Source organism: Phenylobacterium conjunctum (assembly GCF_042679085.1).
Lineage (GTDB): Bacteria > Pseudomonadota > Alphaproteobacteria > Caulobacterales > Caulobacteraceae > Phenylobacterium > Phenylobacterium conjunctum.
Window position 1 is genome coordinate 111,520 of the sequence record NZ_JBHTLQ010000002.1, and the last position, 50,206, is coordinate 161,725.

The following is a 50,206-nucleotide window of genomic DNA, read 5'->3' on the forward strand; positions in this document are numbered from 1 at the left end:
GTCGCATTGACGATGGCCGCGCTCTGCATGCCGCGCTCGGTGCAGTAGCGCAGGGCCGCCAGGGTGTCGGCGGTCTCGCCCGACTGGGACATGGCGATGACCAGGGAGGCGGGGCGGATAGCCGGATCGCGGTAGCGGAACTCCGAGGCGATCTCGACATCCACCGGCAGGTCCGCCAGCTGCTCGATCAGGTAGCGGCCGATGACCCCGGCGATGTAGCTGGTGCCGCAGGCGACGATCTGCACCCGCTCCAGCTTGGCGAAGTCCAGGTCGCCGGGCACGGCCACGCGGCCGCCCAGGGTGTCCACATAGGCCGCGATGGTGCGCTGGCACCCCTCGGGCTGGTCGTGGATCTCCTTTTCCATGAAGTGGCGGTAGTTGCCCTTCTCCATCAGCACGGCCGACGACGGCACGGTGCGGATCGGACGGTCGGCCGGGGCTCCCGAGGCGTCATAGACCTCCGCGCCATTGTGGGTCAGGACCGCCCAGTCGCCGTCCTGCAGATAGGCGATGCGGTTGGTGAAGGGGCCGAGCGCCAGGCCGTCTGAGCCGACATACATCTCGCCCTGGCCATAGCCGAGCGCGAGCGGCGGGCCGTTGCGGGCGGCCAGGATCACCTCGTCCTCGCCGCCGATCAGCACGCACAGGGCGAAGGCGCCGCGCAGCCGGGCCAGCGTGGCCGCGAACGCCTCGCGGGGGCTAAGCCCGGTGGCCAGTTCGGCGTCCAGCAGGTGGGCGACCACCTCAGTGTCGGTGTCGCTCTGGAACTCCCGCCCGGTGGCGATCAGCTCGGCCTTCAGTTCGGCGAAGTTCTCAATGATGCCGTTGTGGACCACGGCCACGCGGCCGACGATATGCGGGTGGGCGTTGCGCTCGGTGGGCGCGCCGTGGGTGGCCCAGCGGGTATGGCCGATGCCGGTGGTGGCGTTGAGCGGCTCCTTCGCCACCACGGCCTCCAGCTCCCGCAGCTTGCCGGGCGCCCGGCGGCGTTCCAGCTTGCCGTTCACCTGGGCCGCGATGCCCGCGGAGTCATAGCCGCGATATTCCAGCCGCTTCAGGCTTTCGATCAGGCGGTCCTGGACCGAGCTGTTTCCGACAATGCCGATGATGCCGCACATATGCCGCAGTCCTTTTGTCCAAGCGCGTCGCCGAGATATGGTCGTGGCCGAGCCGCCCTTTAGCATTCGCAAACGCGGCGTCGACTAAATCTGGGTTTCCGATCATTTCGGTGACCGGACAGGCCCCTCCGAGAGACCTCCATCATGACCAAACGCGCCTATTTTGGGACCGACGGCATCCGCGGCCAGGCTAACAGCCACCCTATGACCGCCGAGGTGGCGCTGCGGGTCGGGCTGGCCGCCGGCAAGATGTTCATGTCTCAGGACGAACGGCGGCACATGGTGGTGATCGGCAAGGACACCCGCCTTTCCGGCTACATGGTCGAGCCGGCCCTGGTGGCGGGTTTCGCCAGCGTGGGCATGGATGTCCGTCTGCTGGGCCCTATGCCGACGCCGGGCGTGGCCATGATGACCCGGTCGCTGCGCGCTGACCTGGGGGTGATGATCTCGGCCTCGCACAACGCCTATACCGATAACGGCATCAAGCTGTTCGGCCCCGACGGCTACAAGCTCTCCGACGAGCGCGAGCTGGAGATCGAGGCCCTGATGGACCAGAGCCTTTCCGAAGGGCTGGCCGCGCCGACCGCGCTCGGCCGGGTCGCCCGGGTCCAGGACAGCCAGGCCCGCTATGTGGAGATCGCCAAGGCGACCTTCCCGCGCCGGCTCAGCCTGAACGGTCTTCGGGTGGTGATCGATTGCGCCAACGGCGCGGCCTACAAGGTGGCGCCCACCGCCCTCTACGAGCTGGGCGCGGAAGTCATCTCCATCGGCGTCGGGCCGAACGGCACGAACATCAACGAGGACTGTGGCTCGACCCATCCGGAAGCGATGATCCGGGCGGTGAAGGAGTATCGCGCCGACATCGGTGTCGCCCTGGATGGCGACGCTGACCGGCTGGTGATCTGTGACGAGAAGGGCCACGTGGTCGACGGCGACCAGATCATGGCCCTGATCGCCGGCCACTGGGCCCGTAAGGGGCGGCTGAACGGCGGCGGCGTGGTCGCGACCGTGATGTCGAACCTGGGCCTGGAGCGGTTCCTGGCCGCACGCGATCTGAAGCTGGAGCGGACCCAGGTCGGCGACCGCTATGTCATGGCCCGCATGCGTGAGGGCGGTTTCAACCTGGGCGGCGAACAGTCCGGGCATCTGATCCTGTCGGACTTCTCGACCACCGGCGATGGCCTGCTGGCCGCCTTGCAGGTGCTGGCGGTGCTGAAGGATTCCGACAAGCCGATGAGCGCGCTCGCCCGCCAGTTCGACCCCGTGCCCCAGCTGCTGGAGAATGTCCGTTTCGTCTCCGGCAAGCCGCTGGACGCCGCGCCGGTCAAGGCGGTGATCAAGGACGCTGAGCAGCGCCTGGGCGGGGGCGGCCGCATCGTGGTTCGCGCCTCTGGCACCGAGCCCCTGATCCGCATCATGGCCGAGGGCGACGACGAGGGTCTGGTCCGCCAGGTGGTCAAGGAGATCGCCGGGGCGGTGAAGAAGGCCGCCGCCTGACCTTGGGTCAGGTCGTCCTCGCCCTGAAATACCCAGTCCGGGCCAGAGCATTTTCCGATAGGCGTCAAGCGGCTATCGGATCGGAAAGTGCTCTAAGATTTTGAATTAGAGTTCTTTTTGTCCGATCTGACTGGCTGGGTCAGATCGGAAAGGGCTCTGCGCGGGAACCTTTGCCGCACTTGCAAATTGAAGGATTCGTGGCAGCCTGATCTTGGCTCCGGCGCTCGACCGTCGGTGACCTATAAAAGGACTGGGAGAGAGACATGCCGCGCAAAGTCGCCTTGGCGGGCGTTGCGAGACAAGAGCCGAAGAGCGTCAGCTCAATCGCTTGCCTCGCTTTCGTAGCCGCCCTCGCCGTCGCCTTCTGGGCCGGCGCCCTGTGGTTCGGGAACCTTCTGATCCAGCTGTTCGCGGCCTGAGCCCCCGTCAAGGGGCCCGACCGTTCAGCGACGCCCGATGGAGGCGTATTTGAAGCCCCGGGACGTGACGTCCTCGGGCTTGTAGATGTTGCGCAGGTCCACGAGGACCGGCGCCTTCATGGTCGCCTTCAGGCGATTGAGGTCGAGCGCCCGGAACTGGTCCCACTCGGTGATGATCACCAGGACATCGGCGCCGGCGGCCGCCTCATAGGCGTCGGCCTTGAAGGCCACGTCCTTCAGCATGTGTTGGGCTTCGTGCTGCCCCTCGGGGTCGAAGGCTTGCACGCTCGCGCCTTGGGCCTGCAGGGCCGGGATGATGTCCAGGCTCGGCGCATCGCGCATGTCGTCGGTGTTCGGCTTGAAGGTCAGGCCCAACACCCCCACCGTCTTGCCCTTCAAGTCGCCGGCGGCCTCGGCCACCTTGCCGGCCATGGCCTTCTTGCGGGCGTCGTTCACCTGAACGGTGGTCTCGATCAGCTTGGTCGGCGCGCCATAGTCCTGGGCGGTCTTGACCAGGGCCAGGGTGTCCTTCGGAAAGCACGAGCCGCCATAGCCTGGGCCGGCGTTCAGGAACTTGCCGCCGATCCGCTTGTCCAGGCCGATGCCCTTGGCCACCTGCTGGACGTCCGCGCCCACGGCCTCGCACAGGTCGGCCATCTCGTTGATGAAGGTGATCTTCAGGGCCAGGAAGGCGTTGGCCGCGTACTTGATCAGCTCGCTGGTCCGCCGGCCGGTGAAGACGATCGGGGTCTCGTTCAGGAACAGCGGGCGGTACAGCTCGCGCATCACCGCCTGGGCCCGCTCGTCGTTCGTGCCGACCACCACGCGGTCCGGGCGCTTGAAGTCCTCGATGGCGGCGCCCTCGCGCAGGAATTCCGGGTTCGAGACCACGGCGAACTGGGCGTCGGGGCGCTTGGCCTTGATGATCTTCTCGATCTCGTCGCCGGTGCCCACCGGCACGGTCGACTTGGTCACGATCACGGTGAAGCCGTCGATCAGGCCAGCGATCTCCTCGGCCGCCGCGTAGACGTAGGACAGGTCCGCATGGCCGTCGCCGCGCCGCGTCGGCGTGCCCACCGCGATGAACACGGCGTCCGCCGTCTTCACGGCCTCCGCCGCTTCCGTCGTGAAGCTCAGCCGGCCGGCCTTGACGTTGCTGGCCACCAGCACATCCAGGCCCGGCTCGAAGATTGGGATCCCGCCCGCGTTCAGCCGCTCGATCTTGCCCGGGTCCTTGTCGATGCAGATCACGTCATGGCCGAAGTCCGCAAAGCAGGCCCCAGACACCAGGCCTACATAGCCAGTCCCGATCATCGCAACGCGCATGGTTCTTCCTTTTGGTCCGCAGCGGCGGCCCTATAGTTGGGAGATGAGAGTCTTGCGACAGTCCGCTCAGATTTCCTGGTTGTAGGCGCCCACCTGCGGCCGCTTGGCCAGGCGGGGCTTCACTTCTTCCCGGAACAGGGCGCGCATGTCGTCCTCGGACCGGGAGCTTTCCACCACCACCACGATCTCGGGCTTGTTGGACGAGGCCCGGACCAGCACCCAGGAGCCGTCCTCCAGGGCGACGCGCACGCCGTTGACGGTGATGACCTCACTGATCTTGCGGCCCAGGATGGTCCCGCCGGCGGCGGCCAGCGCGGTGTATTCGGCGACCACGTCCTCGACCACCTTGTACTTCACCTCGTCAGCGCAATGCGGCGACATGGTCAGGGAGGTGTGGGCCACCGGCAGGGCCTTCTTCAGCTCCGAGAGCTTCTTGCCCGGATTGCGGTCCAGCATGGCCAGGATGGCCGCCGCCGCAGTCAGGCCGCAGTCATAGCCGCGGCCCAGAGGGGCGTTGAAGAAGAAGTGGCCGGACTTCTCGAACCCGGCCAGGGCGCCGAGCTCGGCGGTCTTGCGCTTGATATAGCTGTGGCCGGTCTTCCAGTAGACGGTGGTCGCGCCATTGGCCTTCAGCACCGGATCGGTGGCGTAGAGGCCGGTGGACTTCACATCGACGATGAAGGTGGCGTCCTTGTGCAGGTCGGAAAGGTCGCGGGCCAGCATCAGGCCGATCTTGTCGGCGAAGATCTCCTCGCCCTCGTCGTCCACCACGCCGCAGCGGTCGCCATCGCCGTCGAAGCCGAGCGCCAGGTCGGCGCCGTGCTCACGGACGGCCTTGGCCATCTCGTGCAGCATCTCGTGGTCTTCCGGGTTCGGGTTGTAGCGGGGGAAGGTGTAGTCGAGCTTGCAGTCCATCTCGACCACCTCGGCGACGCCCATCCGGCGCAGGGCCTCAGGCGCGAAGGCGCCGGCCGTGCCGTTGCCGCAGGCGGCGATGACCTTCAGGGGCCGCTTCAGGCTGACCCGCGCGGCGACATCGGCGATGTAGCGCTCGGCCACGCCGTCCACATGGGTCAGGGTTCCGCCCGGACGGGTCTTCCACTGGCCGCCGAGCACGATCTCCTTCAGCCGGCCCATCTCCTCGGGCCCGAAGGTGAGCGGCTTGTTCGCGCCCATCTTCACGCCGGTCCAGCCGTTCTCGTTATGGCTGGCCGTGACCATGGCCACGCAGGGGGCGTCCAGGTCGAACTGGGCGAAATAGGCCACCGGCGACAGGGCCAGGCCAATATCCAGCACCTCGCAGCCGGCGCCGAGCAGGCCGAGCGTCAGGGCCTGCTTGATCGACTGGGAGTAGGAGCGGAAATCGTGGCCGACGACGATGCGGGTCTGGCCGAGCTCCTGGATGTAGGTGCCCAGACCCAGGCCCAGGGCCTCAATGCCCAGCAGGTTGATCTCCGGCCCGAACAGCCAGCGGGCGTCGTACTCCCGGAAACCCGTCGCCTTGACCAGGGGGATGTTCTCGAAGTCGGCCGTATTGGCCACCAGGTCGGCGCGCGGGGCGGGAAGCATCGGGACTCCGTCGAAAAGCGTCAGTCGGCTCTCTTAATCGTCGCAGGCCCTTAAGACCACGCAAACGCCGCGAATATTCTCGTGGAGGCCTATGAAAACTACATGACCCCTGCGCGCAGCAGGTCGTGAACGTGCAAGATGCCCACTGGCTTGCCATCTTCTATGACAAACAGCACGGTGACCGCCGGCAGGGGATCGCTCATCAGGGCCAGGGCCTCGGAGGCCATCATCGTCGGCGGCACGATCTTCTTGGGGCCGGGCGTCATGACTTCGCCGGCCGTGCGGTTCATCAGGCCGTCGATGTGACGGCGCAGGTCGCCGTCAGTGATCACGCCCTTCAGCGCGCCGTCCGGGCCGGTGACGCCGACGATGCCCCAGCGCTTCTCGGTCATGACCAGCAGGGCCTCGCCCATTGGCGCGGCCTCTGCGACCAACGGGACTTCGCCCGGTCCATGCATCAGGTCGCGCACGGTGCGCAGCATGGCGCCCAGCTTGCCGCCGGGATGGAAGACCTTGAAGTCCTTGGCTGTAAAGCCGCGGCGCTCCAGCAGGGCGACGGCGAGCGCATCGCCGAGCGCGATCTGCAGGGTGGTGGAGGTGGTCGGCGCTCGGACCTCACTGGTGGCCTCGGCGGCTTCAGCCAACTGCAGCACCACGTCGGCGGCCCGGCCCAGGGCGCTGTCCGGCGCGGCGGTCAGGGCGATCAGCGGGATATGGAACCGCTTGGTGTGGGCCAGCACGTCGGCCAGCTCCTGGTTCTCGCCGGACTTGGACAGGGCCAGCACCACATCGCCCTCGGCGATCATCCCTAAGTCCCCGTGGCTGGCCTCATTGGCGTGCACGAAGAAGGCCGGCGCCCCGGTGGAGGCGAAGGTGGCGGCGATCTTGCGCCCCACATGACCCGACTTGCCGATACCGGTACAGATGATCCGCCCCTGGGCCGCGTGCAGGATGTCCACCGCCCGCACGAAAGCCTCGCCCAGGGTCGCGGCCTGCAGGCTCAGGGCCTCGGCCTCCGCGTTCAGCACGCGGCGGCCGACGGAGATGGCGTCGAAGTCGGACATCGTGGGCCTTGGCTTATTGGGTGGGCGCGATCGCTTGGCTCTGCAGGTCCGAAACGGCCTGGCGGGCTCGGGCGATACGCTGGTTGGAGGCGTCGGCCTCGCGCTTCATGGCCGCCTGCATCTCCGGGGTCTGTTGCACTGGCGTGCTGCCGAACGGACCGGGCGAGCGCGCGCCCAGGCCTTGAGGCCAGACCATGGCCAGCGCCACCATGACGGCGGCGATGAGGGCGAGGGCGGGCAGGTAGAAGCGGGCGGGCATGCTTCGCCGGATATAGCCTTGCGCGGTCTCCGGCGCCACCCGCGCTTGACGCCCGGTTCCCCGCGCCCTAGCCCAACGCGCATCCGAGACAAGGAGACCGCACGTGCCCACCCTGATCCTGCTGCGCCACGGCCAGAGCCGCTGGAACCTGGAAGACCGCTTCACGGGCTGGGTGGACGTCGACCTGACGCCGGAAGGCGAGGCCCAGGCCACCAAGGGCGGGGAGCTGATCAAGGCCGCGGGCCTGCAGATCGACCGCGCCTTCACCTCGGTCCTGACCCGCGCCATCCGCACCTGCTGGCTGGCCCTGACCGCCGCCGGCCAGGTGTTCATTCCCGAGACCAAGGACTGGCGCCTGAACGAGCGCCACTATGGCGGCCTCACCGGCCTCAACAAGACCGACACTGCGGCCAAGCATGGCGCGGACCAGGTCAAGGTGTGGCGCCGGTCCTATGACGTGCCGCCGCCGCCCCTGGAGCCGGGCGGTGAGTTCGATTTCTCTAAGGACCGCCGATACGCCGGCGCCGTTCTGCCCGACACTGAAAGCCTGAAGACCACGTTGGAACGGGTGCAGCCCTACTGGGACGCCGAGATCGCGCCGAAGCTGAAGGCCGGCGAGACCGTGCTGGTCGCCGCCCACGGCAACTCCCTGCGCGCCATCGTCAAGCTGCTGTGGGACCTCTCCAGCGAAGCGATCATCGACATCGAGATGCCCACCGGCAATCCGCTGGTGATCGAGCTCGACGCGGCCCTGAAGCCGACCGCCGCGCGCTATCTCGACGCCGAGCGCGCCACCAAGCTGCCGGCCTGACGCCCATGGGCGCGGACCTGGACTTCATGCGGCGGGCCATCGCGCTCGCCGCCGCCCAGGTCGGCCGCACGGCCGAGAACCCCGCTGTCGGCTGCGTCGTGGTCGCGGCGGGCCGCATCGTGGGGGAGGGGGCGACCCAGGACGGCGGGCGCCCACACGCCGAGGAGGTCGCCCTGGCCGCGGCGGGAGAGGCCGCCCGGGGCGGCGTGGCCTATGTGACCCTTGAGCCCTGCGGGGCGCGTTCGTCCGGCGCCGCCTCCTGCTCCGAACGGCTGGTCGCCGCCGGGGTGGCGCGGGTGGTCATCGCCTGTGAGGACCCTTCGACCTTCGCCGCGGGACAGGGATCCGAGCGCCTGCGCGGGGCCGGCGTCGCCGTCGAGCTGGGCCTGCTGTCGGACGAGGCTCAGGGGCTCTATTCCGGCTACCGCCCGGCGCAGGGTTAGCGAGAATTCACCAAGAACAAGCTAAGCCACGGAAATAGCGTGTTAATTTCCGAGTTGTAAGACTCGCCCTGTAGTAATGCGGGGCGCGTCCTCATGGGGCTTCTGGCGACCACCAACATCACCGAGCTGCGCCGCATCGAGCAGCCGGAACTGGACGCGATGTGCGTCCGACATGACCGGCTCTGGAGCGCCAAACCGGGGGGCGCCCGAGCGGTGTTCGCCTGGATGGACCTCAGCGGCCTGGACCTGCGCGGCAAGAACCTCTGCGACGCCGACTTCACCGGCGCGATCCTGGCCGGCTGCCAGATGCAGGGCGCCCGGTTCGATCAGGCCAATATGTTCGGCGCCGACCTGCAGAACGCCGACCTGACCGACGCCTCCCTGCGACGCGCCGACCTGCGCGGCGCCTGCCTGCGCAACGCCAACCTGACCGGCGTCGACATGTTCGAGGCTGACCTGCGCGAAGGCTCCATTGCGGTCGGCGATCGCGACAAGGGCCTGAAGGTCATGGAGCACATCAACCGGGTGGGCGATGTCCAGGGCGCGATCCTGGCCGGCGCAAACCTGGAACGCTCGCGCCTGTCTGGGATCATGGCGGTGCGCGCCGATTTCACCGACGCCAATATGAAGGACGCCAAGCTCGTCCGGGCCAACCTCAAGCAGTGCACCATGACCGGGGTGAATCTGGCGGGCGCGGATCTTTCAGGCGCCGATCTCGCGGGGGCGGACCTGCGCGACGCCATCCTGGTCGGCGCCAAGACCCTGGCCTGGAACGTCACCCGCGCCGACATGCGCGGCGCCCTGACTGATGAGCCAGTGGGCCGCTCGGTGGAGGACCTGCCCTACAAGGACATGATCAGGGCCCATGCCCGCTGGTGCGAGACGGGCGGGTCCGAGGGTTCGCCCAGCGTGTTCGACAACGCCGACCTGCGCGCGCTGGAGACCATCCGAGGCTTCAACCTGACCGCCCTGTCGGCCAAGGGCGCGGTGTTCTTCGGCCTCGATATGGAAGGCGTCCAGCTTCAGGGCGCGCACCTCGACGGCGCCGACCTGCGGTCCTGCAACCTGCGCCGGGCGGACCTGCGCGGCGCGCGGCTGATCGGGGCCAAGCTGGCGGGGGCGGACTTGCGCGACGCTCAGCTGGGGCCGCTGCTGCTGGGCGGCCAGCGCGTCCTGGCGAGCAATATGACGGGCGCGAACCTCAAGGCCGCCGACCTGGCGCGGGCCGATCTGCGCTACGCCATCCTGCGCGAGGCGGACCTGTCGCGAGCCAATTTCACCAACGCCCTGATGACCAACGCCGACCTGCTGGACGCCCGCCGCTGGGGCGCGCGCGGCATGGGCGACGTCCTCTGATCCAAACGGAAAAGGGCGGCGGGCCCGAAGGCCGCCGCCCGATCCTGGACACCTAACGAGGGGGGGAGGTTAGGCGGCCTTCTCACCTTCGATCAGGGGGGACTGACCGGTGGCGGTGATTTCAATCCGGCGCGGCTTGAGGGCCTCCGGAAGTTCGCGCTTCAGCGAGATCTGCAGCAGGCCGTCGGCCAGCTTGGCGTCGGTGACGATCACATAGTCGGCGAGCTGGAAGCGGCGATCAAAGTCGCGCTCGGCCAGGCCGCGATGCAGGAAGCGCCGCTGGTCGTCATTGGCCGCCTTGCGGCCCTGCACGGTCAGCAGGTTTTCCTTGACCTCGATGTTCAGCTCGTCGGCCCGGAAGCCGGCGACGGCGATCTCGATCTTGTAGGCGTTCTCGTCGGTCCGCTCGATATTGTAGGGCGGATAGCCGGTGGAGGCGTCAGCGGACGCGGTCTCCAGCAGCTGGGCCAGGCGGTCGAAGCCGACGACGGAGCGATAGAGGGGGGAGAAGTCGATCGTACGCATGTGAGGTCACATCCTTCTTGGCTTAAGCAAGGTTGCGTTTCAGGGCGGGATCATTGCGAGCCGAAGCCTCGCGGCGTCCCGGAAGGCCCGGAAGTCCAGCGCCTTCGATACCTAGGTGGGGGAGGGTTTTGGGGCCTTCAAGGGCTGCCCGCGCAATTCTCGGAACAGCTTGCCCGCGGCGCCTTGCCACAGGCCGAACGCCCGCTAGGCTCGCGAACCCAATCCAGGAGGACCTCCCTATGCGCCGCGCCCTCGCCACCCTCGTTCCCAGTCTCGTGCTTCTCGTGCTCGCCGCCCCCGCGGCCGCCGCCGACAAGGCGCTGGACGCCGCCATCGCCGGCCCGCAGCGCGCGGCCGCCCATGTGGCGCGTGATCCCGCCCGCCATCCCGCCGAGACCCTGGCCTTCTGGGGTGTGAAGCCCGGCCAGAAGACCCTCGAGATCTCGCCCGGCTCCGGCTACTGGACCGAGATCCTGGCGCCCTACGCCAAGGCCACCGGCGGCGCCTATTCCGCGGGCGTCGCCGACCTGTCGAACCCCAAGCTGTCCGAGGGCGCCCGCAAGGGCCGCGCGGCCTTCGAGGCCAAGTACGCCGACGCCGCGGTGTTCGGCCCGATCACCTACGTCAATTTCGGCCCGGTCTCCGGTCCGCTGGGCGCGCCGGGTTCGCTGGACCTGGTGATCACCGCCCGCAACATCCACAACTGGCTCTGGACCCCTGGCGTGCTGGACAAGGCGATGAGCGACTTCTTCGCCGTCTTGAAGCCGGGCGGCGTCCTGGCCGTCGAGGAGCACCGCGCCGATCCCCGGCCTCAGGTGGCCGACGCCAAGGACGGCTATGTCGCGACCTCCGTGGTGATCGCCGCCGCCGAAAAGGCCGGCTTCAAGCTGGCCGCCAGGTCCGAGGTCAATGCGAACCCCAAGGACACCAAGGATCATCCGTTCGGCGTCTGGACCCTGCCGCCCAGCCGCCAGTCCTCGGCCAACGGCCAGCCGGCCGATCCGGCCTTCGACCGGGCCAAGTATGATGCGATCGGCGAGTCCGACCGCATGACCCTGCGGTTCGTGAAGCCCTGAACGGGGGCGAGGACTTGAGCCTGATCCACCTCTCGCGCCGGGGCCTCCTTTCGGGGGCCTTGGCTCTGTCCGCCTGCGGCCGTGCGCCGGAGGAGGCGCCCAAGCCCAAGGGCAAGGCCCTGACGCTTGAGGCGGCCGTGGCCGGCGCCTGGCGGACGCCCCAGGACAAGGCCCGTGACGCCTGGCGTCACCCGGTGGAGACCCTGAACTTCTGGGGCCTCAAGCCGGGGGCGACGGTGGTGGAGTTCTGGCCAGGCGCCGGCTGGTACACCGACATCCTGGCGCCGTTCCTGGCGGCCACCGGCGGCAAGCTCTACGCAGCCAATCTGCAGGCCGATGATCCGGGTGAGCCGGCGGCCGCCGAGATCGTCGCCGCCTATCGCCGCAAGCTGCGCGAGAAGGCCAAGCTCTATGGCGACGTCGAGATCACCGCTTTCGGACCGACCAGCGGTCCGGCGGCGCCGGCGGACTCGGCCGACCTCGTCCTCTTCCTGCGCAACCTGCACAACTGGATGGCCGCCGGGATCGCTGAGAAGGCCTTCCACGACGCCTTCGCCGCCCTGAAGCCGGGCGGTGTCCTGGGGATCGAAGAGCATCGCGCCGATCCAGGCGGCGTCCCCGACCTGCTGGCTGCGGATGGCTATGTCCAGCAGGCCTATGTGATCCAGATGGCCAAGGAAGCCGGGTTCATCCTCGACAAGACCAGCGAGATCAACGCCAACCCCAAGGACACCAAGGATCATCCCTTCGGCGTCTGGACCCTGCCGCCGGTGCGGCGCTCCTCGCCCCGGGGCCAGCCCGAGGATCCGACCTTCGATCACACGAAGTACGATGCGATCGGCGAGTCGGACCGGATGACCCTTCGCCTGCTCAAGCCGACCTGAGAGCTTTGCATGCCCGCCGCCGCCTGTGGCAGATGAACGAAAGCCCACAGGCCGCGTCAGGATAAAGCCATCATGCCCTGGCTAGTTTGGCGCCGCCTCGAAACCCCACGGACCCCCATGTCGCGCAAGATCCTCCTCGCCGTCCTCGCCCTGGCCGCGCCCTTCGCCCTGTCGTCCGCCGCTGCGGCGGCCCAGGAGAAGACGATCGATCCCGGCTACTGGGACGTGACCAACAAGGTCCAGGCGGTGATCACCAAGACCACCCGCGAGACGCGCTGCATCAAGCCGGCCGAGGTGGCCAAGTTCACTATGGGCCCCAGCAACCGCCACTATGCCTGCACCTATCCGACGCGGGTGTTCAAGGATGGCAAGATCACCCTCAAGGGGACCTGCGCCAGCAAGAAGGGCCGCCAGGTCGCCATCGAGGCCACCGGCAGCTATTCGCCGAGCACCTTCAAGCTGACCGCCGATGTGGACACCACCTACGCCGGCATCCCGCTGGGCGGGCGCTTCATCACCGACGCCAAGAAGATCAGCGACACCTGCCCGGCCGGCGCCAAGGAAGGCTGAGCGCCCCTCTCCGTTTACAGGCGGCGCGGCTCAAGCGAAGCTAGGGACGACCCCAAGCTTTCGGAGACCCGCCCATGGCCAGCCTCGAGGAACTCACCGACCGCGTCCGCAAGGGCGTCGGCGAGGATTCCGGCCTGGGCAAGTCCTTCAAGCTCGACCTGAAGGGCGAGGGCTTCATCCACATCGACGGCGGCGCGGTCAGCAATGACGACCTGCCCGCCGACCTGACCGTCCGCATCAGCCAGAAAGACCTGAAGGCCATGGGGGAGGGCAAGCTCAACCCCATGACCGCCGTGATGACCGGTCGGCTGCAGCTGTCCGACATGAGCCTGGCCATGTCGATGCAGGCCCAGATGCAGGCCCTGTTCGCCAAGCTCGCCTAAGGAGGACATCCATGGCCGACGTCGCCCCCCTCGTCTCGATCCCGCAAGCTCCGGTCCCGCCGGGCGGCGGCGCGGAATGGTTCACCGGCGCCGGCGGGGCGCGGCTGCGCGCCGCCCACTTCGCCCCCAAGGGCGCCAGCCGCGGCACCGTGCTGCTGAGCACCGGGCGGACCGAGTGCATCGAGAAGTATTTCGAGGTGATCAGCGACCTGCTGGGCCGCGGCTTCACCGTGGTGGCCAACGAGTGGCGCGGCCAAGGCCTGTCCCATCGCGACCTGCCCGACCGGCTGAAGGGCCACGCGGTCGGCATGGACGCCTATGTCATGGACTACCAGGCGCTGATCGCGGCCTTCGAAGACCGCATGCCCAAGCCCTGGATCGCCGTGGGCCATTCGATGGGTGGCTGCCTGACGCTTCTATCGCTGGCCAAGGGCGTGGCCGGCCAGTTCGCCGGCGCGGTGCTCTGCGCCCCCATGCTGGGCGTGCGCACCGGCGGCCTCAATCCCTTCGTGGCCCGGCTGGTCTCCGGCCTCAACGTCCTGACCGGCAAGGGCGGCGCCTATGCCCGCACCCCGCCGGAGGATCCCTATACCGAGGCCTTCGCCGGCAATGTGCTGACCCACGACGAGGCGCGCTTCAACCGTGGCCGCGCCCTGATCGCCGCCAACAAGGACCTGGCGCTGAGCGCGCCGACCTGGGGCTGGCTGGACTTCGCCTTCAAGGCCACCCACTGGCTGTCCCAGCCGGCCAATCTGCGTGGGGTGACGCTTCCCGTGGTCATCGTTTCGGCCGGCGACGACAAGCTGGTGCGCGACGACGCCCAGGAACAGGTCGCCCGGCTGCTGCCGGACGGGACCTTCGTCTCGGTGAAGGGCGCCGAGCATGAGATCCTGATGGAGACGGACGACCTGCGGAACCAGTTCTGGACCGCGTTTGACGCGCTCGCGGACAAGGTCGCGCCCAAGCCGGCGCCGGCCCCGAAGGCCAAGGTTGAGAAGGCGGCTCAGGCGCCCAAGGCCGCCCCTAAGGCGACCAAGGCTCCCGCCAAGACGGCGCCTGCGCCCAAGGCCGCCGCGGCCAAGCCTGCGGCGAAGAAGGCTCCGGCGAAAAAGGCCGCAGCGCCGAAGCCTGCGGCGGCCAAGGCGCCGGCCAAGCCGAAAGCCCCGGCGAAACCCAAGAAGGCCTAGGCGTCTTCCCCTTGACCGTCATGGCCGGGCTTGTCCCGGCCACCCATGAACACCATGCGGGGTCGTGGAGGCGCGAGCCGTGCCGTCGCACCGTCTTCTGAACATCCGGCGCGTATGGGTGGCCGGGACAAGCCCGGCCATGACGGTGTGATTCTGGAAGATGGCCGCGTCAGGCCAAACCCAAGAAGGCCTAGTCGGCCGAGCGCTTCAGGGCGACCAGGGCCTCGTCCAGGACGGCCCGGTCGCCGGCCATGACGATCTGGCCGCCGTTGCGGCCGATCGGCTCGCCGCGCCAGTTGGTGACGACACCGCCCGCGCCTTCGATCAGGGGAACGGCGACCTCGATGTCCCAGGCCTTGCAGACCCGGGATTCCGCGACCAGGTCGACCGTGCCCGCCGCCACCATGGCGTAGGCATAGGCGTCGCAGCCCAGGCGGGTCAGCTTGGCCGCCGCGGCGACCTGGCGCCAGGCGCCCAGCTCCGCGCCGTCGAAATAGGCTGTGGGGTCGGTGGACATGATGATGGCGTCGGTCAGCACCGGGCAGGGCCGCACCTTCAGGGGCCGTTCGCCCGCGCGATTGATCAGGCGCGCGCCGCCGCCCTTGCCATGGCCGATGAAGATCTCGCCCACATAGGGCTGGCCAATGGAGCCCATGACCGGGTTCCCCTGCCAGCGCAGGGCGATCAGGGTCGTCCAGACCGGCAGGCCGGCGATGAAGGCCCGCGTGCCGTCGACGGGATCCAACACCCAGACGAACTCGGCGTCCGGGCGGTCCTCGCCATATTCCTCACCGATCACGCCGTGATGCGGATAGCGCTCCGCGATCAGCTTGCGGATCGCGGCTTCCGCGCCCTTGTCGGCTTGGGTCACGGGGTCGAAGCCAGCGACGCCGCCCTTGTCCTCCAGTCCGTGATCATCGATCCGGAACAGGGGCAGGATGACTTCACCGGAGGCCCGGTTCAGGTCGATCAGGAAGGCGTCGAGTTCGGCGGCGAGGTCGGGCGTCAGCATGCGCCCACTTTAGCCTGTCGGTGGCCCCCGCGAAATCCCTGAAGCCGGGAGATCGCGGGGGACAGCCGAACGAGGTACGAACTTTAGACCGCTTCGTGGTCGCCGTTGAGCGACTTGGCCAGGTCCAGCAGCCGGCGGCGCGGACGCTCACCCAGCTGATAGTAGGCGCGGATCAGGTCCAGGGTCTCCTTGCGGGCGAACATCTCGCCGCCGGCTTCGGAGTCCTGCGCCGGCTCGCGCTGAGCCGCCTGGGACAGGCCGTCATAGAAATAGCCGACCGGGACCTCCAGGGCCTCGGAAAGTTGCCAGAGCCGGGCGGCCGAGATGCGGTTCGCGCCGCACTCGTACTTCTGGATCTGCTGGAAACGCACGCCACAGGCGCCGGCCAGTTGCTGTTGGGTCAGGCCCAGCAGTCGCCGGCGGCGGCGCAAACGCTTACCAAGGTGAACGTCGATGTCGTTGCCCATGGGCTCCATCGCCCCCTCATTCGGTTGTCCAAGGCCGTCCCAAAGCGGGACGGTCTGGGCTGTCAGCCGCAAGTCGCTTGCCAAGAGAGTCCGGTTCGCGTTGCGCGGAGGGGGCGGCGGCGGTTAGGAGAGCGTCATGACGGCCAAGCGCCCTTCTCTCGCCCAGGACCTCCTCTGGAGGCTGGAGGCCTTCGCCTTTGATCTGGTGACGGGCCTGGCCCGCATGTTCCCGATCGATGCAGTGTCCGACTTCGGCGCGCGCCTGTTCCAGTGGCTGGGGCCGATGACCAGCGCCCACCGGGTGGCCGAGACGAACCTGCGCATCGTCTTCCCCAAGGCCTCGGACGCCGAGATCGCCAGCCTGCTCGACCAGCAATGGGACGCGCTCGGCCGCTGGGCGGTGGAGTTCCCGCTGCTGGACAAGATCATCGCCGATCCCGAGAGGGTGGAGCTGGTCAATGGCGAGCGCATGGCCGAGATCGTCCGCACCGGCGAGCGGGTGGTGTTCATCTCGGGCCACTTCTCGTCCTTCGAGATCATGCCCGCGGCCATCGTCCACGCCGGCGTGCCGTGCCAGATCACCTACCGCGCCACCAACAACCCTTATGTTGACGACGCCATCAAGAAGAGCCGGGCCCGCTATGGCGTGCAGCTGTTCGCGCCCAAGGGGTCGGACGGCGCGCGCGAACTGATCCGGGGCCTGAGCCGCGGCGAGTCCGTGGCGCTGATGAACGATCAGAAGTTCAACGGCGGGATCGCCTCGCCGCTGTTCGGGGTGATGGCCCACACCGCGCCCGGTCCCTCGACGCTGGCCTTAAGGTTCGGCGTGGCGCTGCAGCCGATGAGCGTCCAGCGCAAGGATAAGGCCCACTTCCGGGTCGTGGTCCACGACCCGATCTGGCTGGAAGACACCGGCGACCGCACCGCCGACATCGAGGCCGGCGTCCGCCGGGTGAACGCCTTCATCGAGGAGCGCATCCTCGAGCGCCCCGCCGAATGGTTCTGGGTCCACAAGCGCTGGCCCAATGAGATCTACAAGAAGGCGAAGAAATAACGCCGCACATCCCGGCGAATGCCGGGACCCAGGTCATAGAGCGGTGCGACTCATCACCTTGGCGCCTCGACCCGCTTTGGGTGGCGCCTGGATCCCGGCATTCGCCGGGATGAGCGGTCAGAGCGGAGCCTTCGCCCCCACCAGCAGCATCGGGTCCAGGTTTCGGCCGTGCCACTTCATGCGCCAGCACAGGTGCGGGCCGGTGACCCGGCCCTCCTTGCCCACAGCGCCGATCACCTGGCCCCGGGCCACGCTGTCGCCGGCCTTCACGTCAATCCGGGACTGGTGGAGATAGGCGGTGATCAGGCCCTGGCCGTGGTCGATCAGGGTCAGGCCGCCTTCGAAATGCAGGCCGGTCTCGGCGAAGGCCACCACGCCCGCCGCCGGCGCCCGGATCGGCGTGCCGACGGGTGCGGCCAGGTCATCGCCATAGTGCGGCCGCTTGGGTTCCCCGTTCAGGATCCGCTGGCCGCCGAACTTCGCCGACAGCCGGTACTTGGCCACTGGGGTGATGAAGCCGGTGCGGAAGGCGTCGAGGTCGGCCAGGCTGGCGAACCCGGCGGTCTTGCGCTCCACCTCGGCGGCGATGCGGGCCAGCAGCACCGGGTCCTGCGGTGAGACCTGGTCCTGGGGAAGGCCGTCGATACGCTGGATGTTGAAGACGCCCGGCGCGATCACCGCGATGTGGGTCGCCTCGCCGTCCGGTGTGGCGACCTTGATCTCCACCTGGGCCGGGGCGTCGCGGTCGAAACCGACGAAGAAATAGCCGGCCTCCGAGGCTTGGCCTTCCATCACGCCGTCGACGAACACCTGAGCGCGGGGCGCCGTGCGGCCGATGGCGTAGCCACCCTGCTGGTAGCGGCCGTTCAGGGACAGGCCCGGCGCGGCGGCGCGGGCGGGCGCGGCGAAGGCCGCGACAGACAGGCCGATCAGGGCGGCGCGGCGGTCGATCCCGCTCAGCGGTTGGTTTCCTGCCAGCGCTGCAGGGACTCGGCGGGGCCGGCATAGGCCTCCTGCAGCGGCGCGCTCCAGTAGCGCAGGGCCTCCAGCGGGATCTTCACGCCAGACACCGCGCAGATCACGTAGCGGCCCTGCTTCAGCACCACGAACTCGCCGTCGCCATAGTGGACGGAGGCCAGGTCGGCGGCGCCGGGAAGATTGCGATCTTGAGCGTTCATGGTCGCAGTCTAGCGCGTCAGGCCGTCTCAGAACAGATCGCCCTGGTTGGAGGTCGAGGCCGGCGGCTTGGCCGGGCGGGCGGGCCGTGCGGCGGGAGCAGGCTTGGGCTGGGCCGCGGGGTCGGCCGCGCCGTCGATCACGGCCTGCCGCGTGGTGTCGGCGAAGACCAGGCTCACCGCTTCGCCCGCGCCCAGGCCGGCGCCCTGCCGAACCAGCGATCCGTCAGCGCGGGTCACGCGGGCGAAGCCGCGGGCGAGCGGCGTGTCGGGGTTCACGCTGGCGTGCAGCTTGGCGAGCCCGTCCAGCCGCTCGGACAGGCGCTCCAGCTTGCGCTGGACCGCGGGGGCGAGCCTGGCTGTGAGCCGGGCCAGGTTGTCGGCCTGGACCTGCTGCGGTCGTTGCAAGAGGCTGGGGCTGAGGCGCGCGGCGATGCGGCCCAGGTCCGAGCGATGCGCCGAGACATTCCGCTCCAGCCCCGCCGTGAGGCGTGCGCCCACCCCGGCCAACCGCTCGGCCTGCGCCTGGCGGGGCCGCTGCAGCAGAGCCGGCGTCAGGCGCGATCCGACCCGCACCAGCTCGGTGCGATGGGCGGCCACGTTGCGCTCCAGAGCCGCGCCCATCCGGCTCTTGGCCAGGTTGAAGCGCTGGCCGGCCAGTTCCACCAGGTCCGGCACACGGGCCAGGCTGCGCTCAAGGCTGGAGACCTTGGTGCGGCGGTCCTCCACCAGCCGTCCGCCGCTCCTGTGCAGGCGGGCCGACAGATCGGCCACGGCGGCGCGCAGCTCGGACAGAATCGGGGTGGCCATCTCGGCGGCCGCCGTGGGGGTGGGCGCCCGACGGTCGGAGACGAAGTCAATCAGGGTGGTGTCGGTCTCGTGCCCCACGGCCGAGATCAGCGGGATCTGCGAGGCCGCCACCGTGCGGGCCAGGGCCTCGTCATTGAACGCCCACAGGTCCTCCACCGACCCGCCGCCGCGGGCGACGATCAGCACGTCGGGGCGGGGCAGGGCGCTGCCCGCGCCCAGGGCGTTGAACCCTTCGATGGCGGCGCGCACCTGGCCGGCGGCGGCGTCCCCCTGGACAACCACGGGCCAGACGATGACCCGACAGGGCCAACGGTCGCGGATGCGGTGCAGGATGTCGCGGATCACCGCGCCGGTCGGGCTGGTGATCACGCCGATCACCGCCGGGCTCTCGGGCAGGGGCTGTTTGCGGGCCGGATCGAACAGGCCCTCGGCCTGCAGCCGGCCCTTCAGCCGTTCCAGCTGGGCCAGCAGGGCGCCGACGCCGGCGGCCTCCATGCTGTCGATGACGATCTGGTAGCGGGATCCAGCCGGATAGGTGGTGATCTTGCCGGTGACCACGACCTCCAGCCCCTGTTCGGGGCGGACGGACAGGTTGCGGACAGAGCCCTTCCAGACCACGCCGTCGATGGCGGCGCGCTCGTCCTTAAGCGTCAGATAGACGTGGCCATTGGAGTGGAAGGTGACCTTGGACAGCTCGGCGCGCAGGCGCACGAAGCCATACTGGTCTTCAAGCGTCCGCTTGAGGGCGAAGGCCAGTTCCGAGACGGAATAGGCCTTGGCGTTGCCGTCGGCGGTGTCTGGGGCGAGCTCGCTCATGGCCGGACGTTAGCGGGAGCCGGGCCGAAACCCAAACCCCCGCTAACCCATCCCCAACGGATTTCGGTGCTCGCGAAACCTAGATGTAGCGGCGCAGCGAGCGGGCCAGTTCCGAGGCGCTGGAGCGCTTCTTGGCCTGGGCCGGCTGATAGGCGACGCGGGCGTGCTCGGCGCAGTACGGGCCTTCCGACTGGCGGCGACCGCAGAAGGTGAAGCCGTCGCTGGACGGATCGCCGATCGGCCACTTGCACATGTGGGCGCCCAGGGTCAGCACGGTGGCCGAGCCGGGGGCTTCTTCCACATAGCGGACGGGCGAGGGAACCGGTGTCGGGGCCGGGGCCGCGGCGGCCTGGGCCACCGCCGGCTCGGCGATGCGGCGCGGCGCGGCGGGCTGGGCCGCCGGACGGGCGGGACGGGGCGCCTTGAACACCGGGCGGGCCGGCTTCGACGGCGCGGCGCGGCCGGACAGGCCCAGGCGGTGAACCTTGCCGATGACGGCGTTGCGGGTGACCCCGCCCAGCTGCTTGGCGATCTGACTGGCCGACAGGCCGTCCTGCCAGAGCTTCTTGAGCGTCTCGACGCGTTCGTCCGTCCAACCCATGGTTCCGCCTCCACCGCTATGTCACTCGGATCCCGGGGACGCCCCCGCGGCCTAGCCGGGATCTACATCTTGTGGTGCTCGTGTCTCTCGACCCCAGCAACTACCAGATATCGTAAACAGTTCCTTAATCGCCACAATAGGCGCCCCACCCTTCGTCCACAGGAACAAGATATAGCGTCGCAAGGTCGCACCCTTGCGCAGCCGTGCGGGGTGGCGCACATGAACGGGCATGACTGATCTGCGCCTGGCCGAAGCCGTCGTTCCGCCCGAACCCCGCAACTACCATGGGGTGAACTGGGCGGGTTTCCAGACCCTCTACCTGCGCGAGGTGCGCCGGTTCTGGAAGGTGGGGATGCAGACCCTGGCCGCGCCGGTGGTCACCTCGCTGCTCTACATGATGGTCTTTGTGGTCGCCGCCCAGGGCGCGCGGCCGCCGGTCCACGGCGTGGCGTTCGGGACCTTCGTCGCGCCGGGCCTGATCATGATGGCGATCCTGAACAACGCCTTCGCCAACTCGTCCTCCAGCCTGCTGCAGGCCAAGATGAACGGGCTGATCAGTGACTTCCTGACCCCGCCGCTGACCCCGCCGGAGCATGTGGCGGCCTTCGCGCTGGGCGCCGCCACCCGCGGCATCGCCGTGGGCCTGGTCACCGGCCTGGTGATCCTGCCCTTCGCCCACGTGCCGATCACCCATGTCTGGGCCGTGCTCTATTTCGGTCTCGGCGCGGCGATGATCCTGGGGCTGCTGGGCGTCATGGCCGGGCTGTGGGCCGAGAAGTTCGACAACATGGCCGTGGTGACGAACTTCATCGTCATGCCCATGACCTTCCTGTCGGGGACCTTCTACCTGGTCGACCGCCTGCCGGAGCCGTTCCGGACCGGCAGCCACTACAACCCGTTCTTCTATCTGATCGACGGCTTCCGCTACGGCTTCATCGGCCACGCGGAGGGCTCGCTGTTCACCGGCGTGCTGATGGTGGCCGGCCTCGTCGTGGCCCTGACCTCGGTCTGCCTGTGGATGTTCGAGACGGGCTACAAGATCAAGACCTGACCGCTCCGGCGCGTCTATCCCTCTGACGACAACAGGTTTCTAGCCGTCCGCGCAATTCGTGTTGCGCCGCCAAAATTGATGATATACGAACTATCATCATGAAAGCGGTGAGAACATATAATTCGCAGCTGCGCCAATCCCAGGCGGAGGCGACCCGCGAGCGCATCCTGGCCGCCATGGCCGAGCTCTATGAGCGCGACGGCGAGGCCGCGACGGTGCGCGCCGTGGCGGAACGCGCCGGGGTGCGGGAGATCACCGTCTATCGGCACTTCCCCAATCGCGACGAGCTGATGAAGGGCCTCTGGGCCTGGCTGAACCGCAAGCACGGCGTCACCGTCGGCATGCCGGAGACGGCGGAGCAACTGGTGGCCCAGATCGCTCCTCTGTTCGCCACCTTCGGCGCGGCGCCGGCCCACGTCGCGGCCTCGCTGCGCACGCCCGAAGGGGTGAAGGTTCGCAACAGTCTGAACGCTGATCGATCCGAAGCCTTCCTGACGATCCTTGCGGATATCGCGCCGGACCTGGCCCCAGACGAGCGCCGCAAGGCCGCCGCGGTGCTGCAACTGCTCTATTCCGCCCACACCTGGATTTCGATGCGCGAGCAGTGGGGGCTGGATGACGCCGCCGCCGCCGAAGCGGCCGGCTGGGCCGCTGAACACCTCATCGCCGATCTGCGCGCGCGCGGCTCGGCCCCGATCCGGCCCGGCGAAGCGGGCCCTGCCGACAAGGAGGCGCAGTCATGATCGCCCACTTCTCCATCCCGGCCCGTGACCCCCGGTCCGCGGCCGAGGTGTTTGGAAAACTCATCGACGGCGCGGTGATGCCGTTCCCGGTCGTGGACGGCGCTTGGGTGGCCATCGCCCGGGACGGATCCGGCGTCGGCGTCGAGGTGGTTCCCGCCGCCACCGCGCACCACATGGGCCAGGGCGAGGCGGGCGCCGCGGCCCAGGGGCCCTTCGTCATGCCCTGGGAGACCCAGATCCGCCAGGACGGCGACGAAACCTCGGCCAGCGGCTTTCACGTGGCCATGACCAGCCCCCTGTCGGCCGAGGAGATCGTCGCCCTCGGCAGGGCCGCGGGCTGGCGCGCGGTCCACTGCGACCGGGGCGGCGTGTTCGATCTCGTCGAGCTTTGGGTGGACAACCGCTCGTTGGTCGAGGTGCTTCCTCCAGAAGGCGCCCGCCGCTATCGCGATTTCTACCGGCCCGAGGTCGCCGGGGCGATGTTCGGACAGCCGGCCTGACCCCAGGCTTTTATTGACATTCGGGCCAATCCCCCGGAAAACGCCAAGCCTTCATGTCCCCGTCGCCCCGCGGCGGGGACGATCTCTTTTGAGGAGGCTTCTACCGTGACTGAAAAGACGGCGACGCAAAGCCCGCCCGTTCCCAGCGACCACATCATGGGCGTGTACAACCGCACCCCGCTGGCGTTCGAGCGAGGCGAGGGCGCCCGACTTTTCACCACCGACGGTGAGGCTTACCTGGACTGCATGGCCGGCATCGCGGTGAACGCGCTGGGCCACTCCAATCCCAAGCTCGTGCAGGCGGTGAAGGACCAGGCTGAGAAGCTCTGGCACGTCTCCAACATCTTCACGATCCCGAACCAGGAAAAGCTCGCCAAGGTCCTGACCGACGCGACCTTCGCCGACGTGGTGTTCTTCACCAACTCCGGGACCGAGGCCGTGGAGTGCGCGATCAAGACCGCGCGCAAGTACCACTGGGCCAAGGGCCATCCTGAGAAGATCGACATCATCGGTTTCGAAGGCTCATTCCACGGCCGCACGCTCGCCGCCGTCAACGCCAGCGGCAACGCCAGCTACCTGGAAGGCTTCGGCCCGCGCATGCCGGGCTTCGTCCAGCTGCCCTATGGCGACCACGAGGCGCTGAAGGCCGCCATCGGTCCGACCACGGCGGCGATCATCATCGAGCCCGTCCAGGGCGAAGGCGGCGCGCGCGCCCTGCCGGACCAGTGTCTGCGCGGCCTGCGCGAGCTCTGCGACGAACACGGCATCCTGCTGATCCTGGACGAGATCCAGTGCGGCCTGGGCCGCACCGGCAAGCTGTTCGCCTATGAGTGGGCCGGCGCCGAGCCGGACATCATGTGCGTCGCCAAGGCGCTGGGCGGCGGCTTCCCGGTCGGCGCCTGCCTGGCCACCGTCGATGCGGCGCAAGGCATGACCGTGGGCAGCCACGGGTCGACCTATGGCGGCAACCCCCTGGCCATGGCCGTGGGCCTGGCGGCCATGCAGGAACTGAACTCGCCGCAGCTCTTGGCCCATGTGACCGAGGTGGCCGGCTACTTCACCCAGCAGTTCGAGGGGCTGAAGTCGCGCTTCCCGGACGTGATCGCCGACATCCGCGGCAAGGGCCTGCTGATCGGGCTGAAGCTGAACACGCCGAACCGCGAGTTCATGCAGCATTGCCGCGACCAGCACCTGCTGGTGGCCGGCGGGGGCGACAACTGCGTGCGCCTGCTGCCGCCGTTGACCCTGACCCTGGACGAGGCCCGCGAGGCGGTCGGCAAGATCGAAGCCGCCTGCGAAGCCGCCCGCGCCACGGCCAAGACCGCCGCCTGACCCTATCCGCTCATTCCCGCGAAGGCGGGAGTCCATTTCCTCAGGCCCGCCCATTCGACAGTCAGAATGGATCCCCGCCGTGGCGGGGATGAGCGGGCATTGGAGACGAGGTAGCTTCGATGACCCAAGCGCCTAGACACTTCATCGACCTGTGGCGGATGGAAGCCGCAGACATCCGCGCCATCCTGGATGACGCTCACGCCCGCAAGGCGGCCCGCGCCGGCTGGCCCAAGGGCCGCGTCGACCCCGACGCTCCGGCCCGCGACCGCGTGCTGGCGATGATCTTCGAGAAGAACTCCACCCGCACTCGCTTCTCCTTCGACGCGGCCATGCGTCAGCTGGGCGGCGACGTGCTGATCTCGACGGCCAACGACATGCAGCTGGGGCGCGGCGAAACCATCGAGGACACGGCCCGTGTCTTGTCGCGCATGGTCGACGCCGTGATGATCCGCGCCAACAGCCACGAGGACGTGGAGCGCTTCGCCCATTCCTCCAGCGTGCCGGTGATCAACGGCCTGACCGACAAGAGCCATCCCTGTCAGATCCTGGCCGACATCATGACCATCGAGGAGCATCGGGGTCCGATCGCCGGCAAGACCCTGGCCTGGGTCGGCGACGGCAACAATGTCTGCTCCAGCTTCATCCACGTGGCCCCCAAGCTGGGCTTCAAGCTGAACATCGCCTGTCCGGCCCTCTATCACCCGGACCTGATGGACCTGGCCCGCGCTGAGGAAGCTCAGGGCCGCATCGAGATCACCCGCGACCCGCGCGAAGCCGTGCGCGGCGCCGATGTGGTGATCGCCGACACCTGGGTCTCCATGGGCGACGTCGACCATGACGAGCGCATCGAGGCGCTCGAGCCCTACCAGGTCGATGACGCCCTGCTGGACCTGTCGGCCAAGGACGGGGTGTTCCTGCACTGCCTGCCGGCTCACCGTGGCGAAGAGGTCACCGACGAGGTCCTCGACGGTCCGCGCAGCCTGGTCTGGGACGAGGCGGAGAACCGCATCCACGCCCAGAAGTCCATCCTGGCCTGGTGCTTCCGCGCCATCTGAGGCGGGGAGCCTAGCTGGCGAGGCGCAGGGGCTCCGCCGTGGGCCGCCGCGCCTTCAGGCTCTCCACCAGCCGTGAGATTGCGTCGGCCTGGCCGGCCTGAGGCAGGAACCGGACATTGGTCCGGCCCTGGTCGAGCCCCAGGACCTCGGCCCTGACCGGCCCGTCCACGCCCGGCAGGGCGATGTCGATGATCCCGGTCAGGCTGACCGGGGCGTTGGCCAGCAACGCGCCCCCTTCCGACAGGTTCAGCAGCTCCGCCTGGAACAGGTCCGGATGGCGGCCGGCGCTCACGGCGATGCCGGCGTCGATACGCGGGGACCGTCGGCGTTCCACCTCGTCGGTCGAGGTGCGCACCACCCGCACCAGGGTGGAGGACAGGCTGTCGATCTCGCTGGAGACCTCGGCGGCGAGGGCGTTGACCTCGTGCGAGGTACGGCCGGCCACGTCCGAGGCGGCGGAGGCCGCACGGATCGACTGGACCATCTGCTCGGCCATCCGCGCGGTCTCGTTGGTGGCCGCTGTGATCTCGGCCGTGGCGCGGGTCTGGTCCTCGACCGCTTGCACGATGGCCGACTGGCTGGCGTCCATGCCGCTGACGCGCTCGGTGATGCCCTGGACCGCCCCGATGGTGTCCTGGGCCGAGGCCTGCACGCCGCCGATCAGGTTGCGGATGTCGGTGGTGGCCGCCGCCGTCTGGTCGGCCAGCGACTTCACCTCGCCGGCCACCACGGCGAAGCCCTTGCCCGCCGTGCCGGCCCGGGCGGCCTCGACGCTGGCGTTCAGGGCCAGGAGATTGGTCTGGCGCGCGATATCGGCGATCAGGTCGGTGACCCGGCTGATCTGGTCCACCGCCTCGGACAGCTTGCCGATGGCGGCCTCGGTGTCTCCGGCGGCGGCGGCCACGTCGGTGGCGGCGCTGCGGGCCTGGCCCACCTGGCCCATGATGTTGCGGATCGAACCCTCCAGGGCCATCGCGATCTGCGCCACCGAGCGGGTGCGGGTCAGGGTCTCGCCGGCTGTACGGGTCATCTCGGCGTTGGCCTGGTTGGCGTCGCGGGCGGCGGCGGACAGGTCTCCGGCCTTGGTCGACATCTGGCGCATGGCCTCGGCCACAGCTACGACGGCGCCGCGGGTGTCGGCTTCCACCCGCTCGGCCATGTTGCGCAGGGCGCTGGCCCGGCGGTTCTCGGCCGCGGCCCGTTCAGCCTCGCTCAGCTCGCGACTTTCCTCCTGGGCCTGGCGCAGCCGTCGGGTCTCCAGGCCCTGTTCGCGGAACACCTCCAGCGCCCGGGCCATCTCGCCGACCTCATCCTGGCGTCCGGTGTGCGGGATCTCGACGTCCAGGGCGCCGGCCGACAGGGCCTCCATGGCCGCGGTCATGTCCGCCAGGGGCGCGATCACCTCGCGCGCGATGCGGGCCGCGCGGCGGCGAACCTGAAGCATCAGCACCCCGCCGACCGCCAGGATCAGCACCACGAACAGGCCAAGGCACACCGCCGCCAGGCGTTCGGTTCGCGTATTGGCGGCGTTGGCGTCCTGGACCAACCGGTCGACCGCGGCCCGGTGGGCGGCGTAGTCGCGGCTGATCGCCTCGTAGCTGGTTCGCGCCGCCTCAAGATTTCCGGCCCGCAGGGCAGGGACGAACCGCTCTTCGATCTCGCGCCAGAAGGTCTGGGCCGGCTGGTTGGTGGCCTCAAGGATCTGGGTCTTCAGACCGCTCTGCAGGGCCGAGGCCCGCCAGTAGGCCTGGCGTTCCTCGTACTGGGCCTTCAGCACCTGTAGCCGCTCGGCGCGCGCCCCGACCTGGTCCGGATGGTCCAGGGCCAGGGTGGTCTCCAGATAGGCTTCGATCACGTATTCCGGCGGCGGCAGGATGTCGGCGATCAGGTCCTTGCCCAGGGAGATGCGGTGATACAGCGGCCCCTCGATCCGCAGGACCTGCAGCGAGACCAGCGAGGCGCTCGCCAGGACCAGCAGGGCGACGAGCACGGACCTGCTGAACGCCTCAAGGGCCATGCGCAGACCAGAGCGGGACATCGACTGCGTCATACCTACCTCCGACAGGCCCACAGGAGACGTCTGAGCCGGTTAACAGGACCTGTAAGTGACTGATTGTGCTTGTGAAAATCATACAATTCTGACGGGTGAGGCGCCCAGTTCTTGGGCGTCTGTGCGTATTTGCCGCACAGCGAGACCGCCAGGGCGAGCGGTCATCGGGGGCGGACAACAAGGGGTGGCGGCGCGCCTGAACACGGCCCGGCTCGCATCCTGGGCCGCTAGGCCCTATATGCCCGCCCGATGAGCCAGAACCTGAACGCCATTCCCGACAACCTCGTCGCCCCCTTCCAGATCGAGGACGAGCCCGTGCGCGGCCGTCTGGTGCGGCTGGGCGAGGCGGTGGACACCATCCTGCAAGCCCACGCCTATCCCGAGCCGGTGGCCAACCTGCTGGGCGAGGTCTGCGCCCTGGCCGCCCTGGTCGGCTCCAACCTGAAGTTCGAGGGCCGGCTGATCGTCCAGGCCCAGGGCGACGGGCCGGTGCGCTATGTGGTCTGCGACTACGACACCTCCGGGTCGCTGCGCGGCTACTGCCGGTTTGACGAGGCCGAGGTGGCGGCCGCGACGAAAGGCTTCGCCCGGCCGGGCGCCCGGTCGCTGCTGGGCGACGGGGTGTTCATCATGACCGTGGACCAGGGCCCGGACATGGACCGCTACCAGGGCGTCACCGCCATCGAAGGCGAGACCCTGGCCCTGAGCGCCGAGCAGTATTTCGCCCAGTCCGAACAGACCCCCACCCGTATCCGCCTCGCCGTTGGCCAGGTCGACACCGGCGACGGCCCGGTCTGGCGCGCCGGGGGCATGTTGATCCAGGCCATCGCAGAGGACGACGCCCGCGGCTCGACCGCCGAGGCCTGGACCCGCACCCAGGCCTTCTTCGAGACCATCGGCGAGGACGAACTGGTCGATCCCACCATCTCGGCCGAGACCCTGCTGTTCCGCCTGTTCCACGAGGACGGCGCTCGGGTGTTCGAGCCCAAGCCGATCCAGGCCTTCTGCCGCTGCTCCCTGGACCGCATCGCCACGGTGCTGGCCTCGTTCTCCGAGGACGAGCGGGCCGACATGGTCGAGGACGACGGCCAGATCCGGGTGACGTGCGAGTACTGCTCCAAGGTCTATGCGCTGACGCCCGACAGCCTCGCCGCCATCGGCCAGGCCAGCTGATGTCGACGCCCAAGCCCGGCAGCTGGGCCGATGTCCTGGCGCAGGGGCGGGCGAGCCGCTTCGGCTTGATCTGCCTGGGCGTCTGGCTGAGCGCCGCGGACTCCCTCGTCACCGCCACCATCATGCCCAGCGTCGGCGCTGACCTGGGCGGCTACGCCTATTTCGGCTGGGCCACCGCCGGCTTCCTGCTGGGTTCGGTGATGGCCGGGGCCAGCTCGGGGCTGCTGGCGGCCCGCTTCGGCCTGCGCCGCGCCACCGCCGCCTCGGCCCTGCTCTACGCCGTGGGTTGCCTGATGAGCGCGGCGGGGCCGGACATCTGGACCTTCCTGGCCGGCCGCGTGCTGCAGGGGATCGGCGGCGGCTGGGTCGCCGGGCTCTGTTCCGTGGCTATCGGCGTCATGTTCCCCGACCGCACCTTGCCCAAGGTCTATGCCGCCATCACCGCGGTCTGGGGCGTGGCCAGCCTGCTCGGCCCGATGATCGGCGGCCTGTTCGCCGACGCTGGGGTCTGGCGCTGGGCCTTCTGGTCTTTCGCCATCCAGGGCGTGGCCGTGGCCCTGACCTCCCTGGTCATGCTGCCGAAGGGGGAGGATGGCGAGGCCGGGGCCGGCGTCGCCTGGACCCAGCTTGGCCTGATCGCGGTCGGCGTCACCGCCATTGGCCTCGCGGACCTGGCCGGCGACGCTCTGCGGTCCGGCGTCCTGACCCTGGCCGGCGTCGCGATCCTGGCCGCCACGGTGTGGATCGACGGGCGGATGACGACGCGCCTGCTGCCGCGGGGCTCCAGCAATCTGCGCACCGTGCCGGGCGCGGCCTATGCGGCCATGTTCCTGCTCACCGCGGCCTCCATGGGCTTCAGCGTCTATGGCCCGGCCATCCTGCAGACCCTGGCCGGACTGAAGGCCCTGTCCGCCGGCTATGTGATCGCCGCCGAGTCCCTGGCCTGGACCCTGGCGGGCCTGGCGGTCTCCGGCCTGACCGGACGCTGGCCGACCTGGATGATCCGGCTGGGGGCGGTCTCCGCGACCCTGGGCGTCGCGCTCAGCATCTGGGCCTTCCCGTCCGGCCAGGTCTGGCCGGTGATCGTGGCGGGCTGTGCGTTGGGCGCGGGCTTTGGCCTGTCCTGGGCCTTCATGGCCCAGCAGCTGCTGGCGGGCCTGGACGAGACCGAGCGCGGCATCGGGGCGGCCGGCATCTCGGCCGTGCGCCTGACCGGCTCTGCGGCGGGCGCGGCGGCGGCGGGCGTGGTCGCCAACCTGACGGGCCTGTCCAAGGGGCTGGACGTCACCAGCGCCCAGGCCGCCGGCGTCTGGGTGTTCGCCTCGGTGGTTCCGGTCAGCCTGCTGGGCGTCTGGGCGGCCTGGCGCATGGGCCAGGCGCGTTCGGCCTAGGCCGCGCGGCCCAGGTTCTGGACCATGGTCTGTAGCTGCACCGCGGCGCGGGCCGACAGGTGCGCGGTGGTGTCGGGATGCGCGGCCAGGCGCCTGGCCTCCTGGCGGGCCCGCTCGGCGGCCGGGCCTAAGGGCGCGGCCTCGCCGGTCGCCATGCGGATCAGGGCCTGGACCTTCTCCACCGGGCTGTGGGCCGCCTTGCGGATCCCCTGGATGATTTTGGCCTCGGCCTCCAGCTTGCCGCCCATCTCGCCGATCAGGGTCAGCAGGGCTTCGATGCCCGCCTCCTGGCCGCCGGCCCGAGCCACGCGCCGGTACAGGTTCGCCAGCTGGCCCAGGCGGATCGCCGCAGGCGCCTTGCCGCTCATCGCCTCGGTGTCGAACTTCAACGAGGTGACGCAGGACTGGATCCAGCGCACCGCCTGGCGCTTGTGGGTTCCGCCGACCACGCTCTCCATCAGTCGCACCAGGGCCATGGCTTCGTCGATCGGGGTGCGGGCCACCTTCAGATAGGCGGTGACGAATTCGGTGCCGACCAGGGTGTGCGACCGGGAGACAAAGGCCTCGTGCACGGCCTCCGCCCCGCCCATGGGTTCGGCCGCGGTCATCAGGGTGATGGCCAGGGCGCGGCAGATCTCGACCTCGCCCTCGGGGCTGGCGGGACGCAGGCGGCGTGGGCTGGCGACCTCGGCCAGGACCTTGCGGCCCAGGGCCTGGCGCAGGCCTGCGACCCGCGGCTCGGCCAGGAAGCGCGCCAGGCGCTCGCCGATGTCGGTGGGCTTGGGCAGCAGGGCGGCCGCGGCGGGATCGATGGCGCCCACCGCCTTGGGGACCTCCGGCGCCACCAACTGGGCCAGGGCGCCCAGGTGGCTGGCTGGATCAAGCTCTGCGCCCAGCATCTCGGTCATGGCGGGGCCCAGGTTCAGGATCTCCGCCATCGGCTGGGCCAGGACGTGGAAGGCCAGATCGCGGCCGATCCCGGTCTCAGGCGCCGCATCGGCCAGGTTCAGGATGCGCTCGACCTTGGACGGCCAGTCCTCGGCCGAGCCCAGATAGCCCGCCACCGCGCCGCCCATCAGGAACAGCCGCTCGTCGGCTTCAGCCAGGGCTTCGCAGGTCTCGCCGAAGCCGGAGACGGAAATGGTCGGGAACGCCTTGGCCTGGGTCGCCTGGCGCAGGCGGGCCGCCGCTTGGTCGATCACCGGGTGCAGGCCGCGGATCACCTCGTGCACCGTCGAATGCCGCAACAGGGCCTCGGGCACCGCGAACTTCTGGATCGCGTGTTGGAACTCGCCGCCTGCGTTGCGCAGGGTGTCGACGAGGTCGAGGCGATGGATCAGCTCGAAGGCGGTCGACTTGCGCCGCGCCAGCCAGCCCTCCAGCACCTCGGCGATGCGGGCGCGGGCCATGGGACCATAGAGGTCGCTGCCTGCCTGGCAGCGGGGCGGGGGCAGGTCGCCGGAGCGCAGCTTGCGGGTGACGGGAGAGGTGAAGTCGCCTTCGCGGCGGATGCACAGCGGGCTGAACTTGCCGGACTTCGGATCACGGGTTTCGCGGATCACCATCACGGCGATGAACTCGCCGCTGCCGATCATCTCGTTGGCGACCTGGATCGCGCGGTGCTGGTCTTCCAGCCACGCCTCAAGGTGCACCGCCGAACCGGGGCGCCGCGCCAGGACTTCGTAGTGAACCTGCTCCTCCATGCGGCCATCATGACCGGATGGGGTTTACGGCCTGTGAAATCGCACCCCTGCGGCGAGCCGCCGCAGGTCGCTACATCTTAGAGTTGGTCCAGACCGTAGGCGGCGTGCAGAGCGCGAACCGCCAGCTCGGTATAGGCGGCGTCGATCAGCACGCTGATCTTGATCTCGCTGGTGGAGATCACCTGGATGTTGACGCCCTTGTCGGCCAGGGCGCTGAACATCGACTTGGCGACGCCCGCGTGGCTGCGCATGCCGACCCCGATCACCGAGACCTTGGCCACGTCCTCGTTCACCTGGACGTCCTCGAAGCCCACCTTGCCCTTCAGGCCGCGGACGATCTCCACGGCGCGCTGGGCGTCGCGCTTGCCGACCGTGAACTCCATATTCGCGGTGTCCTGGGTGCGCGCATGGCTCTGGACGATCATGTCCACATTGACGTTCGCGTCGGCCAGGGCCCCGAAGATCTCCGAAGAGACGCCCGGATGGTCCGGCAGGCCGAACAGGCTGATCTTCGCTTCGTCGCGGCTGTAGGCGACGCCGCTCACGATCCGCTTTTCCATGATCTCTTCCTCGTCGCACACGATGGTGCCCTGGCCCGGCGCTTCGCCCGGCTCGACAAAACTCGACAACACCCGCACGGGCACGTTCTGGGCCATGGCCAGCTCGACCGAGCGGGTCTGCAGCACCTTGGCGCCCAGGGAGGCCATTTCCAGCATCTCCTCGTAGGAGATCTTGGCCAGCTTGCGGGCTTTGGATTCAATCCGCGGGTCGGTGGTGTAGACCCCGTCCACGTCGGTGTAGATGTCGCAGCAGCTGGCCTTCACCGCCGCGGCGATGGCCACCGCGCTGGTGTCCGAGCCGCCCCGGCCCAGGGTGGCGATGCGGCCGTCGCGGGTCACGCCCTGGAAGCCGGCGATGACGGCGACCTCGCCCTTGTCCATGGCCTCGATCAGCTTGTCGGCCTGCACATCGTCGATGCGGGCGCGGCCATGAGCGTCGTCGGCGATGATCGGGATCTGCCAACCCATCCAGGACCGCGCGGGCAGGCCCATATTGCGCAGGACCATGGCCAGGAGGCCCGCGGTCACCTGTTCGCCAGAGGCCACCACCACGTCGTATTCGTCGTCCGACGCGGGCAGGCCGGCGGCGGCGGGGCCGGCGTTATCGGTCCAGGCCACCAGTTCGTTGGTCTTGCCGGCCATGGCCGAGACCACCACGGCGACCTTGTGTCCGGCGGCGACTTCCGCCGCCACCAGGCGGCCGACGCGCCGGATGCGCTCCAGATCGGCCACCGAGGTGCCGCCGAATTTCATCACAAGCCGGGACAGGGTGATCGCTCCCCTAAAGCAAAAGGCGGGACCTTCTAGCGACGGCGACGCGCGCGGGCAACGCCGTGCTTCGACTTCCGTGGCGTTGCGCGCTAATAAGCGCCCCATGACCGCGACCTCCAGCATCGACCCCGCCGAAGTCGAACGCTTCTCCCGCATCGCCGCCGAATGGTGGGACCCGAAGGGCAAGTTCGCGCCCCTGCACAAGTTCAACCCCGTGCGCCTGGCCTTCATCCGCGACGAGGCCGCGATGCGGTTCGGCCGCGACACCCGCCAGCCCCGGCCGTTCGAAGGCCTCAAGCTGCTGGACATCGGTTGCGGTGGCGGCCTGCTCTCCGAGCCCATGAGCCGCCTGGGCTTCCAGGTCACCGCCGTCGACGCCTCGGAGCGCAACATCGGCGCGGCCAGCGCCCACGCCGCCGAGTGCGGCCTGACCATCGACTTCCGCGCCTCCACCGCCGAGGCGCTTGAGGCCGAGGGCGCCGGGCCCTTCGACGTGATCCTCAACATGGAGGTGATCGAGCACGTCAATGATCCGGGCGAGTTCCTGCGCACCTGCGGCCGGCTGCTGGCGCCTGGCGGCCTGATGATCGTCGCCACCCTCAACCGCACCCTGAAGGCCTTCGCCCTGGCCAAGGTCGGCGCCGAGTACATCCTGCGCTGGTTGCCCCCCGGCATTCACGACTGGAACAAGTTTCTGCGCCCGGATGAACTGCGCGACTTCCTGCGCAATGAGCCCCTGGCCATGCAGGGCCCGTTTGGGGTCAGTTTCGATCCCTTGAGCGGCCGCTGGTCGCGTTCCAGCGACTGCGACGTCAACTACATGATGACGGTCACTAGGGACGCAGTTTAGAGAGCGGACAAAGGATCTTATCCATGGCTTCTCTCCGCGTGCTCGGTCACGCCTTCCGCGCCTGGCGGCGCAACATGCGCTGGGCCAAGCATGAGCCCGAGACCCCCTATCTGGCCGACCTGCTGTCGGGCTCGCCGGTGTGCCTGCACGTGGGCGCCAGCGACGGCCGCCACTCCTATGTGATGACCCAGGTCGCGCCCGACGCGCGCATCTACGCCTTCGAGCCCTCGGCCTTCACCTTCGAGGTGCTGAAGACCTGCCTGGCCTGGCACGGGATCGGCCGCCAGGTCACCCCGATCCACGCCGCCGTCTCCGACGAGGCAGGCGAGCTCCTGCTGGTCACGCCGAAAAAGACCTCCGGCCGCATGGGCCGCGCCTATGCTTACGTCGCGGCGCAAGCCCCCGAGGGCAAGGTGCGCCCGGACCTGGAGGACGTGGGCGTCGAGGTTCAGCCGACCCCGGTGGTCACCCTGGACGACTACTGCGCCAAGCACGGGGTCGAGCGCGTCGATTTCATCCGCATGGACATCGAAGGCGCCGAGCAGAAGGCCCTGAAGGGCGCCGAGGCGATCATCGACCGCGACCGCCCCCACGTGCTGATCGAGATCCACCCGGTCATGCTGGCCGACCGTTTCGGCGGCTCCGCCGAGGCCGTGGTCGACCTGTTCCGCTCGCGCGGCTACCGCATGTTCGCCCTGAACGGCGACCGCCTGGAAGAACGCACCACGGTCTGCCCGGACGTGCCCTGGAAGGACTACTTCTTCATCCACCCCACCCGCGCGGCGAAGCTGCCGGACGGGGTGTTCAAGGCCCGCATGGCGGCCTGACGGGGCAGGGCGGCGAACGCGCCGCCCGCTTACTGACAATGAGAAAGACCGCGAGGCCCAGAGGGTCTCACGAGGCGCACGAATTCGACGACCGAATTCGTACCTGGGCGTTTGACGTCAACATGGACGAACGGTGGGTGGACAAGGTGCAATCCTGACAGCCTGCTCATGAGACGTCCCTCCAGAGTCTGCGATCGCCAGGGCGGTGTTCTTCGGCCTTGCGCTTACAGATTGAATTTGGCCATGGTGCGGGACGGCTCGCCGGGAATTCGCAATGCACGACCCGCTCTATTGGATTGCCCTGGCTATTCTGTTGGCGACGCCCCTGTTGCTTCTGCTGCGCGCGCGGAGCCCATTGATCCGGTCCTGGACGCCCCCTGTCGTCCTGGCGCTGCTGCTCACGCCCTGCCTGCCTAGCGGCTGCTATGCACTTCTTGGGACAGCTTGTTATGTCGGCGGCGATTGTCCCTAGGGGCGCTCAGCGCGCTTCGCCAACAACGCCTCCAACTGCCCGAGCTGCTCTCCCGCCATCGCCTGCTGGCCCGCGAGCGCGTCCTCAGGAACCGGGCCCGGATAGGCCTCGCTCATCGTGAGCAGGGCGCGCTCGCCGTCTGCCTCGAAGGTCACCGTCGTGACCGGGCCGTCCTCGCCTTCCTCGTTGGTCCAGACGAGGCGGAGGGGCGGCGTCACCTCGAGGTAGCGGCCGAAGAAGGTCATGGCGTCCGCGCCCTCGCCGAAGGTGATGCGGTAGCCGCCGCCGGTGCGGGCGTCGATCTCGCAGGCGGTGATGACAGCGCCCATGGACTTGGGCGCCCACCACTGGCGGAACAGCTCGGGGTTGGCCCAGGCGTCGAACACGGCCTGGACAGGCGCATCGAAGAGGCGGCTGACAACCACCTCGCGGTCACCCTTGCGGGATACGGTGGTGGGGTGGTTCGGCTTGGCGGGGTCCATGTCGTGTCCTTTGTGATCCAGGCGTCCGGCTTAGGACGCGCGTGGGCCCGGCGCGCCGACATGCGCCCTGGCCTTCTTCGTCCCCGCAGGCTAGCAGCGCGCCCATGATCCGCCTCGACAACATCTCCAAGCAGAACGGCCACCAGATCCTGTTCATCGACGCCTCCATGGGCGTGCTGAAGGGGGAGAAGGTGGGGCTGGTGGGCCCGAACGGGGCCGGCAAGACGACCCTGTTCCGGATGATGACCGGCCAGGAGCCGCCGGACGACGGGCTCGTGGTCACTGACCCTGGCATCACCATCGGCTATTTCAGCCAGGACGTCGGCGAGATGTCGGGCCAGAGCGCCGTGGCCGCGGTGATGGACGGGGTGGGGCCGGTCAGCGCGCTCGCCGCCGAGATGGCCGCGCTGGAGGCCGACATGGCCGATCCGGACAAGGCCGACCAGTTCGACGCCGTGATCGAGCGCTATGGCGAGGTGCAGCACCAGTTCGAGGAACTGGACGGTTACGCCCTGGAGGCCCGCGCCCGCGAGGTGCTGGCCGGCCTGTCCTTCAGCCAGGAACGCATGGACGGCGATGTCGGCCTGCTGTCGGGCGGGTGGAAGATGCGCGTGGCGCTGGCCCGCATCCTGCTCATGCGGCCTGACGCCATGCTGCTGGACGAACCCAGCAACCACCTGGATCTCGAAAGCCTGATCTGGCTGGAGAACTTCCTGAAGACCTACGACGGCGCGCTGCTGATGACCTCGCACGACCGCGCCTTCATGAACCGGATCATCAACAAGGTGGTGGAGATCGATGCGGGCCAGCTGATCACCTATTCCGGCGACCTCGACTTCTACGACCAGCAGCGCGCGCTCACCGAGCAGCAGCGCCAGGCGCAGTACGAGCGCCAGCAGGCGATGCTGGCCAAGGAAATCAAGTTCATCGAGCGGTTCAAGGCCCGCGCCAGCCACGCCGCCCAGGTGCAGAGCCGGGTCAAGAAGCTCGACAAGATCGAGCGGGTGGAGGCGCCGCGCCGCCGCCAGACCATCCAGTTCGAATTCGCCAGCCCGCCGCGCTCCGGCGAGGACGTGGTCGCCCTGAAGGGCGTGAACAAGGCCTATGGCGAGCACCGCATCTATGCCGACCTGGACTTCCTGGTCCGCCGGCGGGAGCGCTGGTGCGTGCTGGGCGCCAATGGCGCGGGCAAGTCGACCCTGCTGAAGCTGGTGGCCGGGGCCGACGCGCCGGATGCGGGCGCGGTGAACATCGGGGCCAGCGTGAAGATGGGCTATTTCGCCCAGCACGCCATGGACCTGCTGGACGGCGATGAGACCATCTTCGAGTCCCTGGAGCGGTCCTTCCCGCAGGCCGGCCAGGGCGTCCTGCGCAACCTCGCCGGCTGTTTCGGCTTCTCCGGCGACGACGTGGAAAAGCCCTGTCGGGTGCTGTCAGGCGGCGAGAAGGCGCGGCTGGTCATGGCCAAGATGCTGTTCGACCCGCCGAACCTCCTGGTCCTCGACGAGCCCACCAACCACCTGGACATGGCCACCAAGGAGATGCTGGTCGCCGCCCTGGCCGACTTCGAAGGCACGATGCTCTTCGTCTCCCACGACCGCCACTTCCTGGCCGCCCTGTCCAACCGCGTCCTGGAGCTGACGCCGGAGGGCGTTCACCAGTACGGCGGGGGTTATACGGAGTATGTGGCGCGCACCGGCCAGGAGGCGCCGGGGCTGCATCCGGGGTAGGATTTATTTCGGCACCTTTCCAGGCTGGCGAACACCCACCAGCCAGAAGGTGAGCCCTCCGGTCGCACACAGGACGAAAATTGCCACGAGCAGGTGCGACATCTGTGTCCAGCCTGCCTCTGTGAGGTTGCCGCCTTGGGCGATGAGCCGTCCGTCCACCCAGGCGCTCTCCGGTTGGGGGCCTGTCAGTGTCGAACAGGCGACCGGCGCGCTTGCGACCAATCCACCCGCGAGCATGAGCCACATAAGGCGTGGACGGAGCCAGCGCTTCAGGATCAGGAGCGCCGGTACGCCAAAGATCAAGGTGGCCGGATAGCCCCCGAACAGGGCGAACATCGCAACGGTCTTGAGCAAGCCTCCGTTGTCGAGGCCATCGAACAAGGTCGGCAGCGAGATGAGCAAGGCCGGTGCAAGGGGGGCCAGGATGAAGGCTAGCACAAGCCGGCGCCGGCTCAGCTTCGGGGCGGTGCGGTCCGGCGGTGTGGGGGGGCTCCGGGCATGTCTGATTTGCCTTGGGTGTAGCCTGGTTGCTCGCCGCTAGCTTATCTCACCTCTTTCGCGCAGGTCTTCGAACCCACCCAGCGTCACCGGCGGCTGACCCGGTAGCTTGATGCGAATCTCCACCGTCCCGCCGGCGGCTTCCACGAAGCGGCGCAGGGTGGAGACATAGAGGTCGGCCTGTTTCTCCATCTTCTGGACAGAGGGCTGCTTGATGCCAAGCGTCGCGGCGAGCTGGGCCTGGGTCTTGCCCGCCAGCTTGCGAACTGCTGTCAGGCCCTCCACCTCAGCAATCATCTCCTTTGCGCGCGCCTCGACCTTGGCGCGTCGCGCTGGGGGCAGGGCGGCCAGAAGGTCTTCGGTGGTCCGGGCCATCAATGCTTCTCCTTTAAAATCCAGCTCGCAAACCGCGCCTCGGCCTTCCTGATCAAGGCCTTGTAGAAGCGGGTCTCCGACACGCCGGACTTGTCGCCGCCGCACAGCACGATGGCGCGTTGTTTCGGATCGAACGCGAAAGCAAACCTCCAGACGCCGTCGTTGGCGCGGAACCGGAGCTCCTTGAGGTTCTTCATCGTTCTCGCGTTCAACGTGTCGACGAGCGGCCTGCCCAGTGACGGGCCGCGCTCGGACAGCGCCAGCATGGCCGCCAGGAGTTCATCGCGAACCTCTTCGGGCAGCGCGTCGAACTCTGGATCGAACTCATCATGCGTGACGACCGTCCAGGGCATGCCGAAGATATAGCTTTCTATCTATTTTGCAATAGCTCTAAGGCTATCAATCAGAATGCTCGCTAGGAGATATAGTTTCGGATTAGCATCTTATGGGGGTGGTGATGGGCGCTCAAGCACGCGCCGCAAGGTTCTACTCGAGCACCCCCTCCTTCCCATCGGCCCACCCCCGCCCTAAACCTTGCCGCATAACAACGGGGAGGGGACCGGCATGCTGGCTTTGATGATGGATCGGGCGCTGAACCTGTCCTCGATCCTGGAGTACGCCGCGGCCTATCACGGGGATCGGGAGGTGGTGAGCCGGTCGGTGGAGGGGCCGATCTTCCGCTACACCTATGCCGACGCGCTGAAGCGCTCGAAGCAGATGGCCAAGGCCTTGCTGGACCTGGGCGTTAAGCCCGGCGACCGGGTGGCGACCCTGGCCTGGAGCACCCACCGCCACTTCGAGCTCTACTATGCGGTGAGCGGCATCGGCGCTGTGCTGCACACCATCAATCCGCGCCTGCATCCAGACCAGGTGGCCTGGGTGGCCAACCATGCCGAGGACACGGTGCTGATGTTCGACATCAGCTTCGGTGACCTGGTGGGCGAGATCGCCGGCAAGCTTGAGACGGTGAAGACCTTCGTGGCCATGACCGACCGCGCGCACCTGCCGGCCGCCGCGCCCGCCGGCACGCTGGTCTATGAGGACCTGGTCGCGGCCCAGACGCCGGCGTTCGACTGGCCGGAGATCGACGAGCGGGCGGCGTCCGGCCTCTGCTACACCTCGGGCACCACGGGCAATCCCAAGGGCGTGCTCTATTCGCACCGGGCCACCGTGCTGCACGCCATGGCCATGGTGCAGCCGGACTGCTTCAACCTGGGCGCCGCCGACGCCGTCCTGCCCTGCGCCCAGATGTACCACGCCAACGCCTGGTGCACGCCCTATGGCGCGCCGATGGTGGGGGCCAAGATGATCCTGCCAGGCCGCTATCTCGACGGCCCTTCGATCTGCGAGCTGGCGGTGGCCGAGAAGGCGACCTTCCTCCTGGGCGTGCCCACCATCTGGATCGGGGTGCTGGATCACCTGGACCAGACCGGCCAGACCCTGACCACCGTCAACACCGTCTGCATCGGCGGCTCGGCGCCGACCGCCTCGCTGATCACGCGGGTGGAGCGCCAGATGGGCGCGACCGTCCGCCAGATCTGGGGCATGACCGAGACCAGCCCCATGGGGGTGATCAACACCGGCCTGCCCGGCCACGCCGAGGAGAGCGCCGACCAGGTGGTCGCCCGCAAGCTGAAGCAGGGCCGCGGCCTGTGGGGCGTCGATATGCGGATCGTGAACGAGGAGGGCGCCCTCCTGCCTCGCGACGGCAAGAGCCCGGGCAAGCTGCAGGTGCGCGGGCCGTGGGTGGCGTCCGCCTATTTCAAGAACGAGGGGGCCAGCGCCTTCACCGACGACGGCTGGTTCGACACCGGCGACATCGCGACCCTCGATCCGGAGGGCTATCTGCGCCTGACCGACCGGGCCAAGGACGTGATCAAGTCGGGCGGGGAGTGGATCTCGACCCTCGACCTGGAGGATGCGGTCTGCTCGCACCCGGCCGTGGCCATGGCGGCGGCCGTGGGCATGCCGCACCCCAAGTGGGACGAGCGGCCCCTGCTGCTGGTGGTGCTGCGCCCCGGCCAGAGCGCCGATCCGGAGGTGCTGAAGGCCCACGTCTCCGAGCGGGTCGCCAAGTGGTGGACGCCGGACGAGGTGCGCATCGTGGAGTCGCTGCCCATCGGCCCGACCGGCAAGGTTCTGAAGCGCGAGCTCCGGGATCAGCTCATCGGGACGGCGGGCTGAGGGGACTGACCCGCCCAGGCCGCGGAGCGGCGAGGTCCTATTTCAGCACAAAGATCACGAAAGGCACGAAGGCACAAAGGGGGCCGGTCCTGGCGCGCTGGTGTCCGGGTGGGATTGCGCGCGCCGCGCGCCTTGGTGTCCTTTGTCTTCCTTTGTGGCCTCCGTGTCCTGCTTAGGGCGTTGGCCCCAAGCTCCGACCCTTGCCTGAGCACAGAGCCGGTTATTTTGCGCTGCAGCATGAACCGCCCTTGTCTCGCCGCGTTGTGAGCCCCAGCTAGACGGCTGGTAAGCGTGGAGGAGGGCGTCGTGGCGCGCAGGCGGCCTAAGGGCGTTCTGGAAATCGGGCTGGCGGCGGCGGTCGCGGCGGCCACGGGGCGGACCGAGCACGTGGCGACGGCGGACGACTATCCGGACCACATCGTGCGCAGGATCTCGTTCAAGGCCGGTGGCGGCCTGGGCTGGCGCATCTCGGCCCTGGCCACCCCGCGCGAGCGGGTCGCGCCGTGGAAGATCGTGGTGGTGACCGGCGCGCCGTCCTGGGCGGAATACTGGGCTCCGGCCCTGGCCGCCTTGCCGCAGGACCGGGAGATGATCGTCGTCGACCGGCCGGGCTATGCGGGCTCCGAGCCCATCGAATATGTCGGCGACATCCGCCTGCAGGCCCAGGCCCTTTCGCCCCTCCTGGAGGCCAAGCCCGGCCAGAAGGTGCTGCTGGTGGGCCAGTCCTACGGCGCGGCGATCTCTGTGCTGATGGCGGCGGGCGCCAAGCCCCGCAAGCTGGCGGGCCTGGTGCTGCTGTCCGGCTATTTCGGCCATTCCGGGCCGACGGCGGATTTCCTGCTGAAGACCGGTTCGCGGCTCCTGAAGCTGATCCCTCGCGACCTGCGCCACGCGGTGCTGGAGGTGAGCAACCAGAAGCCCCAGCTGGACGGGGTGCGCGCCGCGCTCACCCGCCTGCGCACGCCGGTGCATGTGGTGCACGGCGACCGGGACGACTTCGCCCCTATCGAGATCGCCGAGGCCCTGGTGGCCGAGACGCGGGCCCGCCGGCCGATCCGGTTCGAGCGGGTGCCGGGCGCGGACCACTTCCTGAACGACGGGCCGGTGGACGTGCTTTTGGCCGCGCTGGAGGCCTGTCTGCCCAAGCCCCGGTTCCGCCTCGCCTGGCCACAGCTTCCGGCGCTGCAATGGCCCTGGGCGCGGCCGGCCCAGGCGGCTTCGCCCAGCGCCGAACTTGCGTGAATTTCCCTTGGCGCGGGATGGCTGAACAGCGATAAGGTTTCCCCAACGACGCCTCGGTCGGCGGTTTTCCGTACCCAGGCTTCGATAATCCGCCCGCCACAGGGCGCCGTTCGGGGAGATCGCGAAAATGAAGGCCGCAGTGCTGCGCGAAGTGGGCAAGCCGCTTCAGATCGAAGACGTCCAGATCAACAAGCCCGGCCCGCACGAGGTGCTGATCCGCACCGTCGCCGCCGGTCTCTGCCACTCCGACCTTCACTTCATCGAAGGCTCCTATCCGACCCAGCTGCCGGCCGTCCTGGGCCACGAGAGCGCCGGCGTCGTCGAAGCCGTGGGCTCGGAAGTCCGCACCGTGAAGCCGGGCGACCACGTCATCACCTGCCTCAGCGCCTATTGCGGCCACTGCGAGCACTGCCTGACCGGCCACCTGAGCCTCTGCGTCTCGCCGGACACCAAGCGTGACGCCAGCGACGAGCCGCGCCTGTCGCTGAACGGCGCGGCCCTGCCGCAGTATCTGAACCTGTCGTCCTTCGCCGAGCAGATGCTGGTGCACGAGCACGCCTGCGTCGCGATCCGCAAGGACATGCCGCTGGACCGCGCCGCCCTGATCGGCTGCTCGGTGATGACCGGCGTGGGCGCGGCCATCCATACCTCGTCCGTGCGTCCCGGCGACACCGTGGCCGTGATCGGCCTGGGCGGCGTGGGTCTGGCGGCGGTCAACGGCGCGGCGATCGCCGGCGCCGGCCGGATCATCGCCATCGACACCGTGGCCTCCAAGGGCAACCTGGCCCGTGAGTTCGGCGCCACCGACTTCATCGACGCCTCCCAGACCGACGCGGTCAAGGAGGTTATGGAGATGACCAAGGGCGGGGTGCAGCACTCCTTCGAAGCCATCGGCCTGACCCAGACGGCGGAAGCGGCCTTCAACATGCTGCGCCGTGGCGGCACCGCCAACATCATCGGCATGATCCCGGTCGGCCATAAGATCAGCCTGATGGGCGCCGCCTTCCTGAGCGAGAAGCGCATCCAGGGCTCGATGATGGGCTCCAACCGCTTCCCGGTCGACATGCCGCGCCTGGTGGACTTCTACATGTCCGGCAAGCTGAAGCTGGACGAACTGATCTCCCAGCGCATCCGCCTGGACCAGGTCAATGAAGGCTTCGCGGACATGAAGAAGGGCGGCCTGGCCCGTTCCGTCATCGTCTTCTGATCCCTATTGTCCGGCTCCGGACGACCGAAAAGCCCCTCCCTGGCGGAGGGGCTTTTTTGTTAAGCCCGGGGAGGTAACAGGTTGCCGCGTTACAACACCTGATGGGCTTTTGAGCAGGCGCCCTGGAATAACGTAGGTTTTAGGGAGGTCGCCCCTTGCGCCGAACCCGCGTGAGGCGCGAAAACAGTCTCAAGTTAAGGTCTGCGACGCAACAAGACGGCGCGATCAGGTGGGCGCGAGCGGCGCGCCGGGGAAACCCGGGATCGCCAAAGGGACAAGCGCTTCTAGGGGGGAGGCTAGCGCCGCTTCGGGATCGGAGCAGGCGCCGGCGCTGGAAGCGTTATTGAGGGGGCGGTTCGAAAGGACCGCCCCTTCTTGTATTTGGAGTTTGGCGGGTCAGGGCCGAAGCCAGCCGGTCAGGGCCGGACGGACATAGTCCTGGAGCAGATCGCCCACCGCCGCGGGGCGGGCCGAGTTGAAGGTCACCAGCACCAGCTGGCCCGCCAACAGCGGGTCCACCGCCCTCAGGCTGCCGTCAGCTATGCCGTCGGCGATCAGGCCCGACAGGCTCATGGCCGTGGCGTAGAACCTGCGGGCGACGTCGGTGCGGATGTCCGGCGGGACCGCGGCCAGGGCGTAGTGGCGCAGGAGCCGACCGTCAGGCGCGGAGGCCTGCAGCTGCGACAGGGACGCCGTCCACAGCCACAAGCGCTCCCAGCCGTTGCGACCGTTCGAGAGGGCCAGGCGGCGCGCCTCGCCCATCAGCTCGATGCTGCGCTCGAAACAGGCGACCGCCAGCTCATCCTTGTCTGTGTTGTGGTGGTAGAAGGAGCCCTTGGTCACCTTCAGCTCGGCGGAGATCTTCTCCACCGAGGCGCCGCGATAGCCCTCGCGGTTGATCAGCGAGGTGGCGGCGGTGAGGAAGCTCTCGCGGGTCACCTCGTCGTTCTGGGCCTCGCACCCGCCCAGGGCCGGCAGGGGCAGGGCGGGCGGGACCGCGCCATCCGGGGCCATCCCGTCGATCAGGATGTCGGCGAGGCGTTCGCCCACCCGGACGTAGTCCTCCGGCGCATAGGCGCCCAGCCAGGCGTCAGTCCAGCCCAGATGATCCACCAGCAGCCGGGCCAGGGCGTGACGCCGGGCCGGCGTCATCCACGGCGCGTCCTCGCTGCGGGTCAGGCGGCCCAGCCGGATATAGAGATCAGAGAAGGCCTCCATCAGGCCTTCGGCGCCCACCAGCCGCACCTCGCTGAACGGGGCCAGCGGCCCCTCCTCGCCCAAGGCGACGCGGCGGCGAACCTCGACATAGGCGCGGATCAGGGCGCGCAGGCGGGCCTGGGGCGTCGCCTCCCGCTCAGCGGCGTCGACCATGGCCGCATGGCGGGCCAGGGCCACGTGCAGCACGGCGCCGGCCAGGTCTTCCTTGCGCTTGAAGTAGTAAGTCAGGCTGACCGGATGCAGGTCCATCCGCTTGGCCACCGCCGCCAGGGTGAAGCCGCTGAAGCCCTGGTCACAGAAGACCTGGGTGGCGGCCTCCATGATCGCCTCGCGCTTGGCGGCGTATCGGGGGCGCATCTTTCGGGGCTCTGCGGCCGGGGACATGACCGCGATCCTGGTCGGTTGGCTCATGCCGGGGTTTAGACCCGGCGCGCGCGGCGGAAAAGCGGCGGATTGAGCTTTTAGCGGCGCAGGCCGGCGGTCTGCACGGGATCCGTGTTGGCCACCGCCAGGCGCTTGGGCGCGGCCTCGGGGGCCACGCGGTCCTGGGCGGCCTGTTCCTGTTCCTGCAGCAGGCGGTCGATGCGGGCCTTCTCGGCCTTGAACGCCGCCAGCTCACGGCCCGCCAGCACGGTGCCTTGCGGCACCTTGGCGCTGACCGGATTGACGCGGGCGCCGCGATACCAGGTCTCATAGTGCAGGTGGGGGCCGGTGGAGGCGCCGGTGGAGCCCACATAGGCCACCAGCTGGCCTTGGCGCACCCGCATGCCGGGCTTCAGGCCCTTGGCGTAGCGCGACAGGTGGGCGTAGCCGGTCTCCCAGCCGTCGTTATGGCGGATGCGCAGCCAATTGCCATAGCCGCCCCAGCGGCGGGCCTCGACCACCACGCCGTCGCCGGCGGCCAGGATCGGGGTGCCGCTGCCGGCGCCGAAGTCGATGCCCTGGTGCATGCGGTTATAGCCCAGGATCGGATGGCGGCGCATGCCGAAGCTGGAGGTCATCCGCGCACCGTCCACCGGGGTGCGCAGCAGGAAACCTTTGATGTTCTTGCCGAATTCGTCGAAATACTGGATGTCGCCATCGTGGGCGAAGCGATAGAAGCGGATGCCCTTGATCTGGGCGTACTGCAGGTCGCTGGCCTCGACGGTGCGGCCGCTTTCGGTGATCTGGCGGTTGAAGACCAGTTCGAACTTGTCGCCCGGCTTGATGTCGCGATCGAAGTCGATCTTGTGGGCGAACAGCTTGACCATCTGCGAGGTGATGGCCGAGGTCGCGCCGAGCGCCGTGGCGCTTTCATAGAGGGAGCCGGAGATCTCGCCCTGGGCGACGGTCTCCTCCTCGCGGATCTTCTCCTCCATCTCGCGCAGGCGAAGCGCCCCGTCGAAGGTGCGCGAGACGGTGACGGCGGTGGCCGGGCCGGTGCGCAGGGACAGGCCGATCAGCCGGGCCGGACCACGCTGGCCGCGGGGATGGGCGATGGCCGCGTCAAAGGCCATGCCGGCCTTGATGTGCACGATGTCCATGGTCTCGGCCAGGATCTGCACCACCTGGCGGGCCTCGTCAGGGGCGACGCCGGCGCGCTTGACCGCGGCCTCGAAGGTCTCGCCGGGCAGGATCTTCACCGGCACGCTTTCTGGGCGGGCGAAGCCGGGCTGGGCCTCGGCCTGGGTGAAGGCGGCGTGCTGCAGGGCGGCGATGGCGGCGGGGTCGAGCGGGGCGGGGATCGGCGCGGTGGCTTCCGCGGCGGTCAGGCGCCAGCCGAGCGCCAGGGCCGAGAACCCGATGACGCCCATCAGCAGACGGGGCGCCAATCGAAGGGTCGGACGTCGCGGATCAAACTCTTGCATCGTGCCCCCGTACTAACGATGCCCCCGAGCCGGTTTACCTTGTTACGGGTCAAACTGGCTCAACTCTTTGGAGTCCAGCAACATCCAGGCCGGACGAATCTTACCGAGGATGGTTAATCCTTGGTAATGGTGGCGCTTTCCGGCGGCTTTGTCACGGCTTTGCCCCTCACGGGCGACCCGGCCTGAGCCCCTTCGCGCGCCAGTTTGGCGCCTTGGTTAAATGAGGTCGAGCACCCGCTCCATGGGACGGCACAGGGCCGCGCCCTTGGGGGTGTCGACGATGGGCCGGTTGACCAGGATCGGGTCCTTGACCATGGCCTCGAACAGCACCTCGTCGGGCGTGTCCGGCTTGGTCAGGCCGAGCGCCTCGGCCTCGGTGCCCATGGTGCGCAGGATGGCGTGGGCGCCGACCCCCATCTTCTTCGTCAGGGCCTGAAGCTGCGCCTTGGTCCAGCCGGTCTTCAGATACTCAACCACCTGGGGCTCGAGCCCCTTGTCCTGCAGCAGGGCCAGGGTGTTGCGCGAGGTCCCGCACTTGGGATTGTGATAGATCACGATGTCGCTCATGGGCGTCTTTTAACCGCGTCCGCTCACCACTCCAACCGCGTGTGGGCCAGATCGACCCGGCTGTCCGACAGGTCGAAGGGCGCGATGGTCTTCGGGCGCGGGGGCAGGGGCGCGGCCCCCGCCGGCCAGCCATCGGTCAGCCAGCCGGTCTGAACCTCCAAGGCGCCGTGCGGGCTCTTCGTCGTCCAGTCCAGCGTCACCTGGTCCGCGCCCACCCAGCGGATCACCGTCCAGCGACCGGGCTGGTCGAGAATGGTCACGGGCTGGCCGGCCAGACGCACGTCGGCGAGGGGCGCATTGGCGCGCAGGCGAATGAAGGCGACACGGGCGCCCGGCCCCTGCAGGCTCAGGCCCTGGCGGCCGTCCGGGCCGACTGTGCGGCTGATGGCCGGCGCGGACCCGTCAATCATCGGGGCGGGCGTCGCCCAGGCGGGCTTGCGGGTCAGGGGCGGCAGCTCGCGCAGGGCGGGCTTGGCCGGCCCCAGGGCCTGGGCGCTCCAGGGATCGAGCTTGGGCGAGGTTGAGACCCGCCAGGCCTTGGCCGCATCGTGGTCGATGACGAACTGGACCACGGACGTCTGGGGGTGGCGCTCGCTCCACACCGGGGCGAAGCGGACGACGGCGACGGCGATGAAGCCGGCGGCCAGCAGACCGATGGCCAGGGCGCGCGGACGCGGGCTGTCGCCATCGGACTGGATCAGCGGCCACAGCACCAGGGCGCTCAGCCAGATCGCGATCGTCAGCAGCTCGGGCAGGTCCAGGCCCAGATAGAGCGCATGGCCATAGGGCAGGATCCAGGCCAGGCCGAGCGCGCCGCCGACGATCAGGATCGGGAGGCGCCAGGGGCTCTTGCCGGCGCCCAGGCCGGTGGCTGCGGCCAGCGCAGAGGCCAACAGGATCGGCCAGGCGAACAGGAAGGCGGTGGTCGGCGCCGCGGCCTGCATCCCGATGGCGGCCAGCAGGGCCAGGGCCAGTCCGCCGGTCCAGGCGCCGGGCACGCCGGCCGGGCGGGCGAAGGACAAGAAGGCGGCGACGGCGGCGGCGATCCCGGCTCCCAGGCCCACCGGATCCCAGCCCCCGAAGGCCGAGCAGGCGAGACCGGCGGCGAAGGCCAGGCCGGCGGCGGCGAACCGGCCCCTGCCTCGGCCGAGGCTGGCGGCGGCGTAGGTCATCACCCCGAAGGCGACGAGGGCGAGCGCCACCTCCCAGCGGACCGCCTGGGCGAGCAGGTGGCGTTGCTCGATGAAGCCGAAGCCAGCGCCGGTGGCCCGCCGGGCCAGGCGCAGGAAGGTGACCGAGGCGGCGATCAGGTAGAGGCCGGCGCCCAGCCCTTGCGCCACATCCATCAGCACAAAGGTCCCGGCCTTGCGGGCGCGGGCGACGGCCCAGCCCAGCAGGCCGGCGGCCACGGCCAGCAGCCCCCAGCCCACCATGGGCGGATAGGCGACCAGCCAGGGGCCGATGTTCGAATAGGTCTTGTCCGGGCCGCGGCCGGGCAGGCTGGGCTCGAAGGCGGCCAGGCGGGCGACGCCCAGCACCTCCTCGCCCATGTGCTGCAGGGCGCCCTGGCTGAGGTTGGCCGGGGTCGAGGTGGGCGAGTGATAGTCGAACTGGCGGCCGATGAAGGCGTAGTTCAGCCCCTGGACACCGGCCTTGTCCGACACCGTGAAGTCGGTGTCGTTGGGCATCTTCTTGTAGATGAAGACGGTCAGGGAGCTGGCCAGCGGATGGCGCGCGCCCCGGGCCAGCAGGTCCACGTCCTGGCCGTTGTTGGCGGCGGTCTGGAACATCTGCACCCGGCCGCCGCCGCCGCGCGTCTCCATGTTCAGCAGGTAGCCGATCCGCTTGGCCAGAGGATGCTGGTCAAAGAAGGCCTGGGCGCCGAGCAGGCCGCCCTCCTCGCCGTCGGTGATCAGCACGATCACGTCCCGCGCCGGGGTTCCTTGCAGCTTCAACAGCCGCACGATCTCCAGGGCCGAGGCGACGCCGGCGGCGTCGTCCGCCGCGCCGGGCGAGCCGGGGACGCTGTCATAGTGGGCCATGATGGCCAGGGCCGGGGCGGCGCGGTCGCGTCCGGGCAGGACGCCGACGATGTTCTGGACCTGGCCGCCCAGGACAAAGGTCTCCGGCCCCGGATAGCGGTCAACGCGGCGCACCCCGGCGGCCGACTGGACCTGGGGGTTAAGGCCCAGGGCGGTCATGCGCCCCACGAGATAGTCGCGCACCGCCGCATTGGCGGGCGAACCGGTGGGGTGTGGGCGGGCGGCCATCTGGGTGACGTCGGCCATGGCCCGGCCGGCGGAGAAGACGGTCGCGGGGGCGTCGGGCGCCAAGGGGCGCGGCGGCTGCTCGCTCCAGAAGGCCAGAACCAGCCCGGCGAGCACCGCCAGGATCAGCCCAAGGTCCTTGCGCATCTTAAAGCCCCCTACGTTCCCGTCCCCGGAGGGGAGGTTAGCGGCATAGGGGCGCCGGGGCCACCGCTACGAATGCTCCTGGCGCTGGACCCAAACGCAGAAACGCCCGCCGGGGGACCGGCGGGCGTCTGTAGAGGCTTTCCGTAAGGAGGTTGTCCGCTTAGGCGGCGATAACGCCCTCGGACGGGTCGCGCAGCACGTAGCCGCGGCCCCAGACGGTTTCGATGTGGTGCTTGCCGTCGGCCGCGGCCGCCAGCTTCTTGCGCAGCTTGCAGATGAAGACGTCGATGATCTTCAGCTCGGGCTCGTCCATGCCGCCATAGAGGTGGTTCAGGAACATTTCCTTGGTCAGGGTCGTACCCTTGCGGAGCGAGAGCAGCTCCAGCATCTGGTATTCCTTGCCGGTCAGGTGCACCCGGTTGCCGTTCACTTCGACCGTCTTGGCGTCGAGGTTGACGACGATGTCGCCGGTGCGGATCACCGACTGGGCGTGGCCCTTGGACCGGCGGACCACGGCGTGAATCCGGGCGACCAGTTCGTCCTTGTGGAAAGGCTTGGTCATATAGTCGTCGGCGCCGCCGCCGAGCGTTTTGACCTTGGTGTCGATCTCCGCAGAGCCGGACAGGATCATGATCGGCGTATTGATCTTCGCCACGCGCAGGGTGCGCAGGACGTCCATGCCGCTCATGTCCGGGAGGTTCAGGTCGAGCAGGATAAGATCATAATCATAGATCTTGCCCAGATCGACGCCTTCCTCACCGAGGTCCGTCGTGTAGATGTTGAAGCCTTCTGACTTCAGCATCAGTTCGATGCTCTGCGCGGTCGCGCTGTCGTCTTCTATCAACAGTACGCGCATCTAATCCCTCCTAAACCGCCCGCGCCCGAAATTCTCAATCCGATGAATCCGGATCGCGCTCGCGGTTAACTTACCGACGAGTGAATTTAAGACCGGTTAATGGTGAAAGCCTCGGAGGAATCGTTAACGCGATTTGAGAATCGGCCACAAGGCCGCCCGGAGAGGCCCGAGTCCGGGTGCTGTTGAATCTTTTGTGATTGGACGCTGGCCCCGAAGCGCCTGCGTCTCGTCCGACCGCCCCTCGTCCAAACCCTTGGATTCCAAGGCATGTTGATGGGGGAGAGAAACCCTGAATCTGATCAATAGCTTGAGTCTCGCCCGGAGTCCGCGCCGAAGCAGGCGGTCAGCGGGGCCGTGATTTGCGGCCCAGGACCCGCCCCGGCCGTCAACCTCAACAAAATAAATTTTCGCGCGGCTTCCGGCCGCACCCGCGCCAGGACTCATTTCGGGCGGAACGCGGGCGGGCCCCGTTCGTTAAGGCGGCGAAGCTGAAGGAGCCCCGTCAATGACCGTTTCCAACACCGCCCAGCATGACGCCCTGACCCAGTCCGGCGCCGGTCTTGGAGAGGTCGCCGGCGAGCCGGCCGCTGCGCCGCGCAACGGGCTCAAGGCCCGCCTCCAGCGCCACCGCGGCCTGGTGGTGGGGGCGGGGGTCCTGGCGCTCGGCGCCGTCGCCCTGGGCGTTG

General features: G+C 68.8%; 49 protein-coding genes (1 of these 49 cut by a window edge). 25 read left to right on the forward strand and 24 right to left on the reverse strand.

The window, feature by feature from the left end; genetic code table 11:
- On the reverse strand, positions 1-1,118 hold the 5' portion of the coding sequence (gene glmS, locus ACFQ27_RS01320; protein WP_377352089.1) for a glutamine--fructose-6-phosphate transaminase (isomerizing). It extends 703 nt beyond the left edge of the window; 1,118 of the gene's 1,821 nt are visible here — the first part of the coding sequence; the start codon lies at positions 1,116-1,118; the stop codon falls past the left edge of the window.
- A 144-nt stretch (positions 1,119-1,262) separates the two neighbouring features.
- Here glmS and glmM point away from each other — a divergent pair, with 144 nt between their 5' ends.
- Positions 1,263-2,615: a phosphoglucosamine mutase gene (gene glmM, locus ACFQ27_RS01325; protein ID WP_374345349.1), complete on the forward strand. Its 1,353-nt coding sequence runs from the start codon at positions 1,263-1,265 to the stop codon at positions 2,613-2,615.
- 263 nt (positions 2,616-2,878) lie between these two features.
- Positions 2,879-3,034: a hypothetical protein gene (locus ACFQ27_RS01330; RefSeq protein ID WP_374345348.1), complete on the forward strand. Its 156-nt coding sequence runs from the start codon at positions 2,879-2,881 to the stop codon at positions 3,032-3,034.
- A 24-nt stretch (positions 3,035-3,058) separates the two neighbouring features.
- On the opposite strand, the gene ACFQ27_RS01335 is transcribed toward ACFQ27_RS01330, so the two are convergent.
- From ACFQ27_RS01335 to ACFQ27_RS01350, 4 genes are all read right to left on the reverse strand, one after another.
- Complete coding sequence (locus ACFQ27_RS01335) at positions 3,059-4,360, reverse strand: UDP-glucose dehydrogenase family protein (protein WP_374345347.1); 1,302 nt, start codon at positions 4,358-4,360, stop codon at positions 3,059-3,061.
- A 66-nt stretch (positions 4,361-4,426) separates the two neighbouring features.
- On the reverse strand, positions 4,427-5,929 hold the full coding sequence (locus tag ACFQ27_RS01340; protein ID WP_377352090.1) for a phosphomannomutase/phosphoglucomutase: 1,503 nt from the start codon (positions 5,927-5,929) through the stop codon (positions 4,427-4,429).
- 98 nt (positions 5,930-6,027) lie between these two features.
- The gene (locus ACFQ27_RS01345) at positions 6,028-6,993 is read right to left on the reverse strand and encodes a KpsF/GutQ family sugar-phosphate isomerase (RefSeq protein WP_377352091.1); all 966 of its coding nucleotides are present in this window, start codon (positions 6,991-6,993) and stop codon (positions 6,028-6,030) included.
- 13 nt (positions 6,994-7,006) lie between these two features.
- Entirely contained in the window at positions 7,007-7,252 is a 246-nt protein-coding gene (locus tag ACFQ27_RS01350; RefSeq protein WP_374345344.1) for a hypothetical protein, read from the reverse strand.
- A 103-nt stretch (positions 7,253-7,355) separates the two neighbouring features.
- Here ACFQ27_RS01350 and gpmA point away from each other — a divergent pair, with 103 nt between their 5' ends.
- The 3 genes from gpmA to ACFQ27_RS01365 all read left to right on the forward strand — a co-directional run bounded on the left by gpmA (position 7,356) and on the right by ACFQ27_RS01365 (position 9,862).
- Positions 7,356-8,063 carry a 2,3-diphosphoglycerate-dependent phosphoglycerate mutase gene (gene gpmA / locus ACFQ27_RS01355; RefSeq protein ID WP_374345343.1) on the forward strand — a complete coding sequence of 236 codons (708 nt, stop codon included), beginning with the start codon at positions 7,356-7,358 and terminating at the stop codon, positions 8,061-8,063.
- A 5-nt stretch (positions 8,064-8,068) separates the two neighbouring features.
- The gene (locus ACFQ27_RS01360) at positions 8,069-8,506 is read left to right on the forward strand and encodes a deaminase (RefSeq protein ID WP_374345342.1); all 438 of its coding nucleotides are present in this window, start codon (positions 8,069-8,071) and stop codon (positions 8,504-8,506) included.
- 93 nt (positions 8,507-8,599) lie between these two features.
- Complete coding sequence (locus ACFQ27_RS01365) at positions 8,600-9,862, forward strand: pentapeptide repeat-containing protein (RefSeq protein WP_377352092.1); 1,263 nt, start codon at positions 8,600-8,602, stop codon at positions 9,860-9,862.
- Between the two features lie 69 nt (positions 9,863-9,931).
- Here ACFQ27_RS01365 and ACFQ27_RS01370 read toward each other — a convergent pair whose 3' ends face one another.
- The gene (locus ACFQ27_RS01370; RefSeq protein ID WP_374345340.1) at positions 9,932-10,387 is read right to left on the reverse strand and encodes an Hsp20 family protein; all 456 of its coding nucleotides are present in this window, start codon (positions 10,385-10,387) and stop codon (positions 9,932-9,934) included.
- Positions 10,388-10,626: 239 nt separating this feature from the next.
- Between ACFQ27_RS01370 and ACFQ27_RS01375 the strand changes: the two genes are divergently transcribed.
- From ACFQ27_RS01375 to ACFQ27_RS01395, 5 genes are all read left to right on the forward strand, one after another.
- Positions 10,627-11,463, forward strand: coding sequence for a class I SAM-dependent methyltransferase (locus tag ACFQ27_RS01375; protein WP_377352093.1), 837 nt, complete (start codon positions 10,627-10,629; stop codon positions 11,461-11,463).
- A gap of 14 nt (positions 11,464-11,477) precedes the next feature.
- Complete coding sequence (locus ACFQ27_RS01380) at positions 11,478-12,347, forward strand: class I SAM-dependent methyltransferase (RefSeq protein ID WP_377352094.1); 870 nt, start codon at positions 11,478-11,480, stop codon at positions 12,345-12,347.
- 72 nt (positions 12,348-12,419) lie between these two features.
- Complete coding sequence (locus ACFQ27_RS01385; RefSeq protein ID WP_377352095.1) at positions 12,420-12,917, forward strand: DUF3617 domain-containing protein; 498 nt, start codon at positions 12,420-12,422, stop codon at positions 12,915-12,917.
- 74 nt (positions 12,918-12,991) lie between these two features.
- The gene (locus ACFQ27_RS01390; protein ID WP_374345336.1) at positions 12,992-13,300 is read left to right on the forward strand and encodes an SCP2 sterol-binding domain-containing protein; all 309 of its coding nucleotides are present in this window, start codon (positions 12,992-12,994) and stop codon (positions 13,298-13,300) included.
- Between the two features lie 11 nt (positions 13,301-13,311).
- Entirely contained in the window at positions 13,312-14,487 is a 1,176-nt protein-coding gene (locus tag ACFQ27_RS01395) for an alpha/beta hydrolase (RefSeq protein ID WP_377352096.1), read from the forward strand.
- A 190-nt stretch (positions 14,488-14,677) separates the two neighbouring features.
- Here the strand turns inward: ACFQ27_RS01395 and hisN are convergent, their stop codons facing one another.
- Both hisN and ACFQ27_RS01405 read right to left on the reverse strand, forming a co-directional pair.
- On the reverse strand, positions 14,678-15,499 hold the full coding sequence (gene hisN, locus ACFQ27_RS01400; protein WP_374345333.1) for a histidinol-phosphatase: 822 nt from the start codon (positions 15,497-15,499) through the stop codon (positions 14,678-14,680).
- Between the two features lie 83 nt (positions 15,500-15,582).
- A complete protein-coding gene (locus ACFQ27_RS01405; RefSeq protein ID WP_374345332.1) occupies positions 15,583-15,975 on the reverse strand; it encodes a helix-turn-helix domain-containing protein in 393 nt (130 codons plus the stop codon).
- A gap of 127 nt (positions 15,976-16,102) precedes the next feature.
- On the opposite strand from ACFQ27_RS01405, the gene ACFQ27_RS01410 reads away from it, so the two are divergent.
- The gene (locus tag ACFQ27_RS01410) at positions 16,103-17,020 is read left to right on the forward strand and encodes a lysophospholipid acyltransferase family protein (protein WP_377352097.1); all 918 of its coding nucleotides are present in this window, start codon (positions 16,103-16,105) and stop codon (positions 17,018-17,020) included.
- A gap of 117 nt (positions 17,021-17,137) precedes the next feature.
- Here the strand turns inward: ACFQ27_RS01410 and ACFQ27_RS01415 are convergent, their stop codons facing one another.
- The 4 genes from ACFQ27_RS01415 to gcrA form a co-directional block, all read right to left on the reverse strand.
- On the reverse strand, positions 17,138-17,830 hold the full coding sequence (locus tag ACFQ27_RS01415; RefSeq protein ID WP_377352098.1) for a M23 family metallopeptidase: 693 nt from the start codon (positions 17,828-17,830) through the stop codon (positions 17,138-17,140).
- Positions 17,831-17,976: 146 nt separating this feature from the next.
- The gene (locus ACFQ27_RS01420; RefSeq protein ID WP_374345328.1) at positions 17,977-18,198 is read right to left on the reverse strand and encodes a DUF2093 domain-containing protein; all 222 of its coding nucleotides are present in this window, start codon (positions 18,196-18,198) and stop codon (positions 17,977-17,979) included.
- Between the two features lie 27 nt (positions 18,199-18,225).
- Positions 18,226-19,821, reverse strand: a complete 1,596-nt coding sequence (xseA, locus tag ACFQ27_RS01425) for an exodeoxyribonuclease VII large subunit (RefSeq protein WP_377352099.1) — start codon at positions 19,819-19,821, stop codon at positions 18,226-18,228.
- 79 nt (positions 19,822-19,900) lie between these two features.
- Positions 19,901-20,422 (reverse strand): cell cycle sigma 70 cofactor GcrA, encoded by a 522-nt coding sequence (gene gcrA, locus ACFQ27_RS01430; protein ID WP_374345326.1) that lies wholly within the window; start codon positions 20,420-20,422, stop codon positions 19,901-19,903.
- 229 nt (positions 20,423-20,651) lie between these two features.
- Here gcrA and ACFQ27_RS01435 point away from each other — a divergent pair, with 229 nt between their 5' ends.
- From ACFQ27_RS01435 to argF, 5 genes are all read left to right on the forward strand, one after another.
- Positions 20,652-21,473, forward strand: a complete 822-nt coding sequence (locus ACFQ27_RS01435) for an ABC transporter permease (RefSeq protein ID WP_374345325.1) — start codon at positions 20,652-20,654, stop codon at positions 21,471-21,473.
- A gap of 98 nt (positions 21,474-21,571) precedes the next feature.
- Positions 21,572-22,216 (forward strand): TetR/AcrR family transcriptional regulator, encoded by a 645-nt coding sequence (locus ACFQ27_RS01440; RefSeq protein WP_377352100.1) that lies wholly within the window; start codon positions 21,572-21,574, stop codon positions 22,214-22,216.
- Entirely contained in the window at positions 22,213-22,716 is a 504-nt protein-coding gene (locus tag ACFQ27_RS01445) for a hypothetical protein (RefSeq protein WP_377352101.1), read from the forward strand. Before ACFQ27_RS01440 ends, ACFQ27_RS01445 begins: the two co-directional genes overlap by 4 nt.
- Positions 22,717-22,872: 156 nt before the next feature.
- Complete coding sequence (locus ACFQ27_RS01450; RefSeq protein ID WP_374345538.1) at positions 22,873-24,048, forward strand: aspartate aminotransferase family protein; 1,176 nt, start codon at positions 22,873-22,875, stop codon at positions 24,046-24,048.
- Between the two features lie 119 nt (positions 24,049-24,167).
- Positions 24,168-25,103: an ornithine carbamoyltransferase gene (argF, locus tag ACFQ27_RS01455; protein ID WP_374345321.1), complete on the forward strand. Its 936-nt coding sequence runs from the start codon at positions 24,168-24,170 to the stop codon at positions 25,101-25,103.
- A gap of 10 nt (positions 25,104-25,113) precedes the next feature.
- On the opposite strand, the gene ACFQ27_RS01460 is transcribed toward argF, so the two are convergent.
- Positions 25,114-27,153 carry a methyl-accepting chemotaxis protein gene (locus ACFQ27_RS01460; protein WP_377352102.1) on the reverse strand — a complete coding sequence of 680 codons (2,040 nt, stop codon included), beginning with the start codon at positions 27,151-27,153 and terminating at the stop codon, positions 25,114-25,116.
- Between the two features lie 249 nt (positions 27,154-27,402).
- Between ACFQ27_RS01460 and ACFQ27_RS01465 the strand changes: the two genes are divergently transcribed.
- On the forward strand, positions 27,403-28,326 hold the full coding sequence (locus tag ACFQ27_RS01465; protein WP_377352103.1) for an Hsp33 family molecular chaperone: 924 nt from the start codon (positions 27,403-27,405) through the stop codon (positions 28,324-28,326).
- Positions 28,326-29,717 carry an MFS transporter gene (locus tag ACFQ27_RS01470; RefSeq protein ID WP_377352104.1) on the forward strand — a complete coding sequence of 464 codons (1,392 nt, stop codon included), beginning with the start codon at positions 28,326-28,328 and terminating at the stop codon, positions 29,715-29,717. Before ACFQ27_RS01465 ends, ACFQ27_RS01470 begins: the two co-directional genes overlap by 1 nt.
- On the opposite strand, the gene ACFQ27_RS01475 is transcribed toward ACFQ27_RS01470, so the two are convergent.
- Entirely contained in the window at positions 29,714-31,420 is a 1,707-nt protein-coding gene (locus ACFQ27_RS01475) for a hypothetical protein (protein WP_377352105.1), read from the reverse strand. The two genes, ACFQ27_RS01470 and ACFQ27_RS01475, sit on opposite strands and share 4 nt — an antisense overlap.
- A 77-nt stretch (positions 31,421-31,497) precedes the next feature.
- On the reverse strand, positions 31,498-32,748 hold the full coding sequence (locus tag ACFQ27_RS01480) for an aspartate kinase (RefSeq protein ID WP_374345537.1): 1,251 nt from the start codon (positions 32,746-32,748) through the stop codon (positions 31,498-31,500).
- A gap of 106 nt (positions 32,749-32,854) precedes the next feature.
- On the opposite strand from ACFQ27_RS01480, the gene ubiG reads away from it, so the two are divergent.
- Positions 32,855-33,601: a bifunctional 2-polyprenyl-6-hydroxyphenol methylase/3-demethylubiquinol 3-O-methyltransferase UbiG gene (gene ubiG, locus ACFQ27_RS01485; protein ID WP_377352106.1), complete on the forward strand. Its 747-nt coding sequence runs from the start codon at positions 32,855-32,857 to the stop codon at positions 33,599-33,601.
- A gap of 23 nt (positions 33,602-33,624) precedes the next feature.
- Positions 33,625-34,428, forward strand: coding sequence for an FkbM family methyltransferase (locus tag ACFQ27_RS01490; protein ID WP_374345313.1), 804 nt, complete (start codon positions 33,625-33,627; stop codon positions 34,426-34,428).
- Positions 34,429-34,896: 468 nt separating this feature from the next.
- On the opposite strand, the gene ACFQ27_RS01495 is transcribed toward ACFQ27_RS01490, so the two are convergent.
- Positions 34,897-35,382: an SRPBCC domain-containing protein gene (locus tag ACFQ27_RS01495; protein WP_377352107.1), complete on the reverse strand. Its 486-nt coding sequence runs from the start codon at positions 35,380-35,382 to the stop codon at positions 34,897-34,899.
- Between the two features lie 104 nt (positions 35,383-35,486).
- On the opposite strand from ACFQ27_RS01495, the gene abc-f reads away from it, so the two are divergent.
- Positions 35,487-37,112, forward strand: coding sequence for a ribosomal protection-like ABC-F family protein (gene abc-f, locus ACFQ27_RS01500; RefSeq protein WP_377352108.1), 1,626 nt, complete (start codon positions 35,487-35,489; stop codon positions 37,110-37,112).
- A 3-nt stretch (positions 37,113-37,115) separates the two neighbouring features.
- Here the strand turns inward: abc-f and ACFQ27_RS01505 are convergent, their stop codons facing one another.
- From ACFQ27_RS01505 to ACFQ27_RS01515, 3 genes are all read right to left on the reverse strand, one after another.
- A complete protein-coding gene (locus ACFQ27_RS01505; protein WP_377352109.1) occupies positions 37,116-37,514 on the reverse strand; it encodes a hypothetical protein in 399 nt (132 codons plus the stop codon).
- Positions 37,515-37,649: 135 nt separating this feature from the next.
- Complete coding sequence (locus ACFQ27_RS01510) at positions 37,650-37,985, reverse strand: XRE family transcriptional regulator (protein ID WP_377352110.1); 336 nt, start codon at positions 37,983-37,985, stop codon at positions 37,650-37,652.
- Positions 37,985-38,338, reverse strand: a complete 354-nt coding sequence (locus ACFQ27_RS01515; protein WP_377352111.1) for a type II toxin-antitoxin system RelE/ParE family toxin — start codon at positions 38,336-38,338, stop codon at positions 37,985-37,987. Before ACFQ27_RS01515 ends, ACFQ27_RS01510 begins: the two co-directional genes overlap by 1 nt.
- A gap of 211 nt (positions 38,339-38,549) precedes the next feature.
- Here ACFQ27_RS01515 and ACFQ27_RS01520 point away from each other — a divergent pair, with 211 nt between their 5' ends.
- From ACFQ27_RS01520 to ACFQ27_RS01530, 3 genes are all read left to right on the forward strand, one after another.
- Entirely contained in the window at positions 38,550-40,169 is a 1,620-nt protein-coding gene (locus ACFQ27_RS01520; protein ID WP_377352112.1) for a long-chain fatty acid--CoA ligase, read from the forward strand.
- Positions 40,170-40,475: 306 nt separating this feature from the next.
- Positions 40,476-41,411 (forward strand): alpha/beta fold hydrolase, encoded by a 936-nt coding sequence (locus tag ACFQ27_RS01525; protein ID WP_374345304.1) that lies wholly within the window; start codon positions 40,476-40,478, stop codon positions 41,409-41,411.
- Between the two features lie 127 nt (positions 41,412-41,538).
- A complete protein-coding gene (locus tag ACFQ27_RS01530) occupies positions 41,539-42,618 on the forward strand; it encodes a Zn-dependent alcohol dehydrogenase (protein ID WP_374345302.1) in 1,080 nt (359 codons plus the stop codon).
- Positions 42,619-43,014: 396 nt separating this feature from the next.
- Here the strand turns inward: ACFQ27_RS01530 and ACFQ27_RS01535 are convergent, their stop codons facing one another.
- From ACFQ27_RS01535 to ctrA, 5 genes are all read right to left on the reverse strand, one after another.
- Entirely contained in the window at positions 43,015-44,193 is a 1,179-nt protein-coding gene (locus ACFQ27_RS01535; RefSeq protein WP_377352113.1) for a TetR/AcrR family transcriptional regulator, read from the reverse strand.
- A gap of 104 nt (positions 44,194-44,297) precedes the next feature.
- Positions 44,298-45,683, reverse strand: coding sequence for a M23 family metallopeptidase (locus ACFQ27_RS01540; protein ID WP_374345300.1), 1,386 nt, complete (start codon positions 45,681-45,683; stop codon positions 44,298-44,300).
- 216 nt (positions 45,684-45,899) lie between these two features.
- Entirely contained in the window at positions 45,900-46,250 is a 351-nt protein-coding gene (arsC, locus tag ACFQ27_RS01545; protein WP_377352114.1) for an arsenate reductase (glutaredoxin), read from the reverse strand.
- A 23-nt stretch (positions 46,251-46,273) separates the two neighbouring features.
- Entirely contained in the window at positions 46,274-48,664 is a 2,391-nt protein-coding gene (locus tag ACFQ27_RS01550) for a M20/M25/M40 family metallo-hydrolase (protein ID WP_377352116.1), read from the reverse strand.
- 160 nt (positions 48,665-48,824) lie between these two features.
- Entirely contained in the window at positions 48,825-49,520 is a 696-nt protein-coding gene (gene ctrA / locus ACFQ27_RS01555; RefSeq protein WP_374345297.1) for a response regulator transcription factor CtrA, read from the reverse strand.
- Between the two features lie 505 nt (positions 49,521-50,025).
- On the opposite strand from ctrA, the gene ACFQ27_RS01560 reads away from it, so the two are divergent.
- A partial coding sequence (locus ACFQ27_RS01560; protein WP_377352118.1) for a hypothetical protein occupies positions 50,026-50,206 on the forward strand: 181 nt, incomplete at its 3' end.

Bases quoted from the DNA above. Each gene is read 5' to 3' on its own strand.
- ACFQ27_RS01450 (WP_374345538.1), top strand. From the start codon at position 22,873: ATGGGCGTGTACAACCGCACCCCGCTGGCGTTCGAGCGAGGCGAGGGC.
- ACFQ27_RS01385 (WP_377352095.1), top strand. From the start codon at position 12,420: ATGCCCTGGCTAGTTTGGCGCCGCCTCGAAACCCCACGGACCCCCATG.
- ACFQ27_RS01530 (WP_374345302.1), top strand. From the start codon at position 41,539: ATGAAGGCCGCAGTGCTGCGCGAAGTGGGCAAGCCGCTTCAGATCGAA.
- ACFQ27_RS01360 (WP_374345342.1), top strand. From the start codon at position 8,069: ATGGGCGCGGACCTGGACTTCATGCGGCGGGCCATCGCGCTCGCCGCC.
- ACFQ27_RS01395 (WP_377352096.1), top strand. From the start codon at position 13,312: ATGGCCGACGTCGCCCCCCTCGTCTCGATCCCGCAAGCTCCGGTCCCG.
- ACFQ27_RS01410 (WP_377352097.1), top strand. From the start codon at position 16,103: ATGACGGCCAAGCGCCCTTCTCTCGCCCAGGACCTCCTCTGGAGGCTG.
- ACFQ27_RS01340 (WP_377352090.1), bottom strand. From the start codon at position 5,929: ATGCTTCCCGCCCCGCGCGCCGACCTGGTGGCCAATACGGCCGACTTC.
- ACFQ27_RS01535 (WP_377352113.1), bottom strand. From the start codon at position 44,193: ATGCGCCCCCGATACGCCGCCAAGCGCGAGGCGATCATGGAGGCCGCC.
- ACFQ27_RS01475 (WP_377352105.1), bottom strand. From the start codon at position 31,420: ATGGAGGAGCAGGTTCACTACGAAGTCCTGGCGCGGCGCCCCGGTTCG.
- gcrA (WP_374345326.1), bottom strand. From the start codon at position 20,422: ATGGGTTGGACGGACGAACGCGTCGAGACGCTCAAGAAGCTCTGGCAG.
- ACFQ27_RS01405 (WP_374345332.1), bottom strand. From the start codon at position 15,975: ATGGAGCCCATGGGCAACGACATCGACGTTCACCTTGGTAAGCGTTTG.
- ACFQ27_RS01465 (WP_377352103.1), top strand. From the start codon at position 27,403: ATGAGCCAGAACCTGAACGCCATTCCCGACAACCTCGTCGCCCCCTTC.
- ACFQ27_RS01495 (WP_377352107.1), bottom strand. From the start codon at position 35,382: ATGGACCCCGCCAAGCCGAACCACCCCACCACCGTATCCCGCAAGGGT.
- ACFQ27_RS01350 (WP_374345344.1), bottom strand. From the start codon at position 7,252: ATGCCCGCCCGCTTCTACCTGCCCGCCCTCGCCCTCATCGCCGCCGTC.
- ACFQ27_RS01460 (WP_377352102.1), bottom strand. From the start codon at position 27,153: ATGACGCAGTCGATGTCCCGCTCTGGTCTGCGCATGGCCCTTGAGGCG.
- xseA (WP_377352099.1), bottom strand. From the start codon at position 19,821: ATGAGCGAGCTCGCCCCAGACACCGCCGACGGCAACGCCAAGGCCTAT.
- ACFQ27_RS01435 (WP_374345325.1), top strand. From the start codon at position 20,652: ATGACTGATCTGCGCCTGGCCGAAGCCGTCGTTCCGCCCGAACCCCGC.
- ACFQ27_RS01490 (WP_374345313.1), top strand. From the start codon at position 33,625: ATGGCTTCTCTCCGCGTGCTCGGTCACGCCTTCCGCGCCTGGCGGCGC.
- ACFQ27_RS01510 (WP_377352110.1), bottom strand. From the start codon at position 37,985: ATGGCCCGGACCACCGAAGACCTTCTGGCCGCCCTGCCCCCAGCGCGA.
- ACFQ27_RS01365 (WP_377352092.1), top strand. From the start codon at position 8,600: ATGGGGCTTCTGGCGACCACCAACATCACCGAGCTGCGCCGCATCGAG.
- ACFQ27_RS01445 (WP_377352101.1), top strand. From the start codon at position 22,213: ATGATCGCCCACTTCTCCATCCCGGCCCGTGACCCCCGGTCCGCGGCC.
- ACFQ27_RS01550 (WP_377352116.1), bottom strand. From the start codon at position 48,664: ATGCGCAAGGACCTTGGGCTGATCCTGGCGGTGCTCGCCGGGCTGGTT.
- abc-f (WP_377352108.1), top strand. From the start codon at position 35,487: ATGATCCGCCTCGACAACATCTCCAAGCAGAACGGCCACCAGATCCTG.
- ACFQ27_RS01345 (WP_377352091.1), bottom strand. From the start codon at position 6,993: ATGTCCGACTTCGACGCCATCTCCGTCGGCCGCCGCGTGCTGAACGCG.
- ACFQ27_RS01470 (WP_377352104.1), top strand. From the start codon at position 28,326: ATGTCGACGCCCAAGCCCGGCAGCTGGGCCGATGTCCTGGCGCAGGGG.
- ACFQ27_RS01370 (WP_374345340.1), bottom strand. From the start codon at position 10,387: ATGCGTACGATCGACTTCTCCCCCCTCTATCGCTCCGTCGTCGGCTTC.
- ACFQ27_RS01540 (WP_374345300.1), bottom strand. From the start codon at position 45,683: ATGCAAGAGTTTGATCCGCGACGTCCGACCCTTCGATTGGCGCCCCGT.
- ACFQ27_RS01375 (WP_377352093.1), top strand. From the start codon at position 10,627: ATGCGCCGCGCCCTCGCCACCCTCGTTCCCAGTCTCGTGCTTCTCGTG.
- ACFQ27_RS01515 (WP_377352111.1), bottom strand. From the start codon at position 38,338: ATGCCCTGGACGGTCGTCACGCATGATGAGTTCGATCCAGAGTTCGAC.
- ACFQ27_RS01440 (WP_377352100.1), top strand. From the start codon at position 21,572: ATGAAAGCGGTGAGAACATATAATTCGCAGCTGCGCCAATCCCAGGCG.
- ACFQ27_RS01335 (WP_374345347.1), bottom strand. From the start codon at position 4,360: ATGCGCGTTGCGATGATCGGGACTGGCTATGTAGGCCTGGTGTCTGGG.
- arsC (WP_377352114.1), bottom strand. From the start codon at position 46,250: ATGAGCGACATCGTGATCTATCACAATCCCAAGTGCGGGACCTCGCGC.
- ACFQ27_RS01420 (WP_374345328.1), bottom strand. From the start codon at position 18,198: ATGAACGCTCAAGATCGCAATCTTCCCGGCGCCGCCGACCTGGCCTCC.
- ACFQ27_RS01330 (WP_374345348.1), top strand. From the start codon at position 2,879: ATGCCGCGCAAAGTCGCCTTGGCGGGCGTTGCGAGACAAGAGCCGAAG.
- ACFQ27_RS01520 (WP_377352112.1), top strand. From the start codon at position 38,550: ATGCTGGCTTTGATGATGGATCGGGCGCTGAACCTGTCCTCGATCCTG.
- hisN (WP_374345333.1), bottom strand. From the start codon at position 15,499: ATGCTGACGCCCGACCTCGCCGCCGAACTCGACGCCTTCCTGATCGAC.
- ubiG (WP_377352106.1), top strand. From the start codon at position 32,855: ATGACCGCGACCTCCAGCATCGACCCCGCCGAAGTCGAACGCTTCTCC.
- ctrA (WP_374345297.1), bottom strand. From the start codon at position 49,520: ATGCGCGTACTGTTGATAGAAGACGACAGCGCGACCGCGCAGAGCATC.
- ACFQ27_RS01390 (WP_374345336.1), top strand. From the start codon at position 12,992: ATGGCCAGCCTCGAGGAACTCACCGACCGCGTCCGCAAGGGCGTCGGC.
- glmM (WP_374345349.1), top strand. From the start codon at position 1,263: ATGACCAAACGCGCCTATTTTGGGACCGACGGCATCCGCGGCCAGGCT.
- argF (WP_374345321.1), top strand. From the start codon at position 24,168: ATGACCCAAGCGCCTAGACACTTCATCGACCTGTGGCGGATGGAAGCC.